Source organism: Candidatus Frankia alpina, assembly GCF_902806485.1.
Classification (GTDB): Bacteria; Actinomycetota; Actinomycetes; order Frankiales; family Frankiaceae; genus Frankia; species Frankia alpina.
This window is the reverse complement of record NZ_CADCWT010000005.1, coordinates 1-57671: the sequence shown is the minus strand read 5'-3', so window position 1 is coordinate 57671 and position 57671 is coordinate 1. Positions and strand designations below refer to the sequence as shown.

At 73.7% G+C, this 57671-nt stretch carries 40 protein-coding genes (1 of these 40 running past the window's edge); 24 read left to right on the top strand and 16 right to left on the bottom strand.

From position 1 onward, the window contains the following. A protein-coding gene (locus tag G6R25_RS01705) for a hypothetical protein (protein ID WP_235947074.1) crosses the window boundary here: on the top strand, positions 1-92 show its 3' portion. Its footprint begins 1609 nt before the window's first position; only the last 92 of its 1701 coding nucleotides appear in the window; its start codon lies off the left edge, out of view; it ends in the stop codon at positions 90-92. Positions 93-1665: 1573 nt separating this feature from the next. Here the strand turns inward: G6R25_RS01705 and G6R25_RS01700 are convergent. The 5 genes from G6R25_RS01700 to G6R25_RS01680 all read right to left on the bottom strand — a co-directional run bounded on the left by G6R25_RS01700 (position 1666) and on the right by G6R25_RS01680 (position 8494). Beyond that, positions 1666-2829: a glycosyltransferase family 4 protein gene (locus G6R25_RS01700; RefSeq protein WP_163551385.1), complete on the bottom strand. Its 1164-nt coding sequence runs from the start codon at positions 2827-2829 to the stop codon at positions 1666-1668. 49 nt (positions 2830-2878) lie between these two features. Continuing rightward, entirely contained in the window at positions 2879-4510 is a 1632-nt protein-coding gene (locus G6R25_RS01695) for a glycosyltransferase (RefSeq protein WP_163551384.1), read from the bottom strand. Beyond that, entirely contained in the window at positions 4507-5922 is a 1416-nt protein-coding gene (locus G6R25_RS01690; protein WP_163551383.1) for a glycosyltransferase family 2 protein, read from the bottom strand. The genes G6R25_RS01695 and G6R25_RS01690 overlap by 4 nt, the downstream gene beginning before the upstream one ends. Continuing rightward, complete coding sequence (locus G6R25_RS01685; RefSeq protein ID WP_163551382.1) at positions 5919-7436, bottom strand: ABC transporter ATP-binding protein; 1518 nt, start codon at positions 7434-7436, stop codon at positions 5919-5921. The genes G6R25_RS01690 and G6R25_RS01685 overlap by 4 nt, the downstream gene beginning before the upstream one ends. Before the next feature lie 116 nt (positions 7437-7552). Beyond that, positions 7553-8494: an ABC transporter permease gene (locus G6R25_RS01680; RefSeq protein ID WP_163551381.1), complete on the bottom strand. Its 942-nt coding sequence runs from the start codon at positions 8492-8494 to the stop codon at positions 7553-7555. 475 nt (positions 8495-8969) lie between these two features. On the opposite strand from G6R25_RS01680, the gene G6R25_RS01675 reads away from it, so the two are divergent. The 5 genes from G6R25_RS01675 (at position 8970) to G6R25_RS01655 (ending at position 14486) form a co-directional block, all read left to right on the top strand. After that, complete coding sequence (locus tag G6R25_RS01675; protein ID WP_163551380.1) at positions 8970-11558, top strand: HAD family hydrolase; 2589 nt, start codon at positions 8970-8972, stop codon at positions 11556-11558. After that, a complete protein-coding gene (locus G6R25_RS01670; protein WP_163551379.1) occupies positions 11555-13168 on the top strand; it encodes a class I SAM-dependent methyltransferase in 1614 nt (537 codons plus the stop codon). The genes G6R25_RS01675 and G6R25_RS01670 overlap by 4 nt, the downstream gene beginning before the upstream one ends. Positions 13169-13305: 137 nt before the next feature. Beyond that, a complete protein-coding gene (locus tag G6R25_RS01665) occupies positions 13306-13608 on the top strand; it encodes a hypothetical protein (RefSeq protein ID WP_163551378.1) in 303 nt (100 codons plus the stop codon). After that, positions 13598-14050, top strand: coding sequence for a helix-turn-helix domain-containing protein (locus tag G6R25_RS01660; protein ID WP_163551377.1), 453 nt, complete (start codon positions 13598-13600; stop codon positions 14048-14050). Before G6R25_RS01665 ends, G6R25_RS01660 begins: the two co-directional genes overlap by 11 nt. Positions 14051-14129: 79 nt before the next feature. After that, a complete protein-coding gene (locus G6R25_RS01655) occupies positions 14130-14486 on the top strand; it encodes a VOC family protein (RefSeq protein ID WP_163551376.1) in 357 nt (118 codons plus the stop codon). Between the two features lie 30 nt (positions 14487-14516). Here G6R25_RS01655 and G6R25_RS01650 read toward each other — a convergent pair whose 3' ends face one another. The 3 genes from G6R25_RS01650 to G6R25_RS01640 all read right to left on the bottom strand — a co-directional run bounded on the left by G6R25_RS01650 (position 14517) and on the right by G6R25_RS01640 (position 21162). Then, positions 14517-16844 carry a WD40 repeat domain-containing serine/threonine protein kinase gene (locus G6R25_RS01650; protein WP_235947080.1) on the bottom strand — a complete coding sequence of 776 codons (2328 nt, stop codon included), beginning with the start codon at positions 16842-16844 and terminating at the stop codon, positions 14517-14519. Between the two features lie 1140 nt (positions 16845-17984). Then, positions 17985-20174: a DUF2142 domain-containing protein gene (locus G6R25_RS01645; RefSeq protein ID WP_163551375.1), complete on the bottom strand. Its 2190-nt coding sequence runs from the start codon at positions 20172-20174 to the stop codon at positions 17985-17987. Positions 20175-20529: 355 nt separating this feature from the next. Further along, positions 20530-21162: an acyltransferase gene (locus tag G6R25_RS01640; RefSeq protein ID WP_163551390.1), complete on the bottom strand. Its 633-nt coding sequence runs from the start codon at positions 21160-21162 to the stop codon at positions 20530-20532. 344 nt (positions 21163-21506) lie between these two features. Here G6R25_RS01640 and G6R25_RS01635 point away from each other — a divergent pair, with 344 nt between their 5' ends. The 9 genes from G6R25_RS01635 to dnaN all read left to right on the top strand — a co-directional run bounded on the left by G6R25_RS01635 (position 21507) and on the right by dnaN (position 33291). Continuing rightward, positions 21507-22490, top strand: coding sequence for a glycosyltransferase family 2 protein (locus tag G6R25_RS01635; RefSeq protein WP_163551374.1), 984 nt, complete (start codon positions 21507-21509; stop codon positions 22488-22490). 2 nt (positions 22491-22492) lie between these two features. Continuing rightward, entirely contained in the window at positions 22493-23647 is a 1155-nt protein-coding gene (locus G6R25_RS01630; RefSeq protein WP_163551373.1) for a glycosyltransferase, read from the top strand. An 86-nt stretch (positions 23648-23733) separates the two neighbouring features. After that, positions 23734-24414, top strand: a complete 681-nt coding sequence (locus tag G6R25_RS01625; protein WP_235947070.1) for a class I SAM-dependent methyltransferase — start codon at positions 23734-23736, stop codon at positions 24412-24414. Positions 24415-24479: 65 nt separating this feature from the next. Further along, complete coding sequence (locus G6R25_RS01620) at positions 24480-25856, top strand: glycosyltransferase family 4 protein (protein WP_163551372.1); 1377 nt, start codon at positions 24480-24482, stop codon at positions 25854-25856. An 82-nt stretch (positions 25857-25938) separates the two neighbouring features. Continuing rightward, positions 25939-27069, top strand: coding sequence for a glycosyltransferase family 4 protein (locus G6R25_RS01615; RefSeq protein ID WP_163551371.1), 1131 nt, complete (start codon positions 25939-25941; stop codon positions 27067-27069). 161 nt (positions 27070-27230) lie between these two features. Then, the gene (locus G6R25_RS01610) at positions 27231-28151 is read left to right on the top strand and encodes a glycosyltransferase family 2 protein (RefSeq protein WP_163551370.1); all 921 of its coding nucleotides are present in this window, start codon (positions 27231-27233) and stop codon (positions 28149-28151) included. Positions 28152-28297: 146 nt separating this feature from the next. After that, positions 28298-29371, top strand: a complete 1074-nt coding sequence (gene manB, locus G6R25_RS01605; RefSeq protein ID WP_163551369.1) for a mannose-1-phosphate guanylyltransferase — start codon at positions 28298-28300, stop codon at positions 29369-29371. Between the two features lie 67 nt (positions 29372-29438). Continuing rightward, entirely contained in the window at positions 29439-32057 is a 2619-nt protein-coding gene (locus G6R25_RS01600) for a sensor histidine kinase (protein ID WP_163551368.1), read from the top strand. Positions 32058-32097: 40 nt separating this feature from the next. Beyond that, positions 32098-33291, top strand: a complete 1194-nt coding sequence (gene dnaN, locus G6R25_RS01595; protein ID WP_205446775.1) for a DNA polymerase III subunit beta — start codon at positions 32098-32100, stop codon at positions 33289-33291. Between the two features lie 31 nt (positions 33292-33322). On the opposite strand, the gene G6R25_RS01590 is transcribed toward dnaN, so the two are convergent. The 4 genes from G6R25_RS01590 to G6R25_RS01575 form a co-directional block, all read right to left on the bottom strand. Then, on the bottom strand, positions 33323-34171 hold the full coding sequence (locus tag G6R25_RS01590; RefSeq protein ID WP_163551366.1) for a DUF3105 domain-containing protein: 849 nt from the start codon (positions 34169-34171) through the stop codon (positions 33323-33325). 155 nt (positions 34172-34326) lie between these two features. Continuing rightward, entirely contained in the window at positions 34327-35646 is a 1320-nt protein-coding gene (locus G6R25_RS01585) for a coenzyme F420-0:L-glutamate ligase (RefSeq protein WP_163551365.1), read from the bottom strand. Positions 35647-35674: 28 nt separating this feature from the next. Next, positions 35675-36676 carry a 2-phospho-L-lactate transferase gene (gene cofD, locus G6R25_RS01580; protein ID WP_163551364.1) on the bottom strand — a complete coding sequence of 334 codons (1002 nt, stop codon included), beginning with the start codon at positions 36674-36676 and terminating at the stop codon, positions 35675-35677. Between the two features lie 111 nt (positions 36677-36787). Then, complete coding sequence (locus G6R25_RS01575) at positions 36788-37396, bottom strand: TetR/AcrR family transcriptional regulator (protein ID WP_136447424.1); 609 nt, start codon at positions 37394-37396, stop codon at positions 36788-36790. Positions 37397-37766: 370 nt separating this feature from the next. Between G6R25_RS01575 and G6R25_RS01570 the strand changes: the two genes are divergently transcribed. The 5 genes from G6R25_RS01570 to G6R25_RS01550 all read left to right on the top strand — a co-directional run bounded on the left by G6R25_RS01570 (position 37767) and on the right by G6R25_RS01550 (position 47478). After that, positions 37767-38063: a hypothetical protein gene (locus G6R25_RS01570; RefSeq protein WP_136447425.1), complete on the top strand. Its 297-nt coding sequence runs from the start codon at positions 37767-37769 to the stop codon at positions 38061-38063. A 255-nt stretch (positions 38064-38318) separates the two neighbouring features. Beyond that, on the top strand, positions 38319-41027 hold the full coding sequence (locus G6R25_RS01565; protein WP_163551363.1) for a bifunctional FO biosynthesis protein CofGH: 2709 nt from the start codon (positions 38319-38321) through the stop codon (positions 41025-41027). Between the two features lie 449 nt (positions 41028-41476). Then, entirely contained in the window at positions 41477-42106 is a 630-nt protein-coding gene (locus G6R25_RS30020) for a WhiB family transcriptional regulator (protein WP_163551362.1), read from the top strand. A gap of 105 nt (positions 42107-42211) precedes the next feature. Beyond that, on the top strand, positions 42212-45838 hold the full coding sequence (locus G6R25_RS01555) for a glycosyltransferase (protein WP_163551361.1): 3627 nt from the start codon (positions 42212-42214) through the stop codon (positions 45836-45838). Beyond that, on the top strand, positions 45835-47478 hold the full coding sequence (locus G6R25_RS01550) for a DUF5719 family protein (RefSeq protein WP_163551360.1): 1644 nt from the start codon (positions 45835-45837) through the stop codon (positions 47476-47478). The genes G6R25_RS01555 and G6R25_RS01550 overlap by 4 nt, the downstream gene beginning before the upstream one ends. Positions 47479-47588: 110 nt before the next feature. On the opposite strand, the gene G6R25_RS01545 is transcribed toward G6R25_RS01550, so the two are convergent. Beyond that, positions 47589-48920 (bottom strand): type I phosphomannose isomerase catalytic subunit, encoded by a 1332-nt coding sequence (locus G6R25_RS01545; protein WP_163551359.1) that lies wholly within the window; start codon positions 48918-48920, stop codon positions 47589-47591. 66 nt (positions 48921-48986) lie between these two features. Then, entirely contained in the window at positions 48987-49517 is a 531-nt protein-coding gene (locus tag G6R25_RS01540) for a metallopeptidase family protein (protein ID WP_235947068.1), read from the bottom strand. Between the two features lie 303 nt (positions 49518-49820). Here G6R25_RS01540 and G6R25_RS01535 point away from each other — a divergent pair, with 303 nt between their 5' ends. The 4 genes from G6R25_RS01535 (at position 49821) to G6R25_RS01520 (ending at position 53184) form a co-directional block, all read left to right on the top strand. After that, positions 49821-50222 (top strand): DUF3499 domain-containing protein, encoded by a 402-nt coding sequence (locus G6R25_RS01535; protein WP_163551358.1) that lies wholly within the window; start codon positions 49821-49823, stop codon positions 50220-50222. A 234-nt stretch (positions 50223-50456) separates the two neighbouring features. Further along, positions 50457-51815 (top strand): phosphomannomutase/phosphoglucomutase, encoded by a 1359-nt coding sequence (locus tag G6R25_RS01530; protein ID WP_163551357.1) that lies wholly within the window; start codon positions 50457-50459, stop codon positions 51813-51815. Continuing rightward, positions 51815-52018, top strand: coding sequence for a Trm112 family protein (locus G6R25_RS01525; protein ID WP_163551356.1), 204 nt, complete (start codon positions 51815-51817; stop codon positions 52016-52018). The genes G6R25_RS01530 and G6R25_RS01525 overlap by 1 nt, the downstream gene beginning before the upstream one ends. 17 nt (positions 52019-52035) lie before the next feature. Continuing rightward, on the top strand, positions 52036-53184 hold the full coding sequence (locus G6R25_RS01520) for an SIS domain-containing protein (protein WP_163551355.1): 1149 nt from the start codon (positions 52036-52038) through the stop codon (positions 53182-53184). Positions 53185-53203: 19 nt separating this feature from the next. On the opposite strand, the gene G6R25_RS01515 is transcribed toward G6R25_RS01520, so the two are convergent. After that, on the bottom strand, positions 53204-56023 hold the full coding sequence (locus G6R25_RS01515) for a transglycosylase domain-containing protein (RefSeq protein WP_163551354.1): 2820 nt from the start codon (positions 56021-56023) through the stop codon (positions 53204-53206). Positions 56024-56338: 315 nt separating this feature from the next. After that, a complete protein-coding gene (locus G6R25_RS01510; RefSeq protein ID WP_235947066.1) occupies positions 56339-57160 on the bottom strand; it encodes an RDD family protein in 822 nt (273 codons plus the stop codon). Positions 57161-57671 lie beyond the last annotated feature (511 nt).

The following is a 57671-nucleotide window of genomic DNA, read 5'->3' as shown; positions in this document are numbered from 1 at the left end:
ACCTCGGCGCGGTCATCGGGCCGATCGCCCTGGCCGCGATCATCGGTGCGAGCGCGTTCGTCGCCGCGCTGCGGCGGCGAACCGCCGCATAGCCGGCGCGGGCCGGGCGTTACCGTCATATCGGTGGCGGGGCGGTGGTGGTTCGTGGTCGGGGTGGCCGCGGCCGGTCTGATCTTCGGCTCGCTGGGTCTGCTCGTCGCCGCGGTGGTCCCGCCGTTCACCAGCGCCGACGAGGCGCAGCACACGGCGTACGCCCTCGAGCTCGCCCATGGTTCGCTGCCGCAGCTCGACACCCCGGTGCGCTCGAGAGTGCCCGGTATGCCGGGCCTGCCGGCGAGCTGCCGGGCCTCGCCCGCGCGGACCCGGGCCGCGGTCGATGCGCACGCCGACGGGCTCTGTGGGGTGCGCCTCGGCCGGCCGCTATCCAATTTCGATCTTGTCTACACCGCCAACCATCCACCGTTGTTCTACGCGGTGGAGGCCGTTCCGCTGGGGGTCGGCGCGGCGTCGGGCCATCCGTTGGCTGGATTCCGCGCCGCCCGTGTCGTCAACGTGCTGCTCGGCGTGGGCGTCGTCGTCGCGACGGCGGCGCTGTGTCGCGCATTGCTGCCGAGACGGCCGGGTGTTGCGGTCGGGGCGGCGGCGGTCATGGGGACCGTCGGGCTGGTCGTCGTCACCTCCGGGCAGATCTACAACGACACCCTGGCGATGGCGACGGTGACGGGGCTGCTCGCGGTGACCGTCGCCCTTGCTCGCGGCGGGCCGCGGCCACGCATCCTGGCGGGTCTCGCGGTGCTCGGGCCGGCCGCGGCGGCCAGCAGGGCCAGCGGTGCGGTGGCCCTCGTCGCCGTGGTGCCCGCCGTCGCCGCCGCCGTCGCGCTGCACGCGGCGGGCAGCCGGGTCCGCCGGGGCCTGGCCGCCGCCGGTGCGCTGCTCGCCCTCGCCGTCGCCGCCGTCGGCTGGTTCTACCTGCGCAATCAGCGCCGTTACGGGGATCCCACCGCCTCTGGGCGGATCGCGGACATGTTCCCGCTGGGCGGCGGGGCGCACCCCTCGGTCTGGCAGGTGCTGCGCGACGGGGATCTGTGGTGGTACGTCTACCGCGGGTTCTTCGGCCGGCCCACGCTCGTCACCGGTCACGCCGAGCAGGTCGCCGTCGGCGTCGCGGTGGTCACCGGCGTCGGTCTGGCCGCGGCGGCCGTGCGTGCGTGCATCCGGCGCCCGTCTGCCGGGGGTGCCTTCAGGCGGTCCGCGTTCGGTCCGGGCGGCAGCGGCGGTGCGGCCGTCGGGTGGTTCCTGCTGGCCGCGCACTGCCTGCTCGCCGTCGCGACCCTGGTTGGATACGTGGCCGCCGGTGGGGCGTCGTTCACCCGTTACCTGCTGCCGATGGCGCCGGTGCTCGCGATCGGCGTCGCCGCGTCCTGCCGGGCCCTGCCGCTGGGCCGGCGCGGGTTGCCGACCGTGGCCGTCGTCGCGGCGATGGCGGCCTGCACGCTGGTGCTCGTCGGGCGGGAGCTGGCGTGGAAGCGGTCCGCCCTCGCTGGGCTCGCCCTGCCCGATCGGCTGCGCGCCGCCTGGGCGATCGCCGGGTCCGGCTCGGCGTGGGTCGGCCTGTCGGTCCTGGCGGGCTGCGCGATCGTCGGCGGGGTGCTGCTCGCCGTTGCCCTATGGAAGCTCGGCGACCCGGCGGTAGACGGCCGCGGTGAGCTCCGCGGTGCGCCGCCAGGTGAAGGCGCGGGCGTGGGTGCGGCCGGCCTCGGCGTCGCCGGGGGAGGAGAGCAGGGCGAGGATCGCCTCGGCGAGGTCGTCGGCGAACGAGTCCCGGTCGGCCTGCCGGACCAGCCGCACCGGGCTGCCGGCGGACGGGCTGCCGGACGGGCTGTCGGCGGGAGCGAGCAGGGCTCCGGTGACCTCCCGGACGGTCGGGATGTCGGCGGCGACGACCGGGGTGCCGGCGGCGAGCGCCTCCAGGGGCGGTAGGCCGAAGCCCTCGTAGCGCGACGGGAAGCACAGCACGCCGGCGCCCGCGACCGTCGCCCGAAGCTGCTCGGCGTCGAGGTAACCGGCGATGATCACGCTGCCGGCGGGCAGCCCGGCCAGGTCGAGGGTCGGCCCCCACCCCGGCGGTCCCACGAGCACCAGCGGGGGGGCGCCGAGCTTCGCCGCGTGCAGCCGGCGGACCGCCTCCAGCAGGACCGGCAGGTTCTTACGGGGTTCGACCGAGCCGACGAAGAGCAGGTACCGCTCGGGCAGGCCGTGCGCCTGCAGCCAGGCGGCCGTCGGCGGCGGGGTGGTGAACCAGGCGTCGTCGACGCCGAGCGGGGTGGGGGTGACCAGCGCCGGGTCAAGCCGGTAGGCGGCGATGACCTCCTCGGCGACGGCCCGGCTCGGGGTCAGCACGGCCGCGGCGCGGCGCAGCCCGCGTGGAACGAAATCGCTGTAGCGGGCGGACGCCGCGGTGACCGTGTCCGGGGTCCGCAGGTAGGACAGGTCGTGGATGGTGAGCACGCCGCGGGCCCGGCGCAGCGGCGGGAGCACGAAGTTCGTCCCGTGGACGACGTCCGCGGCGCCGGTGAGCCATTCCACCGGCGGATGCTCGCCGCGGATCCAGGCGTCCTGCAGCAGCCGCGCCGGCGCCCGGCGGGCGGCCGGGCGCACCCCCGCCGGCAGGCTCTCGGCGAGCTCGTTCAGCCCGCGCCAGGTGAAGGCGGTCGCCGCCAGGTCCCAGGAGGTGTCGAGGCGGGCGAGGCCGGCCAGCAGGTGCTCGGTGTAGCGGCCGACGCCGGTGCGCCGCCCGAGCAGCGGCGTGCCGTCGAGCACGATCCTCATCCGGTGGCTCCTGCCGCTGTCACGCCGATGCCACACGTGCGGGTCCCGGTCAGCTCTGGTAGAGCCGGCGGCCCTCGGCGATGTCGCGCCACTGGCGGGCGAAGGCGTCATCGGAGAAGGTCTGGGCTCGCTCGATCGCCGCGGCGGCGAGCCGGCCGCGCAGGCCGTCCTCGGCGGCCAACCGGCGGGTGAAGGAGGCGACCTGTTCGGGGCCGGTCCACCGATAGCCGTCGACGCCATGCCGGACGATCTCCCGCTGCCCGGCGCGGTCGATGACGACGGGCACGCAGCCGCCGGCCATCGCCTCGACGGTGGTCATCCCGAAGTGCTCCGCCGTCCAGGGGCGGCGCCGGTCGTCCTCGCCGTAGCCGGTCGCCGACCAGAACACCGAGCTGGTCGACAGCAGGTGCTCGACCTGCGCCCGCGGCGCGTTCGGGTGGATCTGCACCGGCAGTCCGGCCCCGGCGGCGCGGACCAGTTCGAGGTAGGGCAGCTGGGAGTCCTCGCAGCCGCCGACGACATGCATCGTCCAGCCCGGCAGGTCGCCGGCGCGGTAGAGCGCACCGAACCACTGGACCATCTCCAGCTGCCGCTTGGCGTGCCCCAGCCCCGGTGCGAAGAACCGCCCGACGGTGATGACGGCTTTCTCCCGGGCCGGTGCCGGGTGCAGCCGCTGCACCTGAATCGGCGGGAACAGCACGTCGGCCTCCCGCTTCCACAGCCGCCGAATCCAGCCCTGGGTGAACTGCGAGTTGGCCATGACCACGTCGTAGCCGTCGAGGTAGGCCAGGTCCGCCGGGTCCCGCAGCAGCCAGGGGAAGCGCAGCGGCAGGCGGGCGATCGGCCCCTCGTCGCCGTCGGTGACCCGCGGCCGGCTCACCGCGACACCGAGTTCGCGCACGTCCGCGTCGCCCGGCGAGAACGCGTCGCTGACCAGGGTGAGCTCGGTGCCGTCCGTGGTCGGCGGCAGCGGCACCTCGAACGGGGCGAAGTCGGCGCCGATCTCCAGCTTGGCCAGTACTCCGCCGCCCGCGTCGAGGACCCGCAGCGACGTGCCGGCCGGCGCGCCGGGGCGGCCGATGTCGGCGCGCAGGGTGCGCCGCTCGCCTGGACTCACGGCGAGGATGCCCGACCCGTTGGTCCAGGTCCACTGCCGGCGGCGGCCGCCCTCCGGCGGGTACCAGCCCTGCCCGAAGCTGACCGCCGGGCGTATCCCGCGCAGCAGCGGGCCGGCGGTGCGCACCGCGGCCTTGCGCCAGGCCGCCATGTCGTGGTCGAAGGGCGTCGGGAAGAAGCACAGGTACGCCGAGCGCCGGGACTGCGGCGCGATGCGGCTCATGTACGAGCCGTTGACGAACAGGTCGTAGCCCGCGGACACCGCCGCGATGGCCTCCTCGCCGCGGTCCGGCAGCCGGACGTAGCGGCAGCCGGCGAGATCCAGGCCGAGATGGCTGCCCAGCCGGTCGAGGTCGACCTCGGAGTGCCCGAGGATGTCGACGCTCGCGCCCTCGGCCGCCAACACCTGGGCGATCATGCCGTTGTGGCGTTCCCCGCCGCCCATCGAGTGCCAGAACCGGTTGTAGACGGCGGCGCGGACCCCTCGCGCCGGGTGCCCGTCGGGGCCGGCGGCAGCGGTGGCCGGCGCGGCGGGATCCGTGGCGCCGCTCGTGCGCTCGCTCATCGGGGAACCAGCCAGCTCTGCAGGCTCGACCGGCGCTCGGCGATCGTCCGGCCGATCTCGCGGCGGGCCCGCAGCATCGCGGGCAGCAGACGCAGGTAGGAGCCGCATACCCGCAGCCGCAGCAGCGTCGGGCGGATCGCCGGCCGGCTGCGGCCCCGCCAGGCCTGGCGAAGGGTGCGCACCGCGATGGAGGCGGTCGTCGCCGGGTAGCGCAGCACCGCGGACAGCGCCAGCGCCGCCGTCGCGTCCTTGGTGAGCATCAGCAGCCGATTACGGTCGGTGTGGAAGACGAACAGCGGCGACCACTCGACGCTCGACGCCGAGTGGATGTGCCGCAGCACCGCGCCCGGGACGTAGCGGATCGTGTACCCGCGAGCCCGGATGCGCCACGACAGGTCGGTGTCCTCGTAGTAGAGGAAGAACGCGTCGTCGAACCAGCCGAGCTCGTGACCCAGCGACGACCGGATGGCCATCCCGTTGCCGCAGGCGGTGAACACGTCCTCCGGCTGGTCGAACTGGCCGGTGTCGACCTGCTGGTAGCCGCGGTCCGCGCCATAGCCGTCGGTCAGCACGATCCCGCCGACGTTGTTGACCACGTCGACGCGCGGCGCCTCCCCGCCGACGGTGAGCGTCACCGTCGTCGACTCGGGGCCGACGGCCAGCTCCGCCCGGCCACCGTCGGCGGCACCGGTCGGGCCGTCCCAGCTCAGCACGACCTGCTTGCGCGACTCCGCCGCCCAGGTGAACCCGAGGGTGACCGGCCCACCGTCGGGGATCGGCATGCACAGTTCGCCGTCTCCGCGGGTCCAGAAGTACGGCGCCTTCGCCGGTCCCTCGGCGCCGTAGGTCAGCTTCTCCCAGAGCACCTCGCGCAGTGTCTCGCGCCCGTCGACCGTCACCGACGACACCCGCACGCCGAGCTCGCGGGAATCGTGCGGGCCTGGCACGAAGGTGGGCGTGCTCAACCGCATCCGCAGGAACCGGGGGAGGAAGACGACCTTGCCGGTGGCGGCGCCGAGATGCTGGCCGCCGGGCTCGTCGAACGGCGCCAGCAGGGCCGCGAGCCAGGTCGGTTCGGGGATGGCGTCGTTGTTCACCAGCACCGCGTACGGCGTGGTGACCTGGCGCAGGGCGAGGTTGTTGCCGCCGGCGAAGCCGAGGTTGCGGTCCGAGGGCACGACGCGCACCCAGGGGTACCGCTCGGCGAGCAGCTCCCGGGCGCCGTCCGCGGAGGCGTTGTCGACGACCCAGGTCTGGAAGGCGAAGCCGGCATCCTGCTTGGCGACGCCGTCGAGGCAGGCCGGTAGGAGATGCGCCCCGTTCCAGTTGACGATCACGATGGTCGCCAGCGGCTGCGCGGGCGTGGCGTCGCCCGGCCCGGTGGTGGTTCCCGTCTGCTTCCGCTCCGTCATCCGCGCAGCCTCGCCTCGTAGTCGACCTTGAGAAGCCCGTCCGCCTGCGGGCCGCTGACGCCGAACAGCTCCTCGAACCGGCGGGTCGTCACCGGGGCGCCGGAGATGGCGTCCGAGACGTGCACCTTGACGGCGAACGCCCCGAGCAGTTCAGGCAGGTGCGGGATGGAGAAGTCCACGATGTGCCGGCCGGGGCCGACGGCGAGCCCACCGGGCGGCGTCTCCATCATCCAGATGGGCACCTCGCTCTGCCCGACGATGTAGGTGTGCAGGTAGATCCGCTCCGGCGCGCCCTCGGTGACGTCGAGCTCGACACTGACCGTCAGCCGCTCGCCCGGGTCGTACTGCACCATCGGCAGCCCGCCGGGATCCAGGCTGAAGGCCACCGACTGGGGCCGGACGGTGGCGTACTCCCACGACACCGGGCCCTCGGCCGACAGGCTGCCCAGCTTCTGCCGCAGCAGCTTCGTGCCCACGGCCGGGTTGCCGTCGTAGATCAGCGAGCCGGACTCCAGGAGCAGGATCCGGTCACACATGTTCTCGATGAGGTCGAGGGAGTGCGTGACGAACAGGATCGTGCGCCCCTGCGCCCGGAACTCGGCGATCTTGGCCAGGCACTTGCGCTGGAACGCCTCGTCGCCGACGGCGAGCACCTCGTCGACCAGCAGCACGTCCGGATCGACGTGCACGGCCACGGCGAAGCCGAGGCGCACGTACTGGCCGGACGAGTAGTGCTTCACGTCGTCGTCGATCTTGTGTCGCAACTCGGAGAAGTCGACGATGGAGTCGAACAGCCGGTCGATCTCCCGCTTGGACAGCCCGAGCAGCGAGGCGTTGAGATAGACGTTGTCCCGCCCGGACAGCTCGCCGTTGAACCCGGCGCCGAGCTCCAGCAGCGACGCGATCCGGCCCTGCACCGAGACCTCTCCGCTGGTCGGGCGCAGGATGCCGGCGAGCACCTTGAGCAGGGTCGACTTCCCCGAGCCGTTCGCGCCGGCGAGCCCCACCGTTTGGCCGCGCCCGATCGTCACGTCGACGTCGCGCAGCGCCCAGAAGTCGTCACCGGCGGGTCCACCGCGGCGGACGAACCGTTCCTTCAGGCTCGTCGCGCGGTTGCTGTACGAGACGAACCGCTTGCTCACCCCGGTCGCCTGGATGACGACCGCCGAGGCGGAGTCGGCCTCGCCGGCCTCGATGGGCCTGGGCACATCGAGGGGAACGACCGCGCCGGGCACGCCGCCCGGCGCCGCGCCGCCGTCCCCGACACCGGCGCTGTCCCCGGCGCAGGGGACGCCCCAGGGGTCGAGCTGATCCGGTGGCGGCACCGCGACGCTCGGGTAGGACGGCGGGGCCAGCGTGGTGGGGTCGCGCGTGGTCGGGTCCAGCGTGGTCGGGTCCAGGGCGGCGGGGCCGACCGGCGCGGCGCCGTCGCCGGGGCCACGCCGGGCCGCGGGGCGCCGGCCCCCCGGTGGGGAGGCCGCTGCGCGCTGGTACGCGGACGAGTGTCGGGCCACTACAACTCCTTGCTGGCCGCCGGCGGACGTCTCACCATGATCGCACCGCGGTCGGCGTGCTGGCTCCAGGGCTCGCGGCGGCAGACGACAACGTCGCCGGGCCGCCGGGAGCTCACCTACAGATCCTCGGCGAAGTCCGCCTGCATAGTGCGGAACACGTGGAACCCGACCCAGAGCAGGGCGATCGAGATCGCTCCTGCGACGGCGAGATGTTCCAGGTAGAACTCGTATCCCAGGTCTGCCTGGATAGGGGGCGAACTGGTGGAGTTACCCCCGGGATCGTAGATCGCGCGTTGGAAGGTGATGACCACCACCGCCATCGGGTTGAGCAGGTACACCCAGGTCCACTCGTGCAGCCGGTTCTGGATCAGGCCGAAGGCGTAGACCATCGGGTTCAGCCAGAACCAGGCGAGCAGGGCGACGTCGAGCAGGTGAGAGGTGTCGCGGTAGCGCACGTTCAGGGCGCTGACCAGCAGCGACAGTGCGATCGTGAACGTGATGGCGACGGCACCCGCCGGCATGAGCAGCAGCAGCTCGGGGCCGATCAGGTTGTAGCCGAGAATCAGGATCACCAGGAAAAGCACGAGCAGCTGGAGCAGGAAGTGCACGGCGGCGAACCCGACCGCTGACAGCGGGAGCACGGCGAGTGGGAATCGCACCTTCTTGACCAGGTTCGCGTTCGCGACGACGGCGCCGCATGCCGAGGACACGCTGCCCGAGAAGGCGTTCCAGATCAGCAGCCCGGACATCAGGTAAATGCCGAACCGCGGAATTCCCGATTTGAGGACGATCTGGAAGACGAACGTGTAAACCACGAGCAGGAGCATCGGGTTCGCCAGCGACCAGGCGAAGCCCAGCGTGGAGCCCTTGTACTTGACCTTCAGGTCCTTGCGGATGAGATTGCGCAGCAGTTCCCAACGCACCCTCGTCTGCGCCCGGCTGCGGCGGGCCAGCCGGCTCGGGTCCATCGCGTGCGGTCCCGAGCCGGGGCCCGCCTGCTGCGGGGACGGGGCCACCGGAGTACCGGCGGGCAGCGGTGCGTCAGCAAGATGTGACACGGCCGGTCCCTCCCGTCTCCCGGAGGTCAGGCCGCCGATCCCCGGCACGGCGTGGCTGGAGCTGCACCTGTCCGCTCCTCACTCGACACGACAGAGTTCCGACAGTACCGAGAACCGTCTCCGGCCCGGCGCGCCCCCGGCCGGAGACGCGCCGGGACACGCCCGTCGTACTCTCCGCCCACCGAGGGTGTTGTCCCGGTCGCGGATGAATGACCGATGCTGCTCGATGGCGAACCGGCCCGCTTGCCGGCGGAATCGTGACGGTACCGTGCCCGGACCGAGCCGGCGCCGCGACCCGGTCCGGTGGCCGGTGTCCGGAACGGGGTTCATAGTATCGACCCGTCCATCTGGCTTCGGCCGGCCGATACCGCGTGGGGGATTCCCGACGTTTGGTGGCCGTCGGGGCCGACCCGGCGGAGGCGGCCGTTCCGGTCGCATGGAGCGGCCGAACCGGTCGCATGGAGAGGACGGCCCCGTGTTCACCGACGTCCGACTACGCGAAGTGTGGTCGCATCTGGAGTCGGGCGGGGCACAGGCCCTGACTCTCGATGTCTTCGACACCTTGTTGTGGCGCATGGTGCCCGAACCCACCCACGCCTTCGTGCTGCTGGGCCACCGGCTCGCCGATGCCGGCCACCTGCCGCCCAGTGTCTCGCCGGGGGAGTTCGCCCGGCTGCGCGTCCACGCCGAGCACCTGGCGCGGATGCACGCCCACACCACCAGAGGCACCCACGAGGTGCGCCTGGACGAGATCTGGCAGGTGCTCGCCCCCGCGCTGCCGGGCACCGCCGGGGTGCAGGACCTGGTCGACGCCGAGGTCGCCGTCGAGCGGGAGCTGTGTCGGGCCGATCTTGCCGTGGTTGAGCTCGCCGAGCTCGCCATGACCAAGCTCGGCCTGCCGGTGTACCTGCTGTCGGACACCTACTTTTCCGCCAGCCAACTCGAACGGCTGCTGAACCGGCCGGAGCTCTCGGGGGTGCAGTTCACCCGGATCTTCACCTCCTCCGATGCGGGGACGTCCAAGAGCGACGGGCTGTTCCGGCACATGCTGGCCGCGTCGAATCTCCAGCCGTCCCGGGTGGTCCACCTCGGCGACCATCCGGTCGCCGACGTCGAGGGCGCCCGCGAGCACGGGCTCGTGGCCATCCACTACCCCAAGTACGCCGGATCGCTGCGTCACACCCTCGACCTGGAAGGACTTCGTAACCAGCCCAGCGACGACGTCCCCATCGACCCGGTCGACGGCGACTTCGGCATGACCGCCCTGCGTGCCCGCACGCTGCACCGCGCGGACGCCCTCGCCGTGCCCGCCGGGTTGCGGCGCTACTGGGAGACCGGGGCCACCGTCTTCGGCCCGGTCTTCGCCGGCTTCGGTGAGTGGGCGGTCGAGCGGGCGCGCGACTTCGGCGCCGACCACATCCACTGCCTGATGCGGGAGGGGGACTTCCTGTCCCGCCTGCTCGTCGACCCGGGCGAGGACGTCGGCATCACCGTGTCGACGATGTGGGCGTCCCGGCAGGTGTGCGCCCTGTCCAACGTGTTCGAGGGCAGCCCGGAGGAGCTGAAGAGCTTCCTGGTCCGCCGGCACGCGCCGAGCGTCGGCCAGCTGCTGCGCCAGCTCGGTGTCCGGCTGGAGAACGTCGCCGGCATCTCCGCGCTGGCCGACCGGCGCCTCGACGTGCCGGGTCTGCTCGACGACACCCTCGAGGAACTCTGCTCGGACGAGCGGATCCGCAGCGAGATCGTGCTCACCGCCACCCGGTTGCGCGAACGCTACGTGCGCTACCTCGATAGCCAGCTGCCGGAGACCGGCCGGGTGGTCTTCCTCGATCTGGGCTGGGGCGGCACCATCCAGGCGCTGCTCACCCGGCTGCTGGCCTCCACCGGCCGCAAGCTGGACATCCTCGGCCTGTACCTGGCGACGAACCAGGCGGCGATGAGCCACCGGCTCGCCGGCATGGAGCTGGAGGGCTACGTGGCCTCCAGCGGGCAGCCGGAGATGATGGCCAACCAGCTCATGCGCAGCCCCGAGGTGCTCGAACAGCTCTGTATGCCCGACGTCGGGTCGCTGGTCTCGTTCGACGAGCTGAGCAACCCGGTGCTCAGCATCGACCGGACCTCGCGCACCCAGGTCGCCCAGCGCGCCGCCGTGCAGGACGGCATCCTCGCCTTCCAACGGAAATGGCTGCGCTACCGGCGCTCGGAGACCCCGATGCCGTCGCTGGCCTCCGCCGGGGCGCGCCGCGCCGGCCTGCGCATGCTGACCCGCTTCGTCGCCCGCCCCACCGCCGCGGAGGCCGCCGCGTTCGGTTCCTGGGCCCACGACGACAACTTCGGCTCCGACGCCATCGAGGGTCTGCTGCCGCCGGAGCTCGTGCGCCGGATGCCCTACCTCACCCCGGCCGACATCGACCGCATCTCCATGCGGGAGCTGTACTGGCCCGCGGGTGTCGCGGGGGTCGCGAACCGGCCGCTCGCCGTCATCAGCGGGCTGGCCGCGGCGGCCGGCGTCCCACCCGAGGAGGTCTCGCCGGAGGCCGCCGCCGGCCCCGTGGAGGTCTACGTCGACACCGGCGCCGACTTCGTCAACGGGGTGAAGGCGACGGCGCTGACCCGGTCGGCCCGCGACGGGCTGTCGCTCGTCCGGCTCAGCGTGGAGGCCGTCGGTGCCCGCCGCATCCGCATCGACCCGGCCGGCCGGCGCGGGCTGCTGCGGTTGGACTGGCTGACGCTGTCGTTCCACATCAACAACGTCGCCGAGCCCTACAAGGTGACCATCACCTCGCTGGACGATCCCGCCCAGCAGCTCGCGCTCGTCGGCCTGCGGCTGCTCCAGTCGAACCTGGTGGAGATCCTCGGTGACGACCCCCAGCTCGTCTACACGATCGATCTGGCTTCCCAGCCGCACCTCGCCGGGGTCTACGCCCTCGACGTCGAGATGGCCTTCGGGTGGATGGGCATCCGAGGCGACTCGCTGATCCTGCCTACCGCCGGCCCGGCCCGTGACGGGCTCCCCGTTCGGGCGGCCCGCAAGATCCGGCGCGAGCTCGGGGGACTGCGGTGACTGACCAGCGGGACCCCGAACCCGCCGCCGTCGGGCCGGTGGGCGATCACGACGACCCGGGCTCCCGGGGCGAGGACGCGGAGCCGGACGAGCCCGCGGTGCGGGGACCGTTCGAAGTTCGCGGCGCCCCATCCCGCCAGCCCGCATCCCCGTCCGCGCCGTCCGCGTCTCCGGGGGAGCACGGCGCCGTCCGGGACAGCTTCGCCGAACTCGCGGCCATCGCCGCCGAGAGCGGCCCCGCCGAGAGCGGCCCCGCCGAGAGAGATCTCCCGGGGGGAGATCACGTCGGGGGAGACCTGCTGGGGAGCGATCTCCCGGGAGGAGATGGCGCGGGGGACGAGCTCGGTGGGACGGGGGTCGGGTCTGATCTCGTCCGCCAGGACGGGCACGCTCTCGACACCGGCGACACCGGCGACACCGCGGAGCCGACGCTGGCGCCGTTGCTGCTGCACTCCCTGTCCGACCTGCGGGAGATCTGGGTGCCGCTGATCGAGGCGTCCGGCGCGCGCAGCGTGGCCGAGATCGGCTCGGAGAGCGGGGTGACCACCGCCCTGCTCGTCGAGCTGCTCGGCGGCGGCCGGCTGGTCGTCGTCGACCCGGACCCGGGCGTGGCTCCTGTCTCGGGCGGCGGGCTCGACGTGCAGGTCATCCGCGGTTACAGCCCGCAGGCCCTCGACGGCCACGCGCCGACCGACGCCTACCTCATCGACGGTGATCACAACTACGCCACCGTGCACGGCGAGCTCACGGCGATCGCCGATGCGGCCGCCCGATTCAGCCGCTCCTACTTCCCGCTGGTGGTCCTGCACGACGTCGGCTGGCCGGCGGGTCGGCGGGACCAGTACTACAACCCGGACCGGGTGTCCGCGGACGCCCGCCAGCCGCACTCGTGGGACGTCGGCGTCGAGATCGACGATCCCGGAGTGGTCCGCGGCGGTTTTCGCGGGATGGGGGCGTTCGCCTGGGCGCTGACCGAGGGCGGGCCGCGCAACGGGGTGCGCACAGCGATCGAGGACTTCGTCGCCGAGCACTCCGACCTGCGGTTCTTCACAGTCGCGCCGATCTTCGGCCTGGGTGTGGTCGTCGACCGGCGGGCGCCGTGGGCACGCCAGATCGCCGACCTGCTCACGCCATGGGTCTCCAACCGCCTGCTGTCCCGGCTGGAGCGCAACCGCGTCGACCTGTACCTGCACGTGCTGCGGTTGCAGGATGCGGCGGCGGCGGTGGCCCGCGCGCGGCAGCGGGAGTGGTCCCGGCTCGACGACGAGCGCAGCCGACTCGCCGCCCTCGAGCTGGAGCACCTGCACCGCATCGGCCAGCTTGAGCATGAGCTCGCCGAGCTGCGCCGGCGCGAGGCCGAAGACGCCGAGCGCGCCGTCCACGGCCACCGGGCGGCCGCCGACCTGCACGAGCCGAGGCTCGTGCAGGTCGCCCGGATCGCGGGCTTGGCGCTGCGGTCCCGGCTGAGCCCGACCGGGCAGGAGCGGCTGGCACGGGTACAGACCCGGATCGCCGGCACCGGCCGGACCGCCCTGCCCGCCCTGCGTCGCCGGCCGAGCGCCTCGTCACGGGGTGGCCCGAACGGTCCAGGCGTTCCCCCGCACGGGTAGGACCATGGCTCCCCGGTACTGGACGAGGATTGCCGTCCCGGCTGACCTGCGGGAAGTCGTGCAGACGTGCTGGTACGCCCACACGTCGGCGGGGGACGGCTGGGAGGCGAAGCTGCCCGGCGGGGTCGTTCCAGCTCGTGGTCAACCTTGACCGGGACCGGTTCACGGCCCGGGATGGCCCCGGCGGCGGCCAGTTCGTCGCCGGCGGAGCCGCGCTCGCCGGAGCGCTGGCCGTGCCGGCCCTGCTCGACCGGTCCGAGCGGCGGCGGGTGTTCGGGATCAGCCTGCGACCGGCGGCGGGCAGGCTGGTCGCGGGTGCCGCCTGCCCGCAGGCCGCGGCAGTGCCCCTGGTCGACCTGGGCGAGGTGTGGGGGGGCGGAGGGCCGGCTGCTGCGCGAGCGACTGCTCGCCCTGCCCGGCCCGACCGAGATGGCCGCTGAAGTCGCGCAGGTGCTGCGCCGCCGGGGACGCGTCCACCCCGATCCGGCCGCGGTCGCGCTGGCTGCCCGGGCTGGGGGGATGCGGGTCGCCGCGGTCGCCGACAGCCTGGGCGTGAGCCCGTCGACGTTGACGCGGTTGTTGCGGCGCGAGCTGGGCCTCTCGCCGAAGGTCTACCAGCGGGTCGCTCGGTTTCAACGAGTGCTCGCGACGGCCGGCGCCGGCACGACAGCGGGTGCGGGTGGGGCAGTCGGGTGGGACTGGGCGGGGATTGCGGGGGCATGCGGCTATCACGACCAGTCGCATCTGATCCACGAGTTCGCCGCGCTCGCCGGGATGCGCCCGGGCCGGTACGCCCCGCACGACGCCGCGGGCCCCCATCACGTCACTCTGCCGATCGGCGCCACCCTGCAGATCGATGCGGCCCGAGCGACGGGCGTTTGACGGTTTTCACCAAGCCGCCGCCACGGCGCGGCGGCCATCATGGGGCCGCCCCTTGTCGCTGCTTCCCCGAGGTGGATCAATGGCTGTTCTCCGGATCGTCGCCAACCTGCCGTCCCAATCCCTGCCGGCCGCCCGGCGCTTCTACGCGGCCGTACTCGGACTCGAGCCGGTCATGGACCACGGCTGGATTGTGACGTTGAGCGACCCCGCGCGACCCGGGCCGCAGCTCAGCCTGCTGACCCACGATCTGTCCGGGCCAGCCGTCCCGGCCGTCTCGGTCGAGGTCGACGACATCGACGCCGCCCATGCCGCCGCGTTCGCCGCCGGTGCCGGCTTCGTTCACCCGCTCACCGACGAGCCGTGGGGGGTGCGCCGGTTCTTCGTCCGGGATCCGGACGGCAACATCGTGAACGTCCTCGGCCACACCCGGCCCTGACGACCGGCCCCGCCGTCCGCAGATCGGCTGTTAGCAGACCGGCTGGTAGGGGACGTCGGCGATGTGCCGCTGCCATTCGGTGTCGTCGATCTGTTTCGACGGGTCGGCGCAGGCGGCGGCGATGAGGCTGGCGTCGTCGATCCGGCTGATCCGCACGGTGTAGTCGTCGCTGGCGGTCGCGATGGCGTTGCCGTCCGGCGTCCACGCGAGGGCCTGGATCCAGTCGCCGTGCCCGCTGATCGTGCCGACCGACGCCGGGCGGCCGGTGCCGGAGACGTCCCACAGGTGCACGGTGGTGTCCCAGCCGGCTGTGGCGAGCGTCTTGCCGTCCGGGCTGAAGGCCAGGTCGAACACCCACTTTTCATCGGCGGGGAACGACGCGGTCGCCGCCGGGCGGGACGGATCGGTGATGTCCCAGATGCGGGCCGTGCCGTCGTAGGCGCCGGTGGCCAGCCGCCGCCCGTCGGGACTGAACGCCACCGTCCACACGTAGTCGGTGTGCGCGGTGATGGCGGCCAGCGGTCGCGGCCGGCGCGGGTCGGTGATGTCCCAGAGCCGGGCCGTCCGGTCGGCGCTCGCGGTGGCCAGCAGGTGGCCGTCGGGGCTGAAGGCGACCTCGTTCACCCAGCTGGTGTGGCGGTCCAGCACCGACAGTTCGCTGGGATGGCGCGGATCGGTCACGTCCCACAGCCGGGCGGTGTTGTCGTAGCCGGAGGTGGCGAGCATCCGCCCGTCCGGGCTGAACGCGGCGTCGAGCACCCAGCCGTTGTGCCCGAGGATGGTGGCGAGCTCGACGGGATGGCGGGGGTCGCTGATGTCCCACAGGATCGCCGACCGGTCGTAGCTGACGGTGGCCAGCGTCCATCCGTCCGGGCTGAACGCGGCGTCGAGGACCCAGGACGTGTGCCGGGTCAGGGTCGACAGCTTCACCGGATGGGTCCGGTCGGAGATGTCCCACAGCTGGACGAGGTTGTCCGCGCCGGTCGAGGCGAGCAGCCGCCCGTTCGGACTGATGTCGACGCCGAGCGCGGACGCCGTGTGCCCCGCGAGGACGCTGGCGGTCGACGCGGCGAAGGAGGTGCGCAGCGCGGCACGGGCCTCGCGCACCGGGCTGATGCGGTAGGCGGCCAGTGACAGCCGGGCGGCGAGGTCCGCGTCGGAGTTGCGCACGGCCTCGGCGGCCAGCGCCACGCGCGCGGCCGTCTCCTCCCGGCTTGGCCGCTGGCCGCCGCCTGTGGTCAGCGCAAGCGGCATCAACGCCGCGATGAGCAGCACCGCGAGGATGGGCGCGGCAAGCAGCGCGATGCGCCGCCGGTTCCACCGGCCGTGGCGGCTCGGGGCCGCGGGGTCGTCCTGTTCGCCTGCGCCGGCCGGCCCGGCATCGGAATCTTTCCGCTCCAGCCAGTCTGCGAGGGTTCGCTGCTCCCGGCGACCGCCGCCGCCTCTGCGCGGCTCGCCCGGTGTCCGAGTGCCTGGTGTCGGACCTGCGGTCTCCCGGTCGGTGGCTGCCGGTCCGTCTCCGTCTACCCCGATGCGCTGGGGCGGGGCCAGGACCGGCGCCGCGGAGCGGATGACACGGGTCACGTCCGGATCGGGATGGGTCAATGGTCCCATCCCCACCAGGCGCAGGAACAGCTCCTGTGCGGTCGGCCGGGCGGCCGGATCCTTGCGCATGGCCACCTCGACGATCGGGCGCAGCGCCGGGTCGAGGCCGTCGAGCAGCGGTTCGCGGTGCACGACCCGGTAGAGCTGGACGGGCGTCGGGCCGTCGCCGAACGGGAACGACCCGGTGCCCGCGTAGGTGACGAGGCCGCCCCAGGCGAACACGTCCGCCGCCGCCGAGACGGGTTCGCCGTTGGCCTGCTCCGGCGCCATGAACGCCGGGGTGCCGATCCGCTGGATCTCCTGGCTCAGCATCGTCTGGGCATCCAGTGCCCGCGCGATCCCGAAGTCGATCACCCGGGGGCCGAGAGAGGACAACAGCACGTTGGACGGTTTGAGGTCACGGTGCACGAGACCCGCGCCGTGGATCGACGTCAGCGCCGCCGCGACGCTCACCGCGAGGCGTTCCAGGTCGGCCGAGCGCAGCGGGCCCTCCGCGGACACGCTCTGCGCGAGAGTCAAGCCGTCGATGTACTCGGTGACGAGGTAGGGCAGCCCGTCCGGTGGATCGACGACGTCGAGTACCTCGGCGGTGCAGAACCGGGCCACCCGGCGGGCGATGTCCGCCTCGCGCCGGAACCGCGCCCGGAATTCGGGCACCCGGGCCAGATCCGGCCGGATGACCTTGACCGCGACGAGCCGGCCCGCGTATCCGGTCACCCCGGGACGGCCCCGCCCGAGGTAGACGGTGCCCATCCCGCCCTCGCCGAGCCGGCCCAGCAGCTCGACGTGGACAAGTTCCCGTGGGTCGTCGCGTTCGAGCGGCGCAACCGGGCCGGTTGGTCCTGCGCCGGTCACCGGATCACCGCCGATCACCGGGGCGATCGGACCCGCCGCGGGGGCAGCGCTCCTGCCTGCGGCCGCGTCCCCGCCTGCGGTTGCACCCCCCGAACCCGCGACGCCGGCGCTCGCCAGCCCGGTCACGCCGGCCAGTGCGGCATGCGGCAGCGATTCCTGCGGCAGCGGGTGGTGGGGCGCCGGCGTGGGGGCTGCCGGCGTGGAGGGCGACGCGGCCTGGGGCGGCGTCCCACCGACGGGCTGGCGTGCGGACAGCATCGCGGGGGGCTCCGGCGCGGCATACGGGTCCTGGTCGGGCGGCGGCAGCGACGGGGGTGTCACCCCCCGTGCCCTGCCCGTCTCCCGCTTGCGGCGCAAGATTCCCCCCGAACTAAGCTGGTCGACACCGCGGACCTCATGCGCACGATTACCACGATCTCGGCGTGGATACCCCGGCCTTCAGGCTGGAGCGGAAACGCGGCTCGGCATCGTTCACCAGTGGATCTTTTTTCCTAAAAATAACCGCATGGCCCGTTTTCAGCCGTGTCCGGCGGTCGACAAGTCGGCGACTCTGGAAGCGCATTGTGCGCATGCTCGGTTCGGGTGGAACCTGGCGGTGCAGCAGCAGTTGTGCTGTCAGCCGTGGCGCAGTCCCGAGCCGGGTGAGATAGCGCGGATCCGGTAGCTGGCCGAGTCCCGTCGCGTTGTCCGCGGATACCGCTGTCACGCCGAGGTGAACGCAGCGGGGAACGTCGCCGCGATACACGCGGTGGCGGCGAGGGGAGGCGCGGTGCCGGTGGAGCCTACGAACCGCCAACCTCAACACCGGCCGCCCTCCCTTTCGGTGGGTCCGTAGGAGTTGACATTCCCCCGTCCTCAGCCCGGGGGATGAGGTCGCAACCCCGGTCCGTCGGTCCGGCCGGCGCGGTCGCGGTCAGCCGCACCTGTCCGGGCTCCGTGCCAGTGTGCCGCCGGGCGCGTGGGCCTGCACGCTGCGCAGTGGATATCGGACCCTATGCCGCCGTTCGTCGTTCCGTCGGAGCCCGGGCGTCAACGCGGTTACGGGCGGCTGGCGCTGTCGGCCTCGGTGGCAGGGGTGCTCGACGGTGATGTTGTCGTCGCCGGCCGGGTCACCGCTGCCGGCGGAGGTGCCGTCGACGGCTGGGCTGACGGCGAGGAATGCGGCTGTGCCCGCACGGGGCGGTCGGGCCGTGGCTGCTCACTCACCACGGTGTGCCGGTGCAGCCGAACCGCGCGGTTACGGGCGGCCTCCCGCAGCCCCTGGGGCCGGGGGCCGGCGTCGCCCGGGGCGGGGGCCGGCGGTAGGGCGGCTTCCGCGCCGGGTCGGCTTCCGCGCCCGGCGACGGTCGGCGCGCCGGACCTACCGCGCGTTTCGGTGGCCACGCCCGCGCCTGCCAGGACGACTCCGCGGGCGGACCGGGACGGCCGGGCGTCGCGTTCGCCGACGACGAGCACCCACAGGCAGCCGGCCAGGGTCGCCACCGCGAGTGCACAAACCGCGACGGCGATGCAGACGAGCGTCCCCTCCGACCAGGGCGACCAGGCCGCCATGTCATCCCAGGCGTCGCCGAGGTCACCGCCCTGCGGTCGCCAGAAGTGCGGGAACACCATGGTGATCGACCAGACCTGCAGGGTGACCGCGCCCGCGAGGAACAGCAGCGGCATGATCCGGGACAGGTAGCGGCCGGTGGCCGCCGCCCCCAGCCCGACCCCGATCGCGAGCGACGCCAACCCGGCGTACAGGTACCGGCCGGAGATGCCGCTGACGTGGAACTGCTTGTCGAAGTTCTTGGCGGACTGCAGCGTCATCAGCCCGAACAGGCCCCACGTGACCCACAGCAGGAGCATCAGGTCGACCCGGATGCGCCAGTTGCGGGCCCGGATCAGCGCGAGCGTGAAGAAGAAGATGGCCAGGGCGGTGCCGGTGCGGACGGGAACGGTCGTGAGGTTGACCTCGAACCAGCCGAACGACCCCCACCAGCGCAGGATCGTCCCGTTGATCAGGATCTCCCGGTAGGCGCCCCAGTCGTCGCCCAGGTACTGGCCCAGCGGGAAGCCGGGCGTTTCCGGCTGGAAGGATCCCCAGCGCACGACGTTGACGATCCACCACCAGCCGCCCAGGGCGACCATGATTGCTCCGCCCAGCAGAATCTGCCGCCAGGGCAACCGTTGCGCGGCGGCGGAGGGACCGGCGGGGCCCGTGTCGGCGAGCCGGAACGGTCGGGCGTCGACCCGACCGTCGCCCCCGCTCGCCGCCCCGGCGTCGGCCCCGGCCCCGACGTCGAGCGCGCGGGTGGCGGCCGTGGTCGCCCGCAGCGCACGGGCGTCGCGGCGGGCCCGTGACCAGGCCAGGACGTAGGCCAGCGCGGCCATCGGGACCAGCACGATCGCCAGCGATTTCGTCATCAGGGCGAGGCCGAGGAAGCCCCCCGTCCAGGCCGCCGTGCGCAGCGAGGTGTCCCCGTGCAGCACGTAGACGATCCCCACGGTCGCCAGTCCGGCGGTCAGGACCAGCAGGTTGTCGTTGTTGACGCTGGAGCCGATGTGGGCCAGCTCGGGGATGGCCAGCGGGACCAGCGCCGCGCAGGTTCCCGCCACCCGACTGCCGTCGGACAGCCGGTGCGCCCCCGCCCAGGCCAGCAGCGGCAGCGGGGCCACCATCGCCACGCTGACCAGGCGCAGAATGCCGATGATCTCATCCCAGCGCAGGTTGTCGCCGCCGTCCGGGATTGCCTTGAGGATCACCGCGTTGACCCAGTAGTACAGGGGCGGGTGCTGGACGATTTGCTGGATGCCGCCCGATGGCGCGGGTGTCCGCTCCAGTTCCTCCCAGCTCGGACGCTCGTCTCGGGGCGCCGCCTGCGCGGCGGTGAACGGCCCGGCGGACAGGTCACGCGGCCGCTTGTCGGAGCCGTAGGGCGCCGCGATGATCGCACCGACTCCGCCGCGAGTCAGGACCGCGTGCCCCGGATGAGGCCAGCCTTTGCCCTCCACCAGGCGCATGACGGCGTCGACGTGGTTGGGCTCGTCGGGCGCGTGGTAATGCGGCACCATCACCGACCAGCCGGCCAGCACCGCCGTGAACAGCAGAGTGATCGCCCAGATGGTGGCGGGCGCGGTGCGCAGGATGCGCCACGGTCGAAAGCGGGTCCCGTCGGGGATCACCGCCGGGCCGGGCGTGGCGGTGGCGCGGGCCGCTGCGGTCGTACGAACCGCGAACCTCAACACGACCCGCCCTCCCTTTCGGTGGGTGCGTAGGAGTTTGGGATCCTCCGCCGTCACTCCAAGGGGGGGAGGACATCAACCAAAAGTGGCGCGGTCCCGGAGGCCCCGGATGGAGGTGCTGTCATGCTACGGACACCCCCGATCGGTTGACTGTCCGGGTATCCGCGCATCGGCCCTGGTCGCGGACGGTGGCGAAGCGCTTCTCGGTAGGCGGCAGGTCGCTGTCCGCAGTGTTCCCCGTACACCCGCGTCGCAGTCCAAACACTTCCGCGTCGGCCCGCGTCGGCTCTGCTCCCTCAGCCCAGGAGCCCGTGCCTCAGCGCCAGAAGTCTGTGCCTCAGCGCCAGAAGTCTGTGCCTCAGCGCCAGGAGTCGATGTGGCCGACCACCTTCGCCGGTGATCCGGCGACGATGGCCTTCGGAGGGACGTCGCGGGTGACCACGGAACCCGCCGCCACCACGGCACTCTCGCCGACGGTCACGCCCTTGAGGACGATCGAGCCCGTGCCGATCCAGGCCCGGTCCTCCAGCACGATCGGTCCGCTCATCGGCTGCTCGACGCCGTCGACGACCATGGGATGGAAGTCGTTGTCGAGGAGCTGGGTGTCCCACGAGACGTTGCAGTAGGCCCCGATGGAGACCCGTTCCCGGACGAGGATCTTGGCGAACCCGTTGATGTTCGCACCGGGGCCCAGTTCCAGCACGCCGGAGTCGACGACGACCCGCACGCCCCGCTGCAGCGAGACGACCCCCTCGCAGCGCAGCCGGCCCTCGGGGTGTACCCGGATGATCGAGGTGTCGCGCTTCGTCGTCAGCCCGAACCCGCCGATGCCGACCCGCAGCGCCGCCCCCTCGGCGAACTCGATGCGCTCCCGGCCCTCGATGACGGTCGGCGATCCGATCCAGATCGGCTGCTTGTAGGCGAGCGGGTACCGCAGGCCCGCGATGAACGAACGGGCCGAGGTCTCCCGGGCGGCCCGCAGGGCCCGCACGTGCCGCACGTATTCACGTAGATCACTTTTGAACGCAGCCACGGCCCAAACAGTAAGCGCCGGTGTGGGCCGGCGGATGGCCGGCACCGTCCCCGCCCGCCTCCTTCGCCCGCAGGCCCGGTCGGCCCGGTCCGGCCTGGTCGTCGGCCCGGTCGGCCAGGCCGGTCGTCGGGCGATGGGACGGGACGTGCCACTCTAGAACGGCGCGCCCGTACGGACGGACCGCGCTTCACCGCCATGGACCGGCGATCGGAGTGGGACGACGTCGGGCCGCGCCATGCACCGGCGCCGCCGCCCCGCAGCGGCGATCATCGCCGGGAACGACGACCGGGAGCCACACCGACGTGAGTGTCAGCGCCATCCACAAGCCCGACCAGCCGCAGGGCAGCACCCCGACGCAGCCCGCGGCCGGCGACGATCTCGTCGCGATCGGATTCGACGTCCCCTATGTCACCATCGTCCTGCCCTGCTACAACGAGCAGGATCACGTGGTGCTCGAACTCGAGCGCATCACGGCGGCGATGGACGCCAGCGGATACGCCTACGAGATCCTCGCGATCGACGACAAGTCGACCGACAACACCCTCGCCGCCCTGCGCGACGCGGCCCCGCGCTTCCCCCGAATGCGGGTCATGCCGTTCCGCCGTAACGGCGGTTCGGGCACGGCTCGGCGCATCGGCACCCAGGAGGCCCGGGGGAAGATCGTCGTCTGGACCGACGCCGACATGACCTACCCGAACGAGCGCATCCCGGAGTTCGTCCGCTACCTGGACGACAACCTCGATGTCGACCAGGTCGTCGGGGCCCGGCTCACCGAGGAGGGGACCCACAAGTGGGCCCGGGTGCCGGCGAAGTGGCTCATCCGGATGATCGCCCAGCGGCTGTCCGGGATGAAGATCCCGGACCTGAACTCGGGCCTGCGTGCCTTCCGTCGCGAGGTCTCCCTGCCTTACCTGCGGCTGCTCCCGCCCGGCTTCAGCTGCGTCACCACGATCACGATGTCGTTCCTGTCCAACCAGCACCCGGTCGACTACCTCCCGATCGACTACGCGAAGCGCGCCGGGACGTCGAAGTTCCACCCCTTCCGCGACGCGCGGCGTTACATCCTGCAGGTGCTGCGGATGGTCATGTACTTCGACCCGCTCAAGGTGCTGATGCCGATCGCCCTGTGGATCATGGCGCTGGGTTTCGTGAAGCTGATCGTGGACCTGGCCCGCTACGACTTCCACGTGGCGACGTCGACGCTGCTCGCGATCCTTGTCGGCTTCCAGATCGCCGTGCTCGCCCTGATCGGTGACCTGGTCGCCCGTTCCCGCAGCAACACCTGACCATGCGCGTCGCGGTCATCGGCCCGACCCATCCGTACAAGGGCGGGATCGCCCAGCACACGACCGAGCTCGCGCATCGGCTGGCCGCCGAAGGACACCAGGTCGCGATCGAGTCATGGTCCGATCAGTACCCGGCGCGGCTCTACCCGGGCGTGCAGCGCGTCGCCGAGCCGGAGATGGAGCCGTTCGGGCCGACGCGCTACCCGCTGTCCTGGCGCCGCCCCGATGGCTGGGTTCGGCTCGGCCGGCGGCTGCGGCGCGAGGCCGACGCGGTGATTCTGGTCGTCGTCACCCCGATCCAGGCGCCGGCCTACCTGGCCATCCTCACCGCCCTGCGCGGCGGGGCCTGGCGAGGGAGTGGCCCCGGTCCGCGGGTGCTCGCGCTGTGTCACAACGTTCTGCCGCACGAGCGACGTACGGTGGACGAGCCGCTGGTCCGGGCGGTCCTGCGCCGGGTATCCGCGGTGCTCGTGCACACCTCGGCGCAGGCCGAACTCGCCGCCACGCTCACCCCGGTGCCGGTGGTGGTGGCCGAGATGGCCCCGCACCTGTGGTCCGCGCCGACCCGGCGTCGTCCGGATGTGATCGCCCCCGGCGGGGCGGCCGAGCCCACGGCGGGCGGCGGTCCGCGGCGCAGCCTGCTGTTCTTCGGGCTGGTCCGGCCCTACAAGGGGCTCGACGTGCTGCTGCGGGCGCTGGCCCGCGGCCCGGCGGACGTTCGGCTCACCGTCGCGGGGGAGTTCTGGGGCGACGCCGCGCAGACCACGCGTCTCATCGCCGAACTCGGCCTGACCGGCCGGGTCGACGTGCGTGCCGGCTACGTCGACGCCGCCGAGGTACCCGGCCTGTTCGCGGCCGCGGACGCCCTGGTGCTGCCGTACCGGGTGGGAACGGCGTCGCAGAACGTCGATCTCGCCCACCTGCACGGCCGGCCGGTGATCGCAACGACGGTGGGTGCTCTGGCCACTGCAGTCCGCGACGGTGTTGACGGGCTGCTGGTCCCGCCGGACGACGTCGACGCGCTCGCCGCGGCCCTGCGTCGCCTCTACGAACCGGGTGTGCTGGCCGATCTGCGAGCGAAGGTCTCCCCGCCCGACCTGCAGTCGGCGTGGGGGAACTACCTCGCCGTGACGCTCGGTGCCCTCGGTGCTCCCTGAGGTATATCTGACGGGTCCAGACGCGGACGGTGCCCCCATGGCAGGCAGACTGACCGTCAACAACGGCAGGAACGGAAGGCGGACCGGTGAGCCCCGTACGTGACGACGCCCTCGCCTTCGTGGGTCACCAGGTCCACGTGATGCGCCGCCGCGAGGTCGGCACCCTGCTGGAGTGGGCGGGGGAACTGTCCGGGCGCACGCTGCTCGACGTGGCCGGCGGCGACGGCTACTGGGCCGGGCAGGCCGTCCGCCGCGGTGCCCGCGCCGTCTGCCTCGACCTGGCGCGGCACAAGTTGGAGTTCGGCCGGCGCCTGCGCGGTCACCCGGGGCTCGTCGAGGGCGACGCGCTGGCGCTTCCCTTCGCGGCGACCACCTTCGACGTGGTCATGTCGGTGTGCGCGATCGAGCACTTCGACGACGGGCCGGCCGCGCTCGCCGAGATGGCCCGGGTGCTGCGCCCCGGCGGCGATCTGGTGATGTCCGCGGACGCGCTGACCCGGGCGACCACCTGGCCGGACCTGTTCGATCGCCACCGCGAGCGCTACCACGTCAAGCACACCTATCCGGGCGAGCACCTCGCGAAGCTGCTCGACGACGCGGGGCTGGACGTCGTCCGGCAGACGTACATGTTCCGCAGCGAACGCGCCGAACGGCTGTACCTGACATTGTCCGCGAAGGGCGGCCGACGCCATCGACGGCGAACGCTGGTGGGGCTACCTCATCGGCGGGCTGTTCTGCGTGATCATGATCGTTGCCGCCCTGCGTAGCCGCCAGCGCTGAATCGACGGGGCCCCGAACCGGGACCGTCGAGCGGCAGGGGAGACTGTCACCCGTGCGTGTGGGCTTCCTGGTCGAGCAGCTGCTCGCGCCGGTTCCGGGTGGGACCGGCCGCTATTCCGCCGAGCTCGCGACCGCCCTCGCCCGCCGCGGTGCGCCGGGGGACGGGGTGGTCGGCTGGTGCGCCGCGCGGCGCGGCGTCGACGCCGCGAGCCTGCCGGGAGTGCTCGGCCCGCTGCGCCTCGGCCTGCCCCGCTGGGCGCTGGCCACGGCCTGGTCGCGCGGCGTCGGTCCCGCGCCGACCGGGGTGGACGTCATCCACGCGCCGACCCTGCTGCTCCCGCCCGCGGGCGGGAGCGTCGGCTGGGCGACCGGCTCGCTGGTCGACACCCTGCGCGGTTCCGGCCGGTCCGGCATCTCCGATCGGTCCGAATCCGACAGGTCTGCGGCCGATCACCGGGACGAGTCCGGCCGGGACGGCGGCCGGTCGGCGGGTGGTCCGGTGCGGCCGCCGTTTGCCGAGTGGGCCGCACACAGCGTCGCCCCGGCGCTCGGTGACGCCCTCGACCGCCGCCGGCCCCGGCCAAAACTGGTCGTGACGATCCACGACGCGGTGCCCTGGACCCATCCCGAGACGCTGACCCCGCACGGTGCCCGCTGGCACCGGCTGATGGGCGAGCGCGCCGCCCGGCACGCCGACGCGGTGATCGTCCCCACTCTTGCCGTCGCCGCCGAGGTGGCCCGGCATCTGCCGATCCCCCCCGAGCGGCTGCACGCCATCGGCGAGGGGGTGGCCGAGGCGGTTGTCCGGGTGCCGCCCGACGCCGACGCCCGCGCGGCCCGGCTGGGCCTGCCGCCGCCGGGCGGCTACCTGCTCACTCTCGCCACCCTGGAGCCGCGCAAGGGGCTGAACACCGCGCTCGCGGCGCTGCGCCGACCCGACGATCCGGGCCTGCCGCTGGTGCACGTCGGCGCGGTTGGCTGGGGCGGGCTCGACGTGCGCACCGAGGCGGCGCGGCACGGTCTGGACGGCTCCAGGGTCCGCACTCTTGGGCGAATCAGTGACGAGGATCTCGCGGTCGTGCTCTCGCGGGCCGGGGTGCTGCTGGCGCCGAGCCGGTCGGAGGGGTTCGGCCTGCCCGTGGTGGAGGCCATGGCGCACGGAGTGCCGGTTGTGATCTCCGATGCCCCGGCGCTGGTCGAGGTGGCGGGGGACGCCGCGCTGGTGGCAGGCGTCGGCGACGCCGCTGCGCTGTCCGCCGCGGTGGCCCGGATCGTCGGCGATCCAGTCCTGCGCGGGCGGCTGTCGGCTGCTGGACGCACGCGCGCGCAGGCATTTACCTGGAATGCGGCGGCGGAGGCGACGTGGGCGCTCTACCGTCGAGTCGGCGGCTCCCCTGCCGTGTCCGTCGCCGCTGACGGGCGGGCGTAGTGTTGCCCCCGTTGGGAAGCAAGCGGTCACCGTGAAGCGAGCGGCCACCCCTGCGAGGGTGGCGCGTCAGGGAAGGAGCGCCGTGGGACCCCGGGTGCTCGTCGACGCGGCTTCGGTCCCGGCCGACCGTGGTGGCGTAGGGCGTTATGTCGACGGGCTGGTCGCGGTGCTCGGCGCGGCTGGTGCGGACATGGCGCTGGTCTGTCAACGGTCGGACGAGGAACGCTACAGCCGGATGGCTCCTCATGCCACCGTTCTGTCCGGGCCTGCGGCCATCGCCCACCGGCCTGCGCGGCTGGCGTGGGAGCAGACCGGGCTGCCGCTGGTCGCGGAGCAGGTGAATGCCGACGTCATCCATTCACCGCACTACACGATGCCGCTACGGGCCCAGCAGCCCGTGTGCGTGACTATCCACGATGTCACCTTCTTTACCGAGCCGGACATGCACACGGCGGTGAAGGGGACGTTTTTCCGCTCGGCGATGCGCACCGCGGTGCGCCGCGCCGCCCGGATCATCGTCCCGTCGAAGGCGACCCGTGACGAGCTGATCCGCGTGCTCGACGGCGAGTCGACGACCACCGACGTTGCCTATCACGGCGTCGACACGTCGACGTTCCACCCGCCGACCGAGGAGGACAAGCTGCGCGTGCGCCGCCGCCTCGGCCTCGGCGACGCGCGCTATGTGGCCTTCCTCGGCATGCTGGAGCCGCGCAAGAACGTCCCGAACCTGATCCGTGGCTGGGCCGAGGCGGTGCACTGGCGGGACGAGCCGCCCGCCCTCGTGCTGGCCGGCGGTTCGGGCTGGGACGACGACGTCGACGCCGCCGTCGCCTCGGTGCCCAGCCACCTGCGGGTGATCCGGCCCGGCTACCTGCGTTTCTCCGACCTGCCGGGGTACCTGGGCGGGTCGTCGCTGGTCGCCTATCCGTCGCACGGCGAGGGCTTCGGGCTGCCGGTGCTGGAGGCGATGGCCTGCGGTGCGCCGGTGCTGACCACCCCGCGGCTGTCGCTGCCGGAGGTCGGCGGGGACGCCGTCGCCTACACCCAGCCGGATCCGGACTCGATCGCCCGCGAGATGGGTGCCCTGCTCGACGATGCCGAGCGCCGCCGCCAGCTCGGTCAGGCGGGCCTCGCGCGGGCCCGGGAGTTCACCTGGGCGGCGAGCGCCGAGGCTCACCTGGCGAGCTACGCGCGGGCCGTAGCCGAGCGCTGAGCGCCCGGCCCCGGGGCGAGGACCGCCGCAAAGGGCGCGCTACGGTCTCCTTGGCACGGATGCCGCTCGAGGTCACCACTCCCGGCGCGGGCCGTGCCGATCGGACGGATGACAGGCGGGCCGGCGAGGCGGGCGCGCCGGTGAGACGGGCGGGCGAAAACATGGGTGTGGAGCCGGAGATTCGGGTCGTCGTCGTGACCTTCCGGTCCGGGGAGATCATCGGGGCTTTCCTCGATTCTCTGGCGAAGGCGACGACCCGGGCCTACGAGGTCGTCATCGTCGACAACTCTCCGAAGCTCGACGCGGGCACCGGCGCGGCGGGGGAGCGCCCCGAGGCGCGGCTGCTGCGCCCGGGCCGCAACCTCGGCTACGGCAGCGCCGTCAACAGGGGCGCCGCCGGCGCCGGCGCACCCTGGCTGGTGATCTCCAACGCCGACATCGCGTTCCAACCGGGCGCGCTGGACGAGCTGATCGCCGCGGCGCGGCGTTGGCCCGGTGGGGGCGCCTTCGGCCCCGGGATCACCAACCCCGACGGCGCTCTCTACCCGTCGGCCCGCGACCTGCCGTCGTTGGGGCGGGGGATCGGCCACGCGCTGTTCGGCTGGTGCTGGCCGACGAATCCGTGGACGGCCTCCTACCGGCGGGAGCGGGGTGCCCCGCGGGAGATGACCGCGGGCTGGCTGTCCGGCTCCTGCCAGCTGCTGCGCCGGGAGGCGTTCGAGGCGGTCGGCGGCTTCGACGAGTCGTACTTCATGTTCATGGAGGACGTCGACCTGGGCCGGCGGATCCGGGCGGCGGCCTGGCAGTCGGTGTACGTGCCCACCGCGGTCGTCGAGCATCTCGGCGGGCACTCGACGAAGCGGTCGTCCCGGCGGATGGTGGTGGCCCACCACCGCAGCATGTTCCGCTATCTGTCCCGGCAGTACCCGGGGCCGGGGCGCGCCCCCCTGCGGCTGCTGCTCGGCGTCGGGCTCGGTGCCCGGCTGCTGCTCGCCCTCGCCTTCGCCAAGGACAGCGCCGGGGCCAAGGCCACCCGATCCGCGGAACTTCTTGCCGACCGCGGGACCACCCCCGGCACATGAGCCTCGGCGGTGCTCGGGCACCCGGGTGCGTGGCGTGACCAGACGGTAAACAGATCGTATCTGCCCCATGGCGGCACGTTCGGGTAGTGGTCCCGCTGCCCATCCGTCTCCAAGAGCTACCCCGTGCCCTGCGACACTAACTCTCCATGGACGCAGTGATGCTTGTCGGCGGTCAGGGGACCCGTCTACGACCACTCACGATGTCGGCCCCCAAGCCGATGTTGCCGGTCGCAGGGGTGCCGGTCACCGCGCACATGCTGGCCCGGGCGCGCGACGCCGGGATCGACCGGGTGGTACTTGCCACCTCCTACCGCGCGGAGGTCTTCGAGGAGTACTTCGGGGACGGGTCCGCCCACGGCCTCGAGCTGGAGTACGTGACCGAGACGGAGCCGCTTGGCACGGGCGGCGCCATTCGCAACGTCGCCGGGCGCCTGCGCGGCGGCCCGGACGACCCGATCGTGATCTTCAACGGTGACATCCTGTCCGGCCTGGACATCCAGGCGCTGATCCGCCGGCACACCGCGGCGGACGCGGCGGTCACCCTGCATCTGACCGAGGTGCCCGATCCGCGGGCCTTCGGCGTGGTGCCCGTCGACGCGGACGGTCGTGTCACCGAGTTCCTCGAGAAGACGCCCGACCCGCCCACCAACCTGATCAACGCTGGCTGCTACGTGTTCCGCCGTTCAGTGATCGATTCCATCGCCGTGGGTCGGCCGGTGTCGGTCGAGCGGGAGACCTTCCCCGGCCTGCTGGCCGCCGGCACGTCGGTCATGGCCTACCCGGACAGCACCTACTGGCTCGATCTGGGCACGCCGGCGGCGTTCGTCCAGGGCAGCCGCGACCTGGTGACCGGCCGGATGGTCTCCTCGGCGCTGCCTGGCCCGGTCGGGGACTGCCTGGTTCTGGCCGGCGCCGCCGTCGCCGTCGACGCCAAGATCAGTGGCGGCGCCACCGTGGGGGCGGGCTCCCGGGTGGGCGCGGGCGCCGCGGTCGACGGCGCCGTGCTCTTCGACGGGGCGATCGTCGAGGCCGGCGCCACCGTGCGGGACAGTGTGATCGGCCGCGATGCCGTGATCGGCCCCGGCGTCGTGCTCGACGGCGTGGTCGTCGGCGACGGCGCCGTCATCGAGCGGGGCAACGAGCTGCGGGCCGGCGCCCGGGTGTTCCCTGGCGCGGTCCTCACCGCCGGCGCGGTGCGGTTCAGCTCCGACCGCACCTGACCCGGTCGATCTCGGCCAGCCATTGCGGCCGATCGTCGGATGTGCCCTGATCCGACAGGACAGACTGATGTCCGTGCTCGTCAGCGCATCGCTCAGCGCATCGGATGCGCTCACCGCGGTCCTCGTGCGCACCTTCGCCATGCTGCGGGTGCTGGGCGTCGTCACCACGGCGCTGTACCTGGCGCTGTGGTGGTCCTGGTACAGCCGGCACCCGGTGGGGCTCGCCGCGGTGCTGCTGGTGCTCGTGTGGGGGCTTGGCTACGTGGCGCTGAGCCTTCGCGGCAGGCTCGGCACCGGCCTCGTCCTCGCCAACGTCGGCGTGGGCGCGGCCGGGGCGCTCGTCGCCGGCGCCGCCGTGCCGGCGGTGTCCGTCGGTGGCGCGGGCACCTGGATCTACCTCGGCTGCGCCCATGCCGCCCTGGTCGCGGGCGCGATGACCAGCCGGCGGGTGCTCGCCGGCGTGCTGGTCACCCTGTGTGCGGCCCTGGCGGGTGGGGTGGGCCTGGCCGGTCGGCTTGCCGCGGCTGTGCCCACCGATGCGGGCTGGTCGGCGTCCATGGCGGCCCGCTCGGCGTCGGACCCCGGCGGGTCGCACCGCCGGGTCGCCGTCGCCATCCTGCTCATCGCCTTCCTGTCCCTGCTCGTCCGGTTCGGGGTGGGGCGGCTGCGGGCGACCGCGGGCAGGGCCGACGACCAGCTGCAGGCGGCGGCGGACCATGAGCGGGCGGAGATGATCGCCGTGGCCCGCGCTCGCGCGGAGCGGGAGCGTGAACGCGTCCTGCACGACACGGTGCTCAACACCCTCGCCGGCATCGCCTGGGGCGGCGGCGGCGACGCGCCGCTCACGCGAACCCAGGCCGAGGACGCCATCGTCGCCGTCCGGGGGCTGCTCGACGCTCCACCCGGCGACGGCGCGCGCAGCCTCGACGCCCGGCTTGACGCCGTCGCCGTCGCCGCCCGGTTGCGTGGGCTGCGGGTGCGGCTCGGCCGGACCGGCACGGTCGGCGTGCCTGGCTCCCTGTTGGCGGGCAACGGCAGCGGACAGGAGCTGCCGCCGGAGGTGGCCGCCGCGTTGGCCGCCGCGACCGCCGAGCTGCTGTCCAACGTCCGCCGGCACGCCGCCACCGGCGAGGCCTGGGTCACCGTGCACCAGACCCCGACCGCGGTCGGGGTGATGGTGCGCGACGAGGGGCGGGGTTTCGACCCGGCCGCCGTGCCCGCCGATCGGCTTGGGCTGAGCCGCTCGGTGCAGGCCCGGCTCGCCGAGGTCGGCGGCCGCGTCCGGCTGGTCACCGCCCCCGGCCGGGGCACCCGGGTGATGCTGACCTGGGCGCGGACCGCGCCCCCCGTCGCCGCGGACGCCGCGGGCAGGTCGCCCCGATCGGCAGGGTCGGCCAGGTCGGCCGCTGTCCGCCGGGCCGTGCCTGCCTGGCTGCTCCGTGCGTCGCCCGGCCGCAGGTCGGCTCACGCCCGCGAACGGGGACCAGGCCTGCCGTCCGCCGAGGAGCTGCGCCGGTCTTACACCGCGAGCCTGCGCCGCGCCGTGGCGACCGCCGTCACGATCTGGTACCCGTTCACCGGGTCGGTGTTGCTCGTGCTGCCCGGCGGGCTGCGCGCGTCCCCGGTCGCCATCGGGCTGTGGGTCCTGCTCGGCGCCGCGGTCATGCTGGTGGCCCGGCGGGCGCGCCGCCGCCCGGCCACCCGGGTCGAGGCCCTGGGCCTGTTGGCGTGCGGGCTCGCGGTGACGGTCGCCACCGCCGCGCTGGTCGGCACCGCGGATCCGACGGCGAGTCGGCTCGTGGTCTGGCCGGTGCTGGTGCTGCCGTTGCTGCTCATGCAGGTCACGGTGTCCTGGCCGCCGGCCGAGTTGATCGCCGCCCTGGCCTGCGCGGCCGCCACGCTCGTCGGCGTCACGGTGTTCGGAGCCGCGGCGGGGCCGTTGCCGTTCGCGCAGCTCCTGTCGGCGCTGCAGATCATGGCGGCGATGGGTGGTCCGGTGCTGCGCCGCTCGGCGGACGCGGCGGCCCGGGCCCTCGGGCAGGAGGCCCGCCTCGAGGCCGGGCGGGAGGCCGAGGTCCGGATCCGGATGGATCGGGCGCGGGCGCTCGGCATGATCGAGCGCGAGGTGCTGCCGCTGCTTGCGGCGGTGCGTGACGAGTTGCTCGATCCGCGTGACCTGGCGGTGCGCCAGTGGTGCCGGCGGTTCGCCGTCATGATCCGCCGTACCCTCGTCGCCAGCCACGCGGCCGCGCTCGGCGACCTTGCGCCGGCGCTGTTCGACGCGGAGTCGCGCGGCGTGCGCATCGACGCCCAGATCGCCGGGGATCTGCGGGCGGCTCCGGCGCCCGTGCGCGCCCAGCTGGAGGCCCTGCTGCCGCGGGCGCTGCGGACGATCCCGGGCCGCCGCGCGCTGCTGACCCTGATTTGCGACGCCACCGGAGGTAGCCTCACGCTCACCGTGGCGGGCACCGCGATCCCGCCGGACTGGGCTCGCGCGATCACCGGCCAGGGTGTCCCCGACGACGCGCACCGGCCGGGCGCCACGGCCGTGACGGTCAGCGTGGACGGCGACGACGGCCAGCTGTGCCTGCAGCTGAGCTGGGCGGTCACCGCCACCGCCGCCACGGACCCGGCGACGGGCATCCCACGCGGCGCCGGCCGGGCGAAGGCGAACACCGAGCGGTGAATGCGGCAATATTCGGCCGATGGCGGGGACAATCGGCCCCATGAGGTTCAGCGTGGAACGCGACGTGTTCGCCGACGCGACCGGCTGGGCCGCCCGGCATCTCCCGAGCCGCCCGGGTCCGACTCCGAGCGCGCTGACGGGTCTGCTGCTCGAGGCGGCCGGCTCCCCGTCGGGCACCGGCCTGCTGATCTGTGCCTTCGACGCCGAGGTGGCCGTGCGGGCGCCGGTGACGGCGGCGGTCGAGGAGCCCGGCCGGGTCCTGGTGCCCGGCCGGCTGCTGGCGGACATCGTGCACAGTCTGCCCGCGACGACGGTCGAGGTCGCCGTCGACGGCGACCGGCTGGTGCTGCGTTGCGGCAGCGTGCGCTTCACCGTCCCGTTGATGGATCTCGCGGACTATCCCGAGCTGCCGCGCTTCCCCGCCCCCATCGGCGAGGTGGACACCCTCGGGTTCGCCGCGGCGGTCGGCCAGGTCGCACCGGCGGCCGGGCGGGATGAGACGGTGCCGGTGCTCACCGCGGTCCGACTGGAGATCTCCGGTCGCGGCCTGATCCTGGCGGCCACCGACCGCTACCGGCTGGCGGTGCGCGCCATCCCGTGGCAGCCGACCGTCGATGATCCCTGGGCCCTGGCGCACGTGCCGGCGAAGGTGCTCGCGGAGGTGGCCCGCACGCCCACCTCCGCCTCCCGGATCGGGATCGGGCTCGACCTCGCCGACCCGGCGGGCGCCCGGCTGGGCCTGGCCGCGGCCGGTCGGCAGACCATCGTCCGGCTCATCGACGGCACCTTCCCCAACTACCGCAAGCTCTTGCCCGAGACGGCTGCGTACACGGTCACCGCGCGGACCGCCGCGCTCGCCGCGGCGGTCCGCCGGGTGGCCGTGGTCGCGACCCGGACCGCGCCGCTGCGCTTCACCTTCACCCAGGACCAGGTCGTCGCGGAGGCGGGGGACGGCGGCGGGGCTCAGGCCAGCGAGACGATCCCCGTCGAATACTCCGGGCCCGAGCTGTCCGTGCTGTTCAACCCCTCGTACCTGCTGGACGGGCTCGGGGCCGTGGAGGACGACGAGGCGACCATCGGGTTCGTAGCCGCGGACCCGGCCGAGGCCACCGCCCGGCCGGCGGTGCTCACCGGCAAGGACAGCGGCGGGGTGCGCGGGCCCGGTGGCGGTCCCGTCGACGAGGGCGCCTTCCGCTACCTGCTGATGCCGATCCGCACCGGTTCGGCCGGCTGAACCCGGCGACCGGCCGAGCCCGGCCGGTCGCTCAGGGCGCGGGGGTCAGCCAGGGCGTGCGGGCGGTCAGGGCGCGGGGGTCGGGCTTGGTGGGGGTAAGCGACATGGTGCCGGCGCCCGGCGTGGGCGTGGCGGTCGTCGCGCCGCTCTGGGCCGTCAGCGGGCCGTCGGCCGACACGTCGAGGGTGCCGCCCTGCGCGCCCGACTCGGGGGCGGTCGGCGAGTCCCAGGTGGCCCCGGTCGAATCCGGGTTGGCGTGCTTGGCGACGAAGTCCTTGATGACGTCCGCGGAGACGGTGGTGCAGCGCTGGGTGCGGTCCCAGGCGGTCAGCACGAAGTGCTTGCCGTCCGGGAACGCCGACCGGGTCCAGGGGACGCCGATGAAACGCGGACCGGCGTTGGCGGCCAGCGACCGCAGCTTCTCGACCTGGGCGGCCGGCAGGCTCTTGTCGTACCACCCGACGATGAAGCCGTGTTCGAGGTTGTGGACGGCGCGTTCGACCGGGATGCCCGACGCCGGGTTGTAGAACGAGATGCCGTCGGGCAGCGGGTCGAGGTTGTGGCTGCCCGAGGACGGCGGCGACGCCTTGTAGCTCACCGTGGTACTGAGGTGGGTCGAGCCCTGGGACGCGTCGTTCACGGTGCCGGTGCAGCCGGCCGCCGTGGCGGCCGAGGACGCCGCCGCGGTGTAGCCGACCTCGCGAGTCTTGTTCTTCGAGTGGGTGTCGGCGACGCTGTAGATGATGATCCCGACCAGGAGCACCACCGCGACGAACCCGGACGTGCCGTAAATGAGCAGCACGCGGCGACGTTCCTTGCGCTTCTGCTCGCGGCGCAGCTGTTCGAGCCGGACGTTGCGCTCGGCGCTCTTTTTACCCACGAAACCTGATCCTACGAACTGTCGAACCACTTCCGGCAAGCAGGATGCGCTCGACTCGCCGGTGGACACCCGGACCTCCTGGTTCCGGCGCCCTCCGTCACCTCCATACCCCCACGTTCCATCCGGTAACCGGTCGTAGCGGATGCTCGGGCGGATCACCGATGCAGGAGGTACGCCTCCGGATCGCGTGGCGGGCGCGCGGCGGGCGGCGCGGCGGCGTGTCCGACGCCCACCGCGCCCATCGGCATCCAGCCGGCCGGCAGGTCCAGCACCTCGCCGACCACCTCGGCGCAGAACAGCGTCGAGGAGACCCAGCAGGAGCCGAGCCCCTCGGTGGCCAGCGCCACCAGCAGGTTCTGCACCCCGGCGCCGGCGGCGACGGTGAACATCCGCTCCTCGGCCGCGGCCCGGCGGGCGTCGGGATAGGGCTGCGCCCCGTCCAGCACCATGATCGGCACGATGAGCAGCGGCGCCCGCCGCAGCACGCCCCCGCGCCGCAGCCGCCGGTCGACCGCGGCCTCGTCGAACCCGTCGCGGCGCAGATCCTGCGCCCAGGCAGCGGCCATCGCGTCGAGCAGCGTGGCGCGCCGAGCGGTGACCAGCACGAATCGCCACGGGGTGGTGTGGTGCGGGGCCGGGGCGGTCAGCGCCGCTGCGACCGCCCGCTCGACCGCGGCCGGATCAACCGGGTCGGCGGTGAACTCCCGCACGGTGCGCCGCTCACTCAGCGCCGCCCGCCGCGCCTCCAACGAACCGAGGCGGAACATGTCCTCGCCGCTCGGCCGCAGCAGCGAACGTGCCCCCGTCCCGTTGTCGGGGAGCCGGCCGTAGCCGCGCACGACCGCCACCGGGGTGGCACCGAGCTTGCCCTTGACCAGGTCGGCCGCCGCCGCCAGCTCGTCGGCCTCGGCGACCTCGGTCATGCCCAGCTCGTTGCCGTAGCGGTCGATGTCGCCGATGTGACTGCGCAGCGCGGCCATGCCGGCGACGCCGATCGCCATGTCGGCCAGGCCACGTCGCCAGGGCCGCCCGGCCGTGTCAGTGATCACGACCGCCACGTCCGTGCCGAGCAGCGCGGCGACGCCGGCCCGCAGCCGGGCGGCGCTGGCGTCCGGATCGACCGGGAGCAGGGCGAGGGAGTCCTTGGCGATGTTCGACGCGTCGACTCCGGCGCTCGCCAGGACGAAGCCGTGATGCGTCTCGACGATCCGGGTCGGCCCGCGGCGGGCCACCTCGCGGACCGACTCGCCGTCGATCGCGGCCTGCCGGGCGACCTCCCGATCACCGGCGACGGTGATCAGCCGTCCCTCGGCCTTGGAAACGATCTTCGAGGTGACGACGAGGACGTCGCCGTCGGCGAGCGGCCGGCCGCTCGCCGACGCCGCCGCGGCCACGGCGGCGGCGAGATCATCACCCGGCCGGATCTCCCCGATCCCGGTCAGCCCGAACACCGTCAACGTCCCGCTCGGGGGCATCCCCGCGGATCCCCCGGGCCATTGCTGCTCAGACACCGGCGATCTCCAGCGCCGACCGGACGATGGCCACCGTCGCCGCCAGGTCGGTCATCAGCAGCGGCCGGGCGAGCACGGTGGCGCCGGGCACGACCGCCCCGGCGTCGACCGTGTCGACCAGCCAGCCGTCGAGCAGCCCCGCGGGCGCCGCTGCCCCGGCCGCCGCGGCCGGCTCTCCCGCGGCCGGCACCGCCGCGCGTCCGCGACCCCCGTAGTGCACCCCGACGGCCTGCGCGGAGGTCTCCACGCCGATGGCGGTCAGGCAGGCGTCGGCCATCCCGCGCACCGCCGCCCCGCCGATGATCGGGGAGACGCCGACGACCGGCGCCGCGGTCTCCCGCACAGCGTCACGGATACCCGGCACGGCCAGGATCGTGCCGATCGAGACGACCGGGTTCGACGGCGGGAGCAACACGACGTCCGCCTCGCCGATGGCGTCGAGCACCCCCGGTGCCGGCTTCGCGGTCTCGGCCCGCAGCGGCACGATCGCCTGTGCCGGTACGGCGGCTCGCAGCCGCAGCCACCATTCCTGGAAGTGCACGGCCCGCTGGCCGTCGTCGTCGGCGATGACCACGTGGGTCTCCACCCGGTCGTCCGTCATCGGCAGCAGCCGCACCCCCGGCTGCCAGCGGTCGCACAGGGCCCGGACCACGTCCGTCAGCGGGTAGCCGGCGTCGAGCATCTCGGTGCGAACCAGATGGGTGGCGAGGTCCCGGTCGCCGAGTCCGAACCAGGCCGGCCCGACCCCGTAGGCGGCGAGTTCCTCGGCCACGACGAACGACTCGTCCTCGCGGCCCCACCCGCGTTCGGCGGAGATGCCGCCACCGAGGGTGTACATCACCGTGTCGAGGTCGGGGCAGATGCGCAGGCCATGCAGGGTGATGTCATCGCCGGTGTTGCCGATCACCGTCACGTCGGCGTCGGGCAGCGCCGCGAGCACACCACGCAGGAAGCGGGCGCCACCGATCCCGCCGGCCAGGGCTGTCACTCTCACAGCAAGCGATCCTGGCACCGACGCCCGCCGGACGGGTCACCGGCCGCTTGCGTGGCCCGACGGGGGCGGCGGTCGGCCGACAACGCGGGTTCTCGGCCAGGCCGAGGTGCGTCAGCCGAGCCGCGGGCGGGCGAACAGCGGCGCGACCCAGCCGCCCGGCTCCGGCCGGCCGGTCAGCGAGGCGTCCCGGGAGAACGAGGCCAGCAGGAAGTGCACGAGGTGGCTGGTTGGCCGGCTGGGAGCCGGGTTGGCCAGGCCACCCTCGATAGTGGCGACGACCGCGTCCGCGGCCAACGCCCGGTCGGCCTCGGGCACGTAGTCGTGGACCGCAGCCAGGGAGAGGCCCTGCAGCCAGGCGTGCAACCGCTCGTGGTACTCCATCACCGGCTCGGCGTGCGGGGCGCGTTCGGCGACGCAGGGATGCAGCGTGCGCCGGCGTTCCACCGAGTCGAGGGCGAGGAAGAGCTTGTCCGCCGGGTTGCCCGGCAGGCCGGAGATCCGGTCCACCTCGACGTCGAGCAGGCGGTTGAGCACGGCCGCGAACGCGTGGTCCTTCGACCGGAAGTACCAGTAGACGGACCCGGGCTCGATCCCGGCCGAGCGGGCGATCTCCGCGATGGATGTCCCGGCGAAACCGCGGGCGAGGAACTGCTCCTCGGCGACGGCGAGCAGCGCGTCGATCCGTTCCTCGCGGGGAACTTCCTGGCGGTTGCGTGGCACCTGATCAGCGTAACGACTTCGGTGCCGGGAGAGGAGCGATTCGAATCAGCGCACACCGGGCTGGCCTGCAATACCCAGCCGGCTCGGCGGGCAAACATCGACAAATGATGGATGTGACTCATATCATCTTTCGGGGCGACCGGCGGCGGGCGCGCCCGCCGCCGAGTGTCATCCGCGCAGGTCAGGGACCCACTGTGGATGGACTTCCGGGATAACTGGGTGGTCGTCCGGGGATGACCGGAACGTCGTCCCGTCGCCTGTGCCAGGGCACCGGCCGGGATGTGTCGTCCCTCACCCGGTTTCTCTTGATTCCGGTTAGAGAGTGCTGTGAGAGTGAACCTGAGCTCTCCACATCGCTGGAAGGACCCTCATGTCCGAGATCAGGACCACCAAGAGCCTCGAAGCCCTGTCCGCCTCCCTCAACCGTGCGCTTGCGGGAGCGCGTGCTCCCCAGGTGGTCGCCGCCCGCCGGGCGCAGATGCGGCGGTCCGCGGCGATGGCCGCCGAGCCCCCCGTCCCCGGCGGGGCCGGCCAGCCACATCGCCGTGCCGAGGCGGAGGCCGACGTCCTCGCCGCCCGCAGCCGGACCAACATGCTGATCGGCACGCTCGACCGGTTGCGCCGGCCGGGCACCGGATGGCGCGCCGCCGGTCGCGCGACTCCCTGACCCGGACGGGTGGCCGGGCCGCCGGCGTCCCCCTGCCGCCGGCGTCCCGGCGCCCGTCCCCGGGTTCGCCCTCGACCGCCCGGCGACTCCACCCCTTCTATCGCCGAGATGTCCGACGTTCCGGCGCCGCTGTGGTGTCGTGGTCGTTTCTGCTGATGTCCGCAACCATGTGTTCCTTCGACACCGGTGACGGGCCGGCCCGCCGGGCCGCCGGGCCGCGGCAGGTCCGGCACCACCGGAGAACCAGAGGAAATGATGACCAGTACGGCGGCGACACCCGACGGAGTGGGCGGCCCGACGGTTGAGCCCGGCCCCGACCCGGGCCTGCCCCAGCCGTCGCCGGGCGCCGACGCCGTGCCGTCCGCGTCGGCGCTGCGCCGGGCGCTGCGCCGGGCCCGCGACGGTGCCACCCTCGACGCCGTCGAGGCGGCGGTGCTGCTGGCCGCCCGCGGCGAGGATCTCGCCGATCTGTGCGCGTCGGCCGCTCGGGTGCGCGACGCGGGCCTGGCCTCCCTCGGCCGCCCGGGCGTCGTCACGTACTCGCCGAAGGTCTTCATCCCGTTGACCCGGCTGTGCCGGGACCGCTGCCACTACTGCACGTTCGCCGCCGTGCCGCACCGTCTGGCCGCGCCGTACCTCACCGTCGACGAGGTGCTCGACATCGCCCGGGCGGGCGCGGCGGCCGGCTGCGCCGAGGCGCTGTTCACCCTGGGCGACCGCCCGGAGGATCGTTGGCCCGCGGCTCGGGAGTGGCTCGACGCCCATGGCTACGACTCGACGCTGGGCTACCTGCGCGCCGTCGCGATCGCCGTGCTGGAGGAGACCGGCCTGCTTCCGCACCTGAACCCGGGCGTGCTGAGCTGGGCCGAACTCGCCCGCCTCAAGCCGGTCGCCCCGTCGATGGGCATGATGCTGGAGACGACCGCGACCCGGCTGTGGTCGCAGCCGGGCGAGGCGCATTTCGGCTCGCCCGACAAGGAGCCGGCGGTCCGGCTGCGGGTGCTCACCGACGCCGGCCGGCTGTCGATTCCGTTCACCACCGGTCTGCTGCTCGGCATCGGCGAGACCCGGGCCGAGCGGGCCGAGACGATCTTCGAACTGCGCGGGCTGGCTCGCCGGTACGGCTCCGTTCAGGAGGTGATCGTCCAGAACTTCCGGGCCAAGGACGACACCGCGATGCGTTCGGCGCCCGACGTCGGCGCCGAGGAGCTGGCCGCGGCCGTCGCGGTGACCCGGCTCGTGCTCGGCCCGACGATGCGGGTGCAGGCACCCCCGAACCTCATCGACACGGCCGAGTGCGCCCTGCTGCTGTCCGCCGGCATCGACGACTGGGGCGGCGTCTCGCCCGTCACCCCGGATCACGTCAACCCCGAGCGGCCCTGGCCGGACCTGGACGTGCTGCGCGAGGTGACGGCTCGGGCCGGCTTCACGCTGCGCCCCCGGCTCACGGTGTACCCGTCGTACCTGGACGAGCCGTGGCTCGACCCGCGGGTCGCCGGGCACGTGCGCGCGCTGGCCGGCCCGGACGGGCTGCTCGCCGACGGTGCCCGGCCTGCCGGGCGGCCCTGGCAGGAGCCCGACGGCGGTCTCGGTGACACCGGCCGCGTCGACCTGCACACCTCGGTGGACACCGTCGGGCGCCACAGCGCCACCCGGGCCGACTTTGACACCGTCTACGGCGACTGGGAGTCGCTGCGGGCGGAGGTCAGCGCGGCCGGCACCGGCGTCGACGGCGTCGTCGGCACCGGCAGTCGCGCCGTCGCGGCCCGCGCCGGCGCCGGTGCCGGTGCTGGTGCGCCGGAGCGGGTCGAGCCCGAGCTGCGGGCCGCGTTGCGCAGCGCCGGCAACGACCCGGCCGGGATCACCGACAGCGAGGCCCTGATCCTGTTCGGGGCCGAGGGAGCGGCGCTGGAGGAGCTCTGCCTGCTCGCGGACGGGCTGCGCCGCGACGTGGTGGGCGACGACGTGACCTACATCGTCAACCGCAACATCAACTTCACGAACGTCTGCTACACCGGCTGCCGGTTCTGTGCGTTCGCGCAGCGCCGCAACGACGCCGACGCGTACACGCTGTCGCTGTCGGAGGTGGGCAGCCGGGCGGCCGAGGCGTGGGCGGTGGGCGCCACCGAGGTCTGCATGCAGGGCGGCATCCATCCGGACCTGCCCGGCACCGCCTACTTCGAGCTCGCCCGCGAGATCAAGCGGGCGGCGCCGGAGCTGCATCTGCACGCGTACTCCCCGATGGAGGTCCTCAACGGGGTAACCCGGACGGGGATGTCCATCGAGGACTGGCTCACCGCGGCGCGGGAGGCCGGCGTCGACACCATCCCGGGCACCGCGGCGGAGATCCTCGACGACGAGGTCCGCTGGGTGCTGACCAAGGGCAAGCTGCCCACGGCGAGCTGGGTCGAGGTGGCCAGCACCGCGCACCGGGTGGGCCTGCGCTCGTCGGCCACGATGATGTACGGCCACGTGGACACCCCGGCGCACTGGGTCGCGCATCTGCGGCTGTTGCGCCGCATCCAGGACTCCACCGGGGGCTTCACCGAGTTCGTCGCGCTGCCGTTCGTCCACCACAGTTCGCCGATCTACCTGGCCGGCGTGGCCCGGCCGGGCCCCACGGTGCAGGAGAACCGGGCGGTGCACGCGATGGCGCGCATCCTGCTGCACGGGTCGATCGACAACATCCAGTGCTCCTGGGTGAAGCTCGGCGTCGACGGCTGCCGTTCGGTGCTCGCCGGCGGGGTGAACGACATCGGTGGGACGCTGATGGAGGAGACGATCAGCCGGATGGCCGGCTCCCAGCACGGCTCGCGGCGATCCGTGGCTGAGCTGGAGGAGGTGGCCGCCGGGGCGGGTCGTCCCGCTCGGCAACGGACCACGACGTATGGGCGGGTCCCGGATGAGCGCTTTCACGCTGCCCGGGGCGGCCCCGTCCGGACCATGCTGCTGGTGGTGTCCTGACACCCGCCAAGTTGGCGCCAGCAGAAACTACTCTAAGTAGTCGTGGGGGCCGGCTTGGCTGGAGGTGATGCCTGGCCGGTATAGGTTCACAACGGTTGTCTGATTGCGTACTTGCCCGTTTAGGCCCTTTATGTCTATTAGCTTCGGACGGCATAATGCTGTCATCGCCGTCGGACTGATTGCACACAGTTACTGATTGGAAGGCCGTCCGGACCCCCGGCGATGGTGTGCAGTGACTGTGAGCTATGTTTTCATCGCTGGTTGTAGAAGATGTTGCGCTGGTGGGGTTGACGCGACCGACTCGGGAGCGTGTAATTACCGGCGTGTCATTCCCCTCGCTGGCGAGGTTCGTGCGGTAGTGCGTCGCCTGACCGGTGTGGAACCAGTCACCTGCGCGCCGGCGCCCAGGGGGTGGCCGACCGCACCGCGACGGGTCTGGAGGAGTCCCCATGGAACACACCGACGCGGGCGTCCACACCGTCCTCGCGGACGTCGAGCGTCCCGCTGAGCATGACCTGTTCGGTGACCACTCCGAGCTGGTGCATGCCGAACGGCCCACCCAGGCCACACCGGAGCCGTGCCTGCGGTCCCCGCTGGCCGCGGCCAGCGTTCCGCCGGCCCGGTCGGGCTCGCCCGACCTGGCCACCGGTGCCACCCCGATTGCCTCCGGCCCGAGAGCCGAGGCAGATGCCGACGTCATCGTTCGCGCGGGCGATGAGGTCGACGTCGACGACGACCCGGCCGTCGATGGTCTCGACGCCGACGACCTGGCCGTCGAGACCATCGGCGACCCCATCGGCGACGCGCCGGACGCCCTCGCCCCAGTGATCGATCTGGGGCTGGGTGACCTGCTCGGCGAGACGATGGAGTGGCAGGAACGCGCCCTGTGCGCGCAGACGGATCCCGAGGCGTTCTTCCCTGAGAAGGGTGGTTCGACCCGGGAGGCGAAGCGCATCTGTTCGGGCTGCGAGGTCCGGGCCGAGTGCCTCGAGTACGCCCTGGAGAACGACGAACGGTTCGGGATCTGGGGCGGCATGTCCGAACGGGAGCGACGCAAACAACGGCGTCGAGCGGTCTGAACCCGGGCGGTGGGTGGCGTCCGGCAGGGTGTGGGCGGTCCGGCCGCGCCGCGTGCACTCGCGGCCCCGCCCGGATCGCGCCTGCCGGCGGCCACGACCCGGGTCGTGGCCGTCTGCGTGCACGGCGGGCGGCCGGGCGCCGCGCAGACCCTGCGCGCGGCGGTGTCGACCCAGGCGCCGCCGCCCGACCAGGTCCTCGACCTGCAGATCGTCGAGGTCCGCATCGGCGGCGGTGCCGACGCCGCGCCGCCGGCCGCCGTCCACCTTCCACGGCCGCGCGGCGCATCCCCGACTGAAACGGTTGCGGTCCCCGCAGCCATCCCAGGTGACGGGGCCGGCGCGCCGTCGGCGTCCGGGGTGTTGCGAGAAGCGGCGGGCTCCAGCCCGGCGGCCGTCGTCCAGCTTGCCGCCGGCACCCGCCTAGGGGTGGCGGTGGCCGCGGGCCTGGCGCGCATCGGCGGGCCGCCGCGGGAGGGCTACGTCTGGCTGCTCGACGACGGCGCCCTGCCCGCTCCCGACGCCCTGCGCACCCTGCTGGCCTGCGCGCGGCTCGACCCTGGCGCCGCCGTGCTCGGCCCCAAACTCCGTGTCGGGCACCCAGGGCCGTCGCCATCCGGTTCGCCGTCGGGTTCGCCGTCGGGGTCGATCCTGCTCGAGGCGGGGGTAAGCGTCGACCGCGCGGGCCGCAGATACACCGGTGTGCGGCCCGGCGAGATCGACCGGGGCCAGCGTGACGGGGTGCGCGACGTGCTCACCGTGGCCAGCTCCGGCATGCTCATCCGGGCGGCCGCCTGGCGGCTGCTCGACGGTCTCGACCCCGAGCTCGACGGCGGCCACGACATCGACCTCGGCTGGCGGGCCGCCCGCGCCGGGTTGCGGGTCGTCGTCGTCCCCATGGCGACGATGACCGCCCGCGCCGAGGCTGTCCCCTCCGCCGGGGCGGCTGCCCCCGCTCCCGACGGCGCTCCGGCCGGCTCTCGGCATCGGCAGAGCCGGCGGGACTTGTGGGACCGGCGGGCGTGGGTGCCGGCGGACCGAGCCGGTGCGCTCCGGGTCCGCCTGGCGAACACGGCGTGGCCGCTGTTGCCCGGGGCCGGGGCAGCCATCCTCGTCGCGGCGCTCCCGCGGGCGCTTGGCCTGGTGTCGAGAGGGCGGCTGCGGTCGGCGGCCATCGAGTTGGCGTTGCCGTTCGTCGTGCTGGGCCGGCTCCGCCAGCTGGCGCGGATGCGTCGGCGCGCCGGGCGCACCCGAGCCGTCTCGCACCACGCCATCCGTTCCCTGCTCCCCGCCCGCCTGCGGCGCCGACCCGGATCGGCTGCGCCGAGCCCCGAAGTGGGCCTCCTCGACGTCGGGGCTGGCGAGCTCAGCGCGCGCCACCACGTCCCGGTCGGGGTCGGCGGCCTGGTGGCCACCCCGCCCGGCCGGCGATCGACCCGGGCGGCGGTCCTGCTCGCGTGCCTGCTTGGCGTCGTCGGCGTGGTCGCGATGCGCGGCATGCCCGCGGACATGCTCGGCGCGGGCCTGCCATTGCCCGCCGGTGCCCGAGACCTGTGGACGGCGGTCTGGTCCGGCCGGGTCGGCACCGCCGGCGCCCCGCTCGACGGTACGGGGCCGCCTCCGCCGTGGACCGCGCTGCTCGCCGCCGCCGCGAGCCTCCTCGGCGGCCGGCCCGCGGCAGCGGGCTGGCTCCTGCTCGCTGCCGGGCCGGCGCTTGCCGGTCTGACCGCGCATCGGGCGCTCGCCCGGCTCGGTCCGCGTCCGGCCGCCCGCTTCGGGCTTGCCGCCGCCTACGGAGCCAGCCCGGTGATGACCGGCGCGGTCGCCGCTGGCCGCAGCGACACCGTCGGAGCGCTGATCCTGCTCCCAGCTGTGCTCGCCGCCACCGACTCGGTGCTGCGCGGCTGCGCCGGTCTGGTCGGCGGGCGCCTGCGGGCGATCTGGCTTCTGGCCGTCTGCCTGGTCGGATTCGTCGCCTGTGCTCCGTCGATGGCGCCATTGGTGTGGATCGGCCTCCCGGCCGCGGCGCTGCTCGCGGTCCGCCGGCGACTGCCCGACATCGCCGCTGCGCTCCTAGTGACGATCATCCCGCTGATCCCGACGCTGTACGCGGGCGGCGCGGGAATCCGCGCCGAGCCGCTGGCGGCACTGGCCCGGTTCCCCCAGGACTCCATCGCGCTGGTGGCGGGCGCGGGGGAACGCCCGAAAGCCGCCGTGGTCGGATTCCTGGCCGGCTGCCTGATCTGCTGGCTGCTGGGCCGGTGGTCCGGCCGGGCCGGGTCGGATCAGGCCGGGCCGGGCCGGGCCGGCCGGATCGGCTGGTCGCTGGCCGCGCTGGGTCTGCTCGCCGTACTGCTCACCTCGCGCCTCGCCGGGGACGCAGACCAGCGGGTCGCGGGCGGCGAGGGCTGGTGGGCCGGCCCGCAGTACGGCCTTGTCCTCGCCGGTGCCCTGCTCGCGGCGGCAAGCGTGTGCCGCCCGGCCCGCGCCCCGCGGCGTCGGCGAGAAGCCCCCGGGGCCGGGGCGGGCCCGGGCACCGGCCGGCTGGCCCGGATCGTCGTCTTCCCGGTGACGGCGCTGATCCTCGTCGGCTCCGCCGGGCTCGCCGCCGGCCATCTCGCCGCGGGCCCGGGGTGGCGCGCCAGCCCAACCGCCTGGAGCTGGGATTCCGCTATCCCTGCGGACCGGGCCGGTTCCCTGGACCGGGCCGTGACCGCCGATGACGCCGGGGGAGCGGCGACCGAGGTCACCGCGACCGAGGTCCCCTGGTCGGGCACCGGCCCGTCGGCGATGGTGCGGGCGGTGCAGGCCGAGGCCCGGACCGCGCCGGCCGGGTCCAGCCTCCTCGTCCTGTACCGGTCCGATCGGTCCGGCCTGATCCGGTACATCCTCGCCGCAGCCGACGGCCCCCGCTTCCCGGCCGGCCAGGCTCGCCCGCCTCGGCGGGCGGCCACCTTCCTCGCCGACGTCGTCGCCGATCTGGCAGTCGGCGGTGACCAGGCGGCCGGCTGGCTGCCGCTACTCGGCGTCGCCGCGATCGCCGTTCCCGCCATGGACGCGTCGGCGGACCTCATCACCCGCCTCGATGCGACCCCGTCGCTGTTGCGGGACCGGGCCCGTCCGGGCGTGTTGCTCTGGCGGCCGGCGACCCCCGACCAGGCGGTGCCGACGCCAGCGTCCCGTCGAGCCACCGCCGCCGTCCCGCCGGCCTTCGCCGTGGACTCGGACCTCCAGCCGCGGGCGGCTCCGCCGGATCCCACCGGCAGTTCCACGCCGTCGGTGCCGCTGGTGCCGTCGGTGGTCGAGCCGCTGCCGGCGGCCCCGACCACGGCCCGCCGGTTGCCGCCCGGCGGGTGCGTTGCGGCCCTGCCCGGCGCCGCGCGGGCCCCGCAACGGGATCTGATCCTCGCGGCGCCGGCCGGGGCCGGTTGGCGCGCCTGGCTAAACGGCCGACCGCTGCGGCCGTTCGCGGCCTGGGGCTGGGCGGCCGGCTTCCGCCTGCCCGCTGAGGGTGGCACGGTTCGTCTTTACCGCGACGACGGCCGCGCACACGAGCTGGTGCTCGCGCAGGCCGCGGCGCTCGGCGCGCTGCTGCTGTTGGGCATTGCGGCCGCGCGCCGGTCGCGCCGCTCTCCACCGGACACCGATGCGCCACCCATCGCGGGCCCGTCCGGGCGTGACCTCGGTCGCGCCGGCCGCGGATCGGGATCGGGATCGGTGGAGGAGGCCCCATGACGTCCCCACCCGGCGGCCCCAGCGCCGCCAGGTGGCCGCTGTGGCGCCGCGCCGCCGCTCGCGTGCTCATGTCGGTGGCCGTCGTTGGGATCGGCGGGGCCTTCCTCGCCGACGAGGGCGTCGGCCCCGCTCCGGCCGGTAACTGGCCCGTGTCGGCCGCGCTGCTGGCCTGCCCGGAGCTGACGACGACGCCGTCCGGTGCCCGCGATCCCGTGCTGGCCGGCCCCCTCGACCTCGCCGTGCGTACCGCAGGGACGGCCGACGGTCGGGTCCGGGTCGCCACCCGGCCCGCCGAGTTGCGCACCCGGCTCGGCAGGGCGGCGCTGACCCTGCCGTCCGCTGCAACGAGGGGTGACCGCGGCTCGTTGCTCGTGTCCGCCCGGGGCACCTCGGCGCCGGGTTTGTCCGCACTCGTCACGGGAACCGGCGACGGCGCGGGCCCGGCGCGGGCGCGCTGCACCCCGCCGCAGGCCAGTAGCTGGTTCGCCGGACCGTCGACCATGGCCGGCCGCGACCCGATCGTGATCCTGTCGAACCTGGCCGATCAGCCCGCGCAGGTCGGTGTGCGGGTGCTCACGGACGGCACGGCCACCACGTCGCAGGACATCTCCGTGCCGCCCGGGCACGCGGTGACCCGCCGGCTCGCCGCGCTCGCGCCGGAGGCCGCCGTGACGGCACTCGACGTCGAGGTGTGTTTCGGTCGGGTGCTCGCCTGGATGGTGGACCGGTCGAGCATCGGCGGCCCTTTCACCGCACCCCGACTCGTGCCGGTGACCGCCCCGCCGGCCCGCCGGCTGCTACTCGGCGGGGTGGTCGTCCCGGCGGGACCGCCCGGCCCGGCGGCGCGCCTGGTGCTTGCCGCGCCCGATCGGGCGGCCGTCGTGCGCGTCAGCGTGTTGACCGCGTCCGGCCGGCACACCCCGGTGGGTCTGGAAGCGGTGCGGGTGCCGACCACCGGCGCGATCACCATGCCGGTGCTACTGCCGCCGGGCGGGGCGTCGGCGGTTCTCGTCGAGTCGGTCACTGCCGCCCCGGTGGTCGCCGAGCTGGGTGTGGCCTCGGGCTGGGCGGGCGTGTCGACCTGGGCGGGCGCCGTTCGACTCGATGCCGTGTCGGGGCGCCGCGGTCTGGATGCGTTCGGCCGGGGTATCGGGCTGTCCGACGCGGCCGGACCCACCGCCGGCGCCGGCACCGCGCCCGACGCGGCGGTTGGCGTGCCGTCGCCGCCGGTGGGAGCCGCCGGGGCTGTCGTGCTCGCCGCGCCGGCCGGGCCCGTGACGGCCTGGCTCGACGGTGACCCCGTGCGGCTGCAGGCCGGGACGGTCGCCTTGGTCCGCGGGCCGTCGGGACCGGCCGGGGGACGCCTCGTCGCGGTTGGCGGGCCGCTGGTCGCGACCGCGGTCGTCGGCGCCGCCCGGCTACCGGGCTCGGCCGGGGCCGTGGGCGCCGAGCAGGCACCGGTCCCGGCCGCCGCGCTGCCGCAGGACACGCCAGCCGGTGCCGCCGGCGTCGGCGTCGGGCAGGCCGCGCCCCCGCTGGTGCTGCCGAGAATCCTGTCCGCGGTCGTCCCGCTGGAGGGAGCGCCGCGGCTGCTCGACGCCCCGCCGGCGGTGGCCGATCCGGCCCTGCCCTACCGCTGAGAGGCCCGCCGCCGGGCGGACGGCGGACCCCGAGCGGTGGCGAGCCGTCGGTCAGCCCGGATCTCGGGACTGGCTCACTCGCCTACTCGCCGGGGCGCGCCTAGTCGGGGCTAGTCGGGGCGGTGGCCCGGTGCAGCGAGGAAGACCCGGCCGGCGCCGGTCAGTGTGACCGCAGCGTGGCCCGCGACCAGCACCGATCCGCCGCGGCGCAGCTCTACCGGGGCGACGGCGGTCCCGTCGTCGGCCGTCGCGGTGACCTCGACCCGTCCTTCGACCGCGAGCAGCACCGTCGGGCACCCCACCGGCACGCCGTCGCCGGTGCAGACGGCCTCGGTGAGGGCGAAGTCGGCGACGGGGACGTCCCAGCCGTGCAGCAGCCCGCCGGGAGAGGCCGCGATGGTGCGGGGGATCCGGACCGGTGCGTCGCTCGGCCTGGGGTCGAAGATCCGTAGCAGCTCGTCGACGTCGATGTGCTTGGGAGTTAGTCCGCCGCGCAGCACGTTGTCCGAGGTGGCCATGATTTCGATGCCGAGCCCGGCAACGTAGGCGTGCAGCATCCGGGCCGGCTGGAACAGCCCCTCGCCGGGGCGCAGGGTCACGTCGTTGAGTAGCAGTGCCGCGGCGATGCCGACGTCGCCCGGGTGCGCTGCCGCGAGCCGCCCGATCAGGTCCGCTGCCCGGGCGAGGTCGTCCTCGCCGCCATCGCGCGGGTTGTCGAGAGCCGGTCTGCCGTGGCTCCCGCCCGCGGCCGAGCCATCGGCCGAGCGCCGACCGCGGGCGCGGCGCAGCCGCTCAGCCGCCGCGACGAGCGCGTCGATCAGCTCTCCGGCGGGGCCGGCGGGCATGGTCAGCAGGGTTCGCAGCACCGTGGCCGCGCCGGCGGCGGGATCGTTCGCGAGGGGGCGGAAGGCAGCTACCAGGGCCGGGGTCCCCAGCCCGGCCGCGACCGCGAGCGTGCGCGCCGGATCCCGGACCCCCGCGAGCGCCCGGAACGGCGACAGGGCGACGATGAGCTCGGGCTTGTGGTTGCGGTCGCGGTAGCGCCGGTGGGGATCGTCGACGGAGAGGCCGGCGGCATCGTCCGCGTCGAAGCCCGCGGCGGCCTGTGTCTGGTCGGGATGCACCTGCAACGACAGCGCCTTGTCCGCCGCCAGGACCTTGAGCAGGAACGGCAGCGGGCCGACGAGGTCGGCGGCCGGACGGCGGGCGCCGTCCGCCTCGACGAACGCCGGCGCCACCGGATGGGTCCCGAGCCACAACTCCGCGACCGGACCCCCGGCCGCGGGGGTGCCGAGCAGCTCGGGGATGGCCGTCGCCGACCCCCACGCGTAGGGCTGCTCGGCGCCGTGCAGCGCGAGCAGGCGGGGGGACCCCGCCGGCACCTGTGGGCCCGTACCGGAGGATTCACCGGCGGGCGGCGTGGACGCGGGGTTCCTGGTCACGGTCTCCCTCGGATGGGCGTGCTCTCTGGGCGGGGTCGTGCTCCCGGGGCGCGGGCGGTGGGCGGGCTACTCCTCCTCGCCCCAGCCGTGGCCTTCCGGGTCGATCACGGCTGGATCGACCCCCATCATTTCGGCCATCTCGTGGATGATCGCGTCCAGCACGAGTTCGGCCAGGTCCTCGCTGTCCACCGCCCTGGCCTCAATGGGCCGGCGATATACCACGATGCGGCGGGGGGTACTCGAGCGGCCCTTTCCGGTGGCCGGCTGGTACCGGGCGAGCGGGATCTCCGTGTCGGCCACCGCCACCGGCGGCACGTCCTCGACGGCGAACTCGACGTCGGACAGCTCCGCAGACCACCGATGGTCGAGATGCTCGACGGCGTCCAGCACGAAGTCGTCGAAGCGATCCCCGCGGGTGGCGTAGGCGGGCACGTCGGACGGGAGCAGCGCCCCGCGGATGCCCCGACCCCGGCGATCGTGGCGCCGGCGGGGGGGGATCGGGCGGGCCGCCGCCGGGAACCGCTCGAGCTCGGTCACCCTGTGAGCGTAGCGTTCGTGGCAGGGGCCCCGGCCGGCGATCGACGGGCGCGTGTCCACCCCGGCACCATTCGGGGTGTCGCGCGCCCGCCGATCGCCGGGAGATCGGTCCCGGCGGCCGTCGTGATCCGGTCGTCCCGCCAACACCCGCCGTCCCGGCGACTGACCCCGGTTTTCCCTCCCAGCCCGAGGAGGTTCCACGATCTTGATGATCTCGATGCCGCGTCGGATGCCGTTGCCGCGCCGGAGTTCGGACGCACGGCGCAACGATATGGTCGACAACGCGTGACGATTCAGCCTCGCGTCACGCGACACGACGATAGGTGGTGGCCGTCGCCCGTTCCGGGGGCTACCGTCCGGAACGTGAAGCCTCGGCGCTGCTCCCGCTCGGCCTGTTCCGCAGCCGCGGTCGCCACGCTCACGTATGCCTACGCCGAGTCGACAGCCGTACTGGGCCCGCTGTCCCCGTACGTCGAGCCGCACTCGTACGACCTGTGCGGCCCGCACGCCGATCGGCTCACCGTGCCGCTCGGCTGGGCGGTCGTCCGGCTCGAGGCCGAAGCGTCGCGTGAGGGTGGCCGTGAGGTTGCCGGGGATGACCTGGAGGCGCTGGCGGACGCCGTGCGCGAGGCCTCCCGGCGTGGTCCCGAGACGCCTCGGCGTGGTCCCGAGCCGCCCCAGGGTCCCCCAGGTTCCCAGGGTGGCCCCCAGGCGCCTCCGGGGGGCCGTCGCGGTCACCTGCGGGCGGTGCCCAGCCCTTCCTGAGGCGGGCCCGGCGTCCCCGCCCCCGTGAGCGGTGCCGACGGCCACCCGGCCGGGGCCGGCCCCGGAGGCCGGGGAGCGGCGCGATGTGTCCCGCGTGGGCTTCCTCGGATGCGGTCCAGGGTCTGTCGGACCCGGCGGATAGGCTCACCGAGCGCGGCCGCAGTGGCGCCGTGCGGGCCCCGGGGGGACCGTTCACCCGGTGCGGGGGACACCAGCCAGAAGGGTGGGGACCGGATGCGCGACCTGTCGCGGATCTTCAAGGCGTACGACGTCCGGGGTGTCGTGCCGGCAGAGTTCGACGCCGAGATTGCCCGGAGTACCGGCGCCGCGTTCGTGCGACTGCTCGACGCGGAGCGGATCGTCACCGCCCACGACATGCGAGAGTCGTCCATCCCGCTGGCCGCGGCCTTCGCCGAGGGTGCGGCCAGCCAGGGCGCCGACGTGATCACCGCCGGCCTCGGCTCGACGGACCTGCTCTACTTCGCCGCCGGCTCGCTCGACATCCCCGGCGCGATGTTCACCGCCTCGCACAACCCGGCGAAGTACAACGGCATCAAGCTGTGCCGGGCGGGTGCGGCGCCGATCGGCCAGGAGACCGGGCTCGCCGAGATCCGAGCGATGGTCGAGCACGGCGTGCCCGCCGTCCCCGGCCGCGTCGGCGCGGTCACCACGCGTGACCTCCTCGCCGATTACGTGCGCTACCTGCACACCCTGGTCGATCTGTCCGGCATCCGGCCGCTCACCGTCGCGGTCGACGCCGGCAACGGCATGGGTGGGCTGACCGTCCCGGCGACCTTCGCCGGCTTGCCGCTGACCGTGATCCCGCTCTACTTCGAGCTGGACGGCTCCTTCCCGAACCACGAGGCCAACCCGATCGAGCCGGCGAACCTGCGTGACCTGCAGGCCGCGGTCCGCAGCTCCGGGGCCGACCTCGGGCTCGCCTTCGACGGCGACGCCGACCGCTGCTTCGTCGTCGACGAGCGTGGGGAGATCGTGTCCCCGTCGACCATCACGGCGCTGGTGGCCGACCGCGAGCTCGCTCACGAACCGGGCGGGACGATCATTCACAACGTCATCGTCAGCCGGGGCGTGCCCGAGCTCGTCACCGAGCGCGGCGGGGTCCCGGTCCGCACCCGCGTGGGTCACTCGTTCATCAAGGCTGAGATGGCTCGTACCGGCGCGATCTTCGGTGGCGAGCACTCCGGCCACTTCTACTTCCGGGACTTCTGGCGAGCGGACTCCGGCATGCTCGCCGCTCTGCACGTGCTCGCCGCGCTCGGCGGCCAGCAGCGGCCGCTGTCCGACCTGCTCGCCGGCTACTCCCGCTACAGCGCCTCCGGCGAGATCAACTCCGAGGTGGCGGATGCCGTCGCCGCGATGCAGGCGGTCGAGAAGGCCTACGCCCCGCACGCCGCCGACGTCGACCATCTCGACGGTCTTACCGTCTCGTTCGCGGACGGGTCCTGGTTCAACCTGCGCCCGTCCAATACCGAGCCGCTGCTGCGGCTCAACGTCGAGGGCCCCGACGAGGCCACGATGCGCCGGCTGCGCGACGAGGTCCTCGCCCGCGTCCGGGGCGGAAGGGAATCCTGATGAGTCTCGACCCGCTGCTGCTGGAGATCCTCGCCTGCCCGTGCAGCAAGCACGGTGAGCTGCGCTCCGACGAGCTGAACGGCGCTCCGGTGTTGGTCTGTCTCGCCTGTGACCTGGCCTTCCCGGTCCGGGACGACATTCCGGTGATGCTGCTCGACGAGGCCGTGCCGTTCCCTGGCCGGGCCGCGTCGGCGTCGAGCTGACACCCCGCGGCGTCGGCGTGTACCTCGACGAGGCGATCCTCGACGACACGGCCCGGATCGACAGCGGCGACGCCGCAGCGCTGCTGCCGCACATCGCCTCGACGGCCCTGCAGGTGCGCCAGAGTGCCGTCCTCGCCCAGGAGGCGGGGGTGGCCCGGCTGGGCGCCGACGGCCGGCCACGCGCGGTCCTCGTCGCCGGGGTCGGTGGCTCATCGATGGTCGCCGGCGTCCTGGCCGCCGTCGCCGGGCCGACGGGCCCCGTCCCGGTCATCGGCCACCACGCCCACGGCCTGCCGGGTTGGGTCGGGGTGTCCGACGTCGTCCTCGCCGTGTCCGCCTCCGGTACCTCGACGGAGACGTGCTCCGTCGTGGAGGAGGCCCGCCGGCGCGGCGCGCGGATCGGCGTCGTCGCGCCGGCGGACACCCCGCTCGCCCACCTGGCCGCGCTCGCCGGGGCGTCGTTCGTCCCGCTCGTCGGGCAGCGGCCGGCCCGGGCCATGCTCTGGTCGCTGGCGGTGCCGCTGCTCGTCGCCGCCCGGGCCCTGGGCGTCGTCCGGCTTGGCGACGACGCCGTCGAGGCCGCCGCCGCCCGGCTGGAGGAGGTGGCGACCCGCTGCCGGTCGTCGAGTGAGTCCTTCGTCAACCCGGCTAAGACCCTGGCGCTGGAGCTGGCCGGCGCGCTGCCGGTGATCTGGGGCACCTCAGTGGTGACAACGGTCGCGGCCGAGCACGCCGCCGCCCAGTTCGCGACGAACGCCAAGTATCCGGCTCTCGTCGGCGCGTTGCCGCATCCCGGCCATCATCAGGTGGCACTGTTCGCCGGTCCCTTCGGGGCCGGCCTGGGCGTCGCCGACTCGGGTGGCCGGGACGAACTCGAGGACTTCTTCCGCGACCGGGCCGAGGAGGAGGAGCCGACCCGGCTGAGACTGATCCTGCTGCGCGACCCCGACGCCGAGCGGGCCGAGGTCACCCGCCAGGCGGAGGTCGCCGTCGCCGTCGCCGCCGAGCGTGGGGTCGACGTCACCGAGCTGCGCACCGAGGGGTCCGGTCCGCTGGAGCGGCTAGCCTCCCTGATCGGCCTGTTCGACTTCACCGCCGTGTACCTTGCGCTGGTGCTCGGGCTCGACCCGACCCAGACACCCGTGGCCCGCGATCTCGGTCGGTAGTCCTCGTGGCGGCCGCCGCCTACCGGCCCCCCTGGTTCTGACCGTTCTGCCCGCCGTTCGGCTGCCCGCCGCCGTTCTGGCTCCCGCCGCCGTTCTGGCCGTTCGGGGTGGTCGGCTGGGTGCCGTTCTGGCCGCCGAGCGGGGCGCTGCGAGCCTGCGGCTGGCCGAACACGCCGGGTAGGAGCTGCTGGCCGAGGTTCTGGAGGGTGTCGCCGAGGCCTGCGGCCGGTGTCGGCGCGGGCGGCGGCGGCGGGGTGTTCTGCAGGCCGCCCTTGGTGCCGCGGGCCACGGTCGGGTCGGCACCGGGCAGCGCGACCACCGGCTGGTTGGCCAACGCCGCCCGCATCGACTTGCCCCAGATGATGGCCGGTAGGTCACCGCCGAAGACCCGCGGCCAGGTCCGGCCGTCCGCGACGACGTTGCGTAGCGGGTGAGCCTCGGCGCCGGTGGGGTCGCCGACGGACACCGCCGCGGTCATCTGCGGGGTGAAGCCGATGTACCAGGCGGCGGAGTACTCGTCGGTGGTGCCGGTCTTACCGGCCGACGGCCGGCCGATCGCGGCGTTGGTCCCGGTGCCGTTGATCGGAACGCCGGCCAGCACGCTGGTCACCGTGTCGGCGACGCCCTTCGCCAGCACCTGCTCGCACTGCGGCGGGCGGGCGATGTCGATCGGGTCCTTGCTGGAGTCCATGGCTCCGGTGGCGAACCGGGGGGCGCAGCGCAGGCCGCCGCCGGCGATCGTCGCGTAGGCGTCGGCCATCTGCAGCGGCGAGACGTACATGTACTGGCCGCCGCCGATGGCGGTCGCGCCGTCCGTCGGCCCGATCTTGTCGGCCTTCGGTGGGACGACGCCGAGCCGCTTGGCCATCTCCAGCACCGGGCCGATGCCGGTCTTCTCCGCGAGCTGCACGTAGAAGGTGTTCACCGAGTCCCAGGTGCCACGGGGGATGTCGTAGATGCCCGCCTCGGCCGGGTCGGAGTTCGAGAAGCCCTTGGCGCAGTCGCCCTCGCCGCGGTCCAGTGGGAACTTCGGGCTGACGTAGCAGGACGGCGAGTAGAAGGCCGTCGACGTGCCGTAGCCCTGTTCGATCGCGGTGGCGAGCACGAACGTCTTGAACGTCGACCCGGGCTGGAACGTCGCGTTCGTGGGCAGCGGCAGCACCGTCTGGTTCAGGCCGGTGTTCGACCCGTACACCCGGTTGACCGCCATCGCGAGAATGTTGCCGGTGCCGGGCTGGATGACCACCTCGGTCGCGGACACCCGGTTGTCCGGGGCGATCGTCGAGCTCACGGCGTCCTGCGCCGCCTGCTGGACGAGCGGATCCAGGGTGGTGCGGATCACCAGGCCGCCCTCGTAGATGCGTCGGTTGCGTTCCTCGACGGTGGTGCCGAGCGCCGGGCTCGCCCGTAGCTGTGAGCGGACGTAGTCGCAGAAGAAGGGCGCGGTCGACGTCTCGCAGGAGTCCGCGGCCGGCGGCGGGGCCGGCACCACGTTCAGGGGCATCTGCTTCGCCGCATCCGCCTGCGTCGGCGAGATGTACTCGTTCTCGGCCATCTTGTCGAGCACGGTGTTGCGCCGGACCGTCGCCGCCTGCGGGTGCGCGGCCGGGTTGTACCGCGACGGGCTCTGCACCAGCCCGGCGAGCAGGGCCGCCTGCTCGAGGGTGACCCGGGAGATGGGCACCCCGAAGTAGTGCTCGGCGGCCGTGCCGACGCCGTACGCGCCGTCGTCGAAGTAGGCGATGTTCAGGTAGCGCTCCAGGATCTCGTCCTTGGAGAAGCGCTTTTCGATGTCGAGGGCGTAGCGGAGCTCCTGGATCTTGCGGTCCAGCGAGTCGCCCGCGGCCACCTCCCGTTCCTGGGTCGTGCGTGCGTTCTGCAGCAGTACGTTCTTGACGTACTGCTGGGTCAGCGTGGACCCGCCCTGGGCCACCCCGCCGGCCTCGCTGTTGCGCAGCGCCGCCCGGACGACGCCCTGCGGGTCGACCCCGCCGTGCTCGTAGAAGCGGGCGTCCTCGATGGAGACAATCGCCTCCCGCATGATCTTCGGGATGTCGCTGCCCGGGACGACGATGCGGTTCTCGGCCCCCCGCAGCGTCGCGATCACCGAGCCGTCGGAGGCAAGAATCGTCGAGCTCTGCGGCAGCGGCGGGGTGATGAGCTCGTTCGGCAGCCCGAGGAAGTGGTCCGCGCTGCCCTTGGCGAACAGGCCCACCGCCCCGACGAACGGCAGTGACAGGAGGGCGAGGACCACGCCGAGGGCGCTCGCCGTCAGTGCCATCTTCTTCAGCACGCGGCGCCGGTCCGCCGGCGGGCGCGGCAGGACGCGGGCCCCTGGCCCGCCGCCCGCCGCGCCCGGCACCTGGGAGTCGAGGGTGCCACCGCGCCCCGGCCCGCCCGCGGCCCGGTCCTGCCCGTTCGTGGCGGGGCCGGCCGGTGTCACCAGGGCTTCGTCGGTCACCAGGGCTTCGTCGGTCACCGGGGCTTCGTCGGTCGTCGGACGGTCGGTCGTCGCCGTCGGGGTGGCCGTGGTCGAGCGCGTTGCGGCCGGCTCCGAGCGCGTCGCTGCGCCTTCGCGGATCTTCGCGCCGGCGGCAGCCGGCCCGGCCTTGCCCGCAGCTGCTCGCGGCGGGGTGGCTGCGCGTTCGGCTGCGACCCCGCGGGGTGTGCCGTCGGCGCGGGGCGGTACCCCGGTGGATCCCCCTCGCGACGAGCCACCCGCGGGTGCGGGCGGGCTGGGTCGGGATGGAGTGCTCGACTCCCGTCCGCCAGACGTCGACGTCACCCCCTCGGTGGGCCGGCGGAACCGCCGGGATCTTCGTGGGACCTCAACCAGCATGCGTGACCCGGCGCTTGGTCGCTCATCGGCACCGGGCGCTCGCGGGCTGATGGAGCAGTTCGGGCGAAGCGAACCTGGCTGTGGACGGGCGCCGATTCACGGCAGTTGGCATGGACGGTCCTATACCGCTGGTAACGGTAGACGAGCGTTTCCTGTCCGGGCGAGCCGGCGGGCCAGGTGTGAGCGGTACGCCTCGGATTGTTTAGCGACCGTTAAGGGCGTGGGGGTCCGATGGCCCGGATTCGGCGGGCCGGACGGGTCCCCCCAGGTGCCGCGGCCGGCGAGCCGTCTGCGCCTCGCAGCCGAGCGCGGGGGTCATGATCGGCGCTGCCCGGCGAGCCGTGCGTAGGCCCGGCGGGTGCGCTCCGCGAGCACTGCAGACAGGTAGGCCCAGCCCGGCGTGCCGGGGGGTGGCGGCGGCGTGACGACCGCGCGCACCTCGTCGACCAGGCCTCGCCCGAGGCGGTCCAGCGCCTGCGGTGACAGGGCATGGGAACGGCTCAGGAACTGCCGGGCGCGCAGGGCGAGGCCGTCGTCGAGTCCGGTCAGGTCGAGCAGGGCCGCCCATCCGAGCAGCGGCGGCGGGACGAACGGCGCGGCGCCGACCGTGCGCGGCACGCTCACCTGCAGCACGACCGTCCCGGCGAACACGTCACCCAGGCGCTTGCTGCGCCGTGAGGCGATCATGCTGATGATGGCGGGCAGGCCGAGCAGCATCCCGGGGCGTTCGATGATCGCGCCGATGAGCCCGCGGGTGAGGGCGTGTCGGAACCGGATGGGCCCGCCGTCGTCGCGGACCACCCGCAGGCCCAACGCCATCTTGCCAAGGGTCCGCCCGCGGCTCAGCGTTTCGCACGCCACCGGGTAGCCCAGCACCATGGTGACGTAGATCAGCAGGAAGGTCGTGGCGACCAGCGCGTCGTCGTCGGGCCGCACGACGAGCACGACCAGGGCGCCGAGGATGTACAGGATGTAGAGCTGGGCGAGCAGATCGATCAGCCCGGCCACCAGGCGCGAACCAAGCCGGGCCACCCGCAGGTCGATGGCGACCGCCTCGCCCGTGATGATCGACTCCGCGCCCGGCGTGATGCCGGCGTGCCCCGTCCCGGCCGGGCCGCTCCGGACGACCTGGTTCATGGGGCCCCCGGGATCTCGATGTGCGTGTGGATCTCACCATATGGTGTCCGCCGCGCCCTCAGGGCGGCCCGTCCGGGTGATCCGGAGTGGCTCCGGCGCCATCCGACGGGCTGTCAAAACGTCCCGCATCGGCGCACCACCGTCACTTACCCGCAGGCCCGGACCGATCATGTCGGTATACAGATCGTGGTTCCGGATCTGATGTTGCGGGCACATTTGATGACCGTCGCGGCCTTCCCTGTGACATTCGCGGGCGGGACGTGCGGACTCTTGACGGTGCCACGGAAATCCCTTCATCATGCAAGGGTGATCTCTGTTCCGTAGTGTCAGGAGCGAATCAGCCGTCGGTTCGTCCGGCGACTTTCTCGGATCTCCGACCGGTGGGGACGCGGTGGTGGACGCGGCTGCGGGTCCATCGGCCCCATCGGGTCCATGGCTGGGAAATCCGTTGCTCGGGCGGTGCCTGAGTCGCCTTCCGCCAGTGGAGCGCGATGGCGCGGGGCCGGCGGAC

Coding starts and splice junctions, on each gene's coding strand:
- G6R25_RS01700 (WP_163551385.1), bottom strand. CDS start 2,829: ATGAGGATCGTGCTCGACGGCACGCCGCTGCTCGGGCGGCGCACCGGC.
- G6R25_RS01695 (WP_163551384.1), bottom strand. CDS start 4,510: ATGAGCGAGCGCACGAGCGGCGCCACGGATCCCGCCGCGCCGGCCACC.
- G6R25_RS01690 (WP_163551383.1), bottom strand. CDS start 5,922: ATGACGGAGCGGAAGCAGACGGGAACCACCACCGGGCCGGGCGACGCC.
- G6R25_RS01660 (WP_163551377.1), top strand. CDS start 13,598: ATGGCCGCTGAAGTCGCGCAGGTGCTGCGCCGCCGGGGACGCGTCCAC.
- G6R25_RS01655 (WP_163551376.1), top strand. CDS start 14,130: ATGGCTGTTCTCCGGATCGTCGCCAACCTGCCGTCCCAATCCCTGCCG.
- G6R25_RS01650 (WP_235947080.1), bottom strand. CDS start 16,844: ATGGGCACCGTCTACCTCGGGCGGGGCCGTCCCGGGGTGACCGGATAC.
- G6R25_RS01630 (WP_163551373.1), top strand. CDS start 22,493: ATGCGCGTCGCGGTCATCGGCCCGACCCATCCGTACAAGGGCGGGATC.
- G6R25_RS01610 (WP_163551370.1), top strand. CDS start 27,231: ATGGGTGTGGAGCCGGAGATTCGGGTCGTCGTCGTGACCTTCCGGTCC.
- manB (WP_163551369.1), top strand. CDS start 28,298: ATGGACGCAGTGATGCTTGTCGGCGGTCAGGGGACCCGTCTACGACCA.
- G6R25_RS01600 (WP_163551368.1), top strand. CDS start 29,439: ATGTCCGTGCTCGTCAGCGCATCGCTCAGCGCATCGGATGCGCTCACC.
- dnaN (WP_205446775.1), top strand. CDS start 32,098: ATGAGGTTCAGCGTGGAACGCGACGTGTTCGCCGACGCGACCGGCTGG.
- G6R25_RS01585 (WP_163551365.1), bottom strand. CDS start 35,646: ATGCCCCCGAGCGGGACGTTGACGGTGTTCGGGCTGACCGGGATCGGG.
- G6R25_RS01570 (WP_136447425.1), top strand. CDS start 37,767: ATGTCCGAGATCAGGACCACCAAGAGCCTCGAAGCCCTGTCCGCCTCC.
- G6R25_RS01565 (WP_163551363.1), top strand. CDS start 38,319: ATGACCAGTACGGCGGCGACACCCGACGGAGTGGGCGGCCCGACGGTT.
- G6R25_RS30020 (WP_163551362.1), top strand. CDS start 41,477: ATGGAACACACCGACGCGGGCGTCCACACCGTCCTCGCGGACGTCGAG.
- G6R25_RS01550 (WP_163551360.1), top strand. CDS start 45,835: ATGACGTCCCCACCCGGCGGCCCCAGCGCCGCCAGGTGGCCGCTGTGG.
- G6R25_RS01530 (WP_163551357.1), top strand. CDS start 50,457: ATGCGCGACCTGTCGCGGATCTTCAAGGCGTACGACGTCCGGGGTGTC.
- G6R25_RS01525 (WP_163551356.1), top strand. CDS start 51,815: ATGAGTCTCGACCCGCTGCTGCTGGAGATCCTCGCCTGCCCGTGCAGC.
- G6R25_RS01515 (WP_163551354.1), bottom strand. CDS start 56,023: ATGCTGGTTGAGGTCCCACGAAGATCCCGGCGGTTCCGCCGGCCCACC.
- G6R25_RS01510 (WP_235947066.1), bottom strand. CDS start 57,160: ATGAACCAGGTCGTCCGGAGCGGCCCGGCCGGGACGGGGCACGCCGGC.